The 44,277-nt window shown below is 63.3% G+C and carries 41 protein-coding genes; 19 read left to right on the forward strand and 22 right to left on the reverse strand.

The genetic code is table 11. The features are described 5' to 3' along the window. Positions 1–127 precede the first annotated feature (127 nt). Complete coding sequence (locus G4G00_RS20635; RefSeq protein WP_108751139.1) at positions 128–466, reverse strand: P-II family nitrogen regulator; 339 nt, start codon at positions 464–466, stop codon at positions 128–130. Between the two features lie 136 nt (positions 467–602). Between G4G00_RS20635 and G4G00_RS20640 the strand changes: the two genes are divergently transcribed. From G4G00_RS20640 to G4G00_RS20655, 4 genes are all read left to right on the forward strand, one after another. Continuing rightward, positions 603–854: an accessory factor UbiK family protein gene (locus tag G4G00_RS20640; protein ID WP_108754433.1), complete on the forward strand. Its 252-nt coding sequence runs from the start codon at positions 603–605 to the stop codon at positions 852–854. A gap of 490 nt (positions 855–1,344) precedes the next feature. Continuing rightward, complete coding sequence (locus tag G4G00_RS20645) at positions 1,345–1,701, forward strand: hypothetical protein (protein WP_108754434.1); 357 nt, start codon at positions 1,345–1,347, stop codon at positions 1,699–1,701. Between the two features lie 4 nt (positions 1,702–1,705). Continuing rightward, positions 1,706–2,200 carry a cold-shock protein gene (locus G4G00_RS20650; protein WP_164276213.1) on the forward strand — a complete coding sequence of 165 codons (495 nt, stop codon included), beginning with the start codon at positions 1,706–1,708 and terminating at the stop codon, positions 2,198–2,200. Positions 2,201–2,630: 430 nt separating this feature from the next. Continuing rightward, complete coding sequence (locus G4G00_RS20655) at positions 2,631–2,936, forward strand: hypothetical protein (protein WP_108754436.1); 306 nt, start codon at positions 2,631–2,633, stop codon at positions 2,934–2,936. 229 nt (positions 2,937–3,165) lie between these two features. Here the strand turns inward: G4G00_RS20655 and G4G00_RS20660 are convergent, their stop codons facing one another. After that, the gene (locus tag G4G00_RS20660) at positions 3,166–3,702 is read right to left on the reverse strand and encodes a hypothetical protein (protein ID WP_108754437.1); all 537 of its coding nucleotides are present in this window, start codon (positions 3,700–3,702) and stop codon (positions 3,166–3,168) included. Between the two features lie 372 nt (positions 3,703–4,074). On the opposite strand from G4G00_RS20660, the gene G4G00_RS20665 reads away from it, so the two are divergent. Both G4G00_RS20665 and G4G00_RS20670 read left to right on the forward strand, forming a co-directional pair. Continuing rightward, entirely contained in the window at positions 4,075–5,616 is a 1,542-nt protein-coding gene (locus G4G00_RS20665) for a YifB family Mg chelatase-like AAA ATPase (protein ID WP_108754438.1), read from the forward strand. Between the two features lie 169 nt (positions 5,617–5,785). After that, positions 5,786–7,084, forward strand: a complete 1,299-nt coding sequence (locus tag G4G00_RS20670) for a S1 family peptidase (protein WP_159094018.1) — start codon at positions 5,786–5,788, stop codon at positions 7,082–7,084. Positions 7,085–7,320: 236 nt separating this feature from the next. Here the strand turns inward: G4G00_RS20670 and G4G00_RS20675 are convergent, their stop codons facing one another. After that, positions 7,321–8,217 (reverse strand): tyrosine-protein phosphatase, encoded by an 897-nt coding sequence (locus tag G4G00_RS20675; protein WP_108754439.1) that lies wholly within the window; start codon positions 8,215–8,217, stop codon positions 7,321–7,323. A 17-nt stretch (positions 8,218–8,234) separates the two neighbouring features. Beyond that, the gene (locus G4G00_RS20680) at positions 8,235–10,502 is read right to left on the reverse strand and encodes a TonB-dependent receptor (protein WP_234414575.1); all 2,268 of its coding nucleotides are present in this window, start codon (positions 10,500–10,502) and stop codon (positions 8,235–8,237) included. A 151-nt stretch (positions 10,503–10,653) separates the two neighbouring features. Between G4G00_RS20680 and G4G00_RS20685 the strand changes: the two genes are divergently transcribed. After that, positions 10,654–11,337, forward strand: coding sequence for a TetR/AcrR family transcriptional regulator (locus G4G00_RS20685; RefSeq protein ID WP_108754441.1), 684 nt, complete (start codon positions 10,654–10,656; stop codon positions 11,335–11,337). Positions 11,338–11,379: 42 nt separating this feature from the next. On the opposite strand, the gene G4G00_RS20690 is transcribed toward G4G00_RS20685, so the two are convergent. From G4G00_RS20690 to G4G00_RS20715, 6 genes are all read right to left on the reverse strand, one after another. Beyond that, positions 11,380–11,805 carry an SMI1/KNR4 family protein gene (locus tag G4G00_RS20690; protein WP_159094019.1) on the reverse strand — a complete coding sequence of 142 codons (426 nt, stop codon included), beginning with the start codon at positions 11,803–11,805 and terminating at the stop codon, positions 11,380–11,382. A 64-nt stretch (positions 11,806–11,869) separates the two neighbouring features. Beyond that, the gene (locus tag G4G00_RS20695) at positions 11,870–12,067 is read right to left on the reverse strand and encodes a GNAT family N-acetyltransferase (protein WP_164276216.1); all 198 of its coding nucleotides are present in this window, start codon (positions 12,065–12,067) and stop codon (positions 11,870–11,872) included. 21 nt (positions 12,068–12,088) lie between these two features. After that, complete coding sequence (locus tag G4G00_RS20700) at positions 12,089–12,589, reverse strand: hypothetical protein (RefSeq protein WP_164276219.1); 501 nt, start codon at positions 12,587–12,589, stop codon at positions 12,089–12,091. A 42-nt stretch (positions 12,590–12,631) separates the two neighbouring features. Then, complete coding sequence (locus G4G00_RS20705; protein WP_164276222.1) at positions 12,632–13,153, reverse strand: DUF6622 family protein; 522 nt, start codon at positions 13,151–13,153, stop codon at positions 12,632–12,634. A 102-nt stretch (positions 13,154–13,255) separates the two neighbouring features. Then, a complete protein-coding gene (locus G4G00_RS20710) occupies positions 13,256–14,119 on the reverse strand; it encodes a methylenetetrahydrofolate reductase (RefSeq protein ID WP_164276225.1) in 864 nt (287 codons plus the stop codon). Next, complete coding sequence (locus G4G00_RS20715) at positions 14,119–15,030, reverse strand: LysR family transcriptional regulator (RefSeq protein WP_108757423.1); 912 nt, start codon at positions 15,028–15,030, stop codon at positions 14,119–14,121. Before G4G00_RS20715 ends, G4G00_RS20710 begins: the two co-directional genes overlap by 1 nt. 75 nt (positions 15,031–15,105) lie before the next feature. Between G4G00_RS20715 and msuE the strand changes: the two genes are divergently transcribed. From msuE to G4G00_RS20745, 6 genes are all read left to right on the forward strand, one after another. Further along, on the forward strand, positions 15,106–15,696 hold the full coding sequence (gene msuE / locus G4G00_RS20720; protein ID WP_164276228.1) for an FMN reductase: 591 nt from the start codon (positions 15,106–15,108) through the stop codon (positions 15,694–15,696). Positions 15,697–15,711: 15 nt separating this feature from the next. After that, a complete protein-coding gene (locus G4G00_RS20725; protein ID WP_164276231.1) occupies positions 15,712–16,689 on the forward strand; it encodes a DUF1852 domain-containing protein in 978 nt (325 codons plus the stop codon). 48 nt (positions 16,690–16,737) lie between these two features. After that, positions 16,738–17,772 carry a methionine synthase gene (locus G4G00_RS20730; protein WP_164276233.1) on the forward strand — a complete coding sequence of 345 codons (1,035 nt, stop codon included), beginning with the start codon at positions 16,738–16,740 and terminating at the stop codon, positions 17,770–17,772. Between the two features lie 66 nt (positions 17,773–17,838). Then, entirely contained in the window at positions 17,839–18,306 is a 468-nt protein-coding gene (locus G4G00_RS20735; RefSeq protein WP_240336197.1) for a DUF2946 family protein, read from the forward strand. Between the two features lie 129 nt (positions 18,307–18,435). After that, entirely contained in the window at positions 18,436–20,475 is a 2,040-nt protein-coding gene (locus G4G00_RS20740) for a TonB-dependent receptor (protein ID WP_164276235.1), read from the forward strand. Position 20,476: 1 nt separating this feature from the next. Further along, positions 20,477–21,910: a PepSY domain-containing protein gene (locus G4G00_RS20745; protein ID WP_164276237.1), complete on the forward strand. Its 1,434-nt coding sequence runs from the start codon at positions 20,477–20,479 to the stop codon at positions 21,908–21,910. A gap of 66 nt (positions 21,911–21,976) precedes the next feature. Here G4G00_RS20745 and G4G00_RS20750 read toward each other — a convergent pair whose 3' ends face one another. Continuing rightward, entirely contained in the window at positions 21,977–24,172 is a 2,196-nt protein-coding gene (locus G4G00_RS20750; RefSeq protein WP_240336198.1) for a TonB-dependent receptor, read from the reverse strand. Between the two features lie 80 nt (positions 24,173–24,252). Between G4G00_RS20750 and G4G00_RS20755 the strand changes: the two genes are divergently transcribed. The 3 genes from G4G00_RS20755 (at position 24,253) to G4G00_RS20765 (ending at position 26,816) form a co-directional block, all read left to right on the forward strand. Then, a complete protein-coding gene (locus G4G00_RS20755; RefSeq protein ID WP_164276240.1) occupies positions 24,253–25,113 on the forward strand; it encodes a helix-turn-helix transcriptional regulator in 861 nt (286 codons plus the stop codon). A gap of 600 nt (positions 25,114–25,713) precedes the next feature. Further along, positions 25,714–26,019 (forward strand): hypothetical protein, encoded by a 306-nt coding sequence (locus tag G4G00_RS20760; protein WP_164276243.1) that lies wholly within the window; start codon positions 25,714–25,716, stop codon positions 26,017–26,019. Between the two features lie 194 nt (positions 26,020–26,213). After that, on the forward strand, positions 26,214–26,816 hold the full coding sequence (locus G4G00_RS20765) for a hypothetical protein (protein WP_133249360.1): 603 nt from the start codon (positions 26,214–26,216) through the stop codon (positions 26,814–26,816). A gap of 505 nt (positions 26,817–27,321) precedes the next feature. Here the strand turns inward: G4G00_RS20765 and G4G00_RS20770 are convergent. The 8 genes from G4G00_RS20770 to G4G00_RS20815 form a co-directional block, all read right to left on the reverse strand. Further along, on the reverse strand, positions 27,322–27,846 hold the full coding sequence (locus G4G00_RS20770) for a Mov34/MPN/PAD-1 family protein (RefSeq protein ID WP_164276246.1): 525 nt from the start codon (positions 27,844–27,846) through the stop codon (positions 27,322–27,324). Beyond that, positions 27,818–29,164: a ThiF family adenylyltransferase gene (locus G4G00_RS20775; protein WP_164276249.1), complete on the reverse strand. Its 1,347-nt coding sequence runs from the start codon at positions 29,162–29,164 to the stop codon at positions 27,818–27,820. Before G4G00_RS20775 ends, G4G00_RS20770 begins: the two co-directional genes overlap by 29 nt. Positions 29,165–29,608: 444 nt before the next feature. Further along, the gene (locus G4G00_RS20780) at positions 29,609–30,742 is read right to left on the reverse strand and encodes a hypothetical protein (RefSeq protein WP_164276252.1); all 1,134 of its coding nucleotides are present in this window, start codon (positions 30,740–30,742) and stop codon (positions 29,609–29,611) included. 10 nt (positions 30,743–30,752) lie between these two features. Continuing rightward, complete coding sequence (locus tag G4G00_RS20785) at positions 30,753–32,258, reverse strand: SAVED domain-containing protein (protein WP_164276255.1); 1,506 nt, start codon at positions 32,256–32,258, stop codon at positions 30,753–30,755. Positions 32,259–33,781: 1,523 nt separating this feature from the next. Continuing rightward, on the reverse strand, positions 33,782–35,104 hold the full coding sequence (locus G4G00_RS20800; RefSeq protein ID WP_240336199.1) for a S41 family peptidase: 1,323 nt from the start codon (positions 35,102–35,104) through the stop codon (positions 33,782–33,784). 129 nt (positions 35,105–35,233) lie between these two features. Continuing rightward, entirely contained in the window at positions 35,234–35,659 is a 426-nt protein-coding gene (locus G4G00_RS20805; RefSeq protein WP_164276267.1) for a hypothetical protein, read from the reverse strand. A gap of 91 nt (positions 35,660–35,750) precedes the next feature. Continuing rightward, positions 35,751–36,884, reverse strand: a complete 1,134-nt coding sequence (locus tag G4G00_RS20810) for an XVIPCD domain-containing protein (protein WP_240336200.1) — start codon at positions 36,882–36,884, stop codon at positions 35,751–35,753. 32 nt (positions 36,885–36,916) lie between these two features. Then, on the reverse strand, positions 36,917–37,321 hold the full coding sequence (locus G4G00_RS20815; RefSeq protein ID WP_164276270.1) for a hypothetical protein: 405 nt from the start codon (positions 37,319–37,321) through the stop codon (positions 36,917–36,919). An 819-nt stretch (positions 37,322–38,140) separates the two neighbouring features. Here G4G00_RS20815 and G4G00_RS20820 point away from each other — a divergent pair. Together G4G00_RS20820 and G4G00_RS20825 are read left to right on the forward strand one after the other, a co-directional pair. After that, positions 38,141–38,488: a hypothetical protein gene (locus G4G00_RS20820; protein WP_108754460.1), complete on the forward strand. Its 348-nt coding sequence runs from the start codon at positions 38,141–38,143 to the stop codon at positions 38,486–38,488. Further along, complete coding sequence (locus tag G4G00_RS20825; protein ID WP_205515587.1) at positions 38,485–39,057, forward strand: cold-shock protein; 573 nt, start codon at positions 38,485–38,487, stop codon at positions 39,055–39,057. The genes G4G00_RS20820 and G4G00_RS20825 overlap by 4 nt, the downstream gene beginning before the upstream one ends. Here the strand turns inward: G4G00_RS20825 and G4G00_RS20830 are convergent. From G4G00_RS20830 to yidA, 3 genes are all read right to left on the reverse strand, one after another. Then, positions 38,968–39,351: a hypothetical protein gene (locus tag G4G00_RS20830; RefSeq protein WP_343125592.1), complete on the reverse strand. Its 384-nt coding sequence runs from the start codon at positions 39,349–39,351 to the stop codon at positions 38,968–38,970. The genes G4G00_RS20825 and G4G00_RS20830 overlap by 90 nt on opposite strands. Positions 39,352–39,614: 263 nt before the next feature. Continuing rightward, positions 39,615–41,933 carry a TonB-dependent receptor gene (locus G4G00_RS20835; protein WP_164276276.1) on the reverse strand — a complete coding sequence of 773 codons (2,319 nt, stop codon included), beginning with the start codon at positions 41,931–41,933 and terminating at the stop codon, positions 39,615–39,617. Between the two features lie 506 nt (positions 41,934–42,439). Further along, the gene (yidA, locus tag G4G00_RS20840; protein ID WP_164276290.1) at positions 42,440–43,273 is read right to left on the reverse strand and encodes a sugar-phosphatase; all 834 of its coding nucleotides are present in this window, start codon (positions 43,271–43,273) and stop codon (positions 42,440–42,442) included. Between the two features lie 167 nt (positions 43,274–43,440). Here yidA and G4G00_RS20845 point away from each other — a divergent pair, with 167 nt between their 5' ends. Then, complete coding sequence (locus tag G4G00_RS20845; protein WP_164276279.1) at positions 43,441–44,103, forward strand: exopolysaccharide biosynthesis protein; 663 nt, start codon at positions 43,441–43,443, stop codon at positions 44,101–44,103. Positions 44,104–44,277 lie beyond the last annotated feature (174 nt).

A 44,277-nucleotide genomic window follows, 5' to 3' on the forward strand; every position in this document is an offset into this window, starting at 1 on the left:
CCAGCCACCTATCTCCAGAGTGCCGCTGAACAACGTAGTGGGTTTACACAACTAACAGTCGACTCTACCCCGTCGCGTTCCCGCACCCCGTCGCGGTTCGACACCCCGCCGCCCACACGCCCCCCACTTACAGCGCGTCAGCGTCCAGTTCACCCGTACGAATACGCACCACGCTGCCCAAGTCGTACACAAACACCTTACCGTCGCCGATCTTGCCGGTGCCCGCCGCCTTCACGATCGATTCCACCACGGCCTCCACCTGGTCGTCGGTCACCGCCACTTCCAGCTTCACCTTCGGCAGGAAATCGACCACGTACTCGGCGCCGCGGTACAGCTCGGTATGGCCCTTCTGCCGACCAAAGCCCTTCACCTCGGTTACCGTAATGCCGGTCACCCCGCGCTCGGCCAGCGCTTCGCGCACGTCGTCGAGCTTGAACGGCTTGATTACCGCCATGACCATCTTCATCGCCAATCTCCTGTATTCCGGCGTGGAGGATAGCGCCTGAACGCGCCCGGTGCGAAACCGCCCACGCCTGTGCGGGCGACCGGCCCGGCAGTATCCTTGTGGCCTGCACGGCCCGCCCGCACCCCGGAGTACCCCCATGATCGACCTGAACCAACTGGATGACCTTGCCCGCCGCCTGAGCGACCTGGTGCCGCCGGGCCTGCGCGAATCGCGCGAGGAACTGCAGGCCACCTTCAAGAGCGCGCTGCAGGCCGGCCTGGCCAAGCTGGACCTCGTCACCCGCGAGGAGTTTGAAGTGCAGCGTGCGGTGCTGTTGAAGACCCGCGAAAAGCTGGATGCGCTGGAAGCCACGGTGCGCGAACTGGAAGGGCGCGGCAGCGCGGAGTAAACGAGGCGGCGGTGCAATGCCGCCGTTACTTTGGGCCATAGCTACCGCCCGTAGCGGCGCGGTCGATGTCGCATTTGCCACAGTCAGATGCCTCATAGTGGAAAGTCCGACACATAACGTCCAATCCTTGCAGAAGCGCTGGCCTGCAAGGCTCTCGACGCCGTTCCACGCTGTGCCACAATGCCGAAAGCGACCAGGGCTTTGGCGTCTTTGACCCCATCCCCTTGGCATCTCCAACAACATCTGGCAACTCTGGTAGGGCCACCGAAAACGGGGGGTCGGGCGTCGAAAACCCGGTTTGCTGTTGTTGTTTACGCTTGTCAGCCGGCACCACCGCGCGTGGTGCCGGCTGGCAATCCGTCTGCCGGCTATGGCGGGCGGTGCGTGGGGGTCTTGTACCCGCCGGCCTCAACAGCAACCGGTTTTCGAGCCACGCATCGTCCGCCACCTTTATCGGTGGCGGCTTCTGCCTGCATGCACGGAGCCAGCCATGACCACGCCACACTCCCCGCCACCGCGCCCCATCCAGGAAGCGCCCTCACCCACCCCGGCGCGTGACCCCAACAGCCTGATCGCCGCGCTGCACAGCATCGGCGCCGGTGCTGCCGCCGACGGCCAACCCTGGCCCGAACGCCATCCGCTGCGCAGCCGGCAGATCGCCCTGGCCGACGCCGACTGCGCCCTGACCGGCCAGCGCATCGTGCAGGAACTGCTGCTGGCCGCCGAGCGCACACGCCAGAACGGCGAGCCCGATCAGTACGTGGGCGACCGCGTGATGGAGGGCCTGGTAATGGCCGATGTCGCGCTGACAGCATTCATCCACGAACGCCTGCGGCCACGGGAGTAAGCGCATGAAGAGGAACGTGTTTACCGCAGTTGCGGCCTGCATCGCGCTGTTCGGCACCGTGTGGGCCGCCTGGCCCGCGCCGGCCAGCGAACAGGTGTGGTCGTACCAGAAGCTGCAGCCGGTGGATTACCGCCAACTGCACAGCAATGCGCTCGCCTTCGTTACGGTGAAGAGGCGACAGGGGTTTGAGCTGCGCGCGCGCGATGATGGTGCGGGCCCGGTGTCATTCGAGATCCTGTGCAGAGGCGTGCAGGTGCTGGACGTGGAGAACACGGCCGCGCGCGTGGTGATCCGCATGCCCGGTGATGCGCAGCTGCGCGCGCCGGATATCGAGAACCTGCGCGCCAGTTTCATGCGTTGGATGACCATCTATCAGAACGACAGCTGGCTGCTGATGGAGCGCGCGGGGCCGTCATGGATCGAGCGGCGGATGGAGCCGGGTGGGGCGGTGGCTGAGAGTGAGCGTTGTCTGGTTGGGAGGCATTTGGAGGCTGGTTAGGTGCGTGCCAGTCAATGCCCATGACCAGTCACACCATGTCGGCCAGCCCTCTCGGCGAGCAGAAAGCCCGCCAATTTGAGCACCTTGCCAACCAGCGGCGCAGAGGCTTGGCGGGGTGATGGGGACAGTTGCATCGCCCGCCATGCTGTCGCAATCGGCCAACATTCCGGCCGCAGCTCGGCACCAAGCCCGAAGGGGACATGCCTCACCCACAGCCTACCCACGTGGTAACGGGGCCGGCTCCAGAGGCGTCACTGCCGGAGTGAGCCTGTCAAACGACGTGACCAGCGTCGCGGCAGGAGTTCAGCACTCGTGCATACTCAGCCCAACAACCAAGCAGTCCGTTTCGCTGAACGGAAACGCCTGAACACACAAGAGAGCTGCCATGCGGCACGCCACACCACCTCCCGTTCCCCAGCGACTGCGCGAGATGCTCAAGGACTACCCGGAGCATATTCAAAAATTGCAGGCCGCGTTGAACCACGTAGCCGAAAATCCGTCTACGGGCATACCCGTAATCGAGCAGGCAATCTGGGCGCTGGAGGATGCGCTCGAGAGGTTTGCTCTGGACGCAGGCAAGGAAACCGAAGTGGCCGAAGCCAGCGGCGATCCTCTGGCTGTTGAACAGGCCGCGGCGCGAGAATCATTGATGTTCCTTGCTGCATCAAAGACTGTGTGGGTGGGAGACAGAGAGCTTTCAGAATACTTCCGGGCATCAGGGAAATTCCCTTTATGAGCTATTGACGGTCAACTGGATCCCGCGGTCCACGCAAACACCTTCCAAGAGAAGGTGCTTCCCCGGAGCCGTCTACATGACTTGCCTTCCCATGAAAGCCCCACGGCTATCATTCCAGGAACGCAGCCCGGCTCAGGAAAAGGAAGCCGGCGCCTTGCCCGCGGCATTTGTCGCCTCGGAGACACCCCAGCAAACCAATCGCATCGAATCCATTCATTGCCATTTGATCCTAACGGTCGCCAAAGCCCACCAAGCGCGCCGTCTGACGAGACCAACTTTCCAGGAGATGCTGTGCGCCGGACTCGCCACCATCCCTCAAAGAAGAAAGAACTGCATCCAATTTACGCTGAACCAGATCGGAGATTGGCGAATTCAAAAGTCGCTTCAGCGTGGCATCTGCCGCAGCGAAATCGCCAAGCCGGATGGCGGATATGTATCTTATCCACTCCGAGTAGTCGCTGGTGAAGTCAAGGCCGTCGACATAGACCAACAGATCTGCCGCCGTCCTCACCACCTCAAGGTTACTGGCGTGCGCCTTATGCATCCCGCAGAAGAAATCTTTATCCACTTCCGCGCTTGCAATTCGCTGACCTAGAGACATGTGCAGGAAGGACAAATCATCATAGGTCGGAACTACAAAGGTCCATATGTAGGTGGAGGATGGAGCAGGATCCAGCGCGAAGCCTGAGATGACATCCGGCGTATGAAATGCGATCAAGAAGTTGCCAACGACGCGCAGACCACTGCTCTTCGCCTGGCGCTTCATCCTCCAAAGTGCTATGGATTTCATGCCAAGGCACTCACCTTTCCAGAACACGGTAAAGAATGGTTCCTCGATGCAGATGCTTGTAGTAGTTGCGAGTTTCCGCTGCAGTCAGACCAGCGGCTCCCGACTTCACTATCACATCGGCCCAGGTGTGTAGGCCTCCGTTCGGTTTGGGCGAGGCATGCGATCTGTCTCAAGGCTCTGTAGGAAAAGGGGACTAGCCACCCCACTGGCATGGTGCAATGAGACAGAGCGATCGGTACCCGTACCGTCGACACCCAGAATCCCCCTATCCCCTGCACCCGCAATCCCTGATGGTTTCCCACCCAGCGCTTCCCCCACCATCAAGCGCTCCCCCGCAGGAAACCACACATGAGCCTGGCACTGGTCCACAGCCGCGCCCGCGCCGGGGTCGATGCGCCGCTGGTGCGGGTGGAAGTGCATCTGTCTGGCGGCCTACCGGTCACCCAGATTGTCGGCCTGGCCGAGGCCAGCGTGCGCGAGTCGCGCGAGCGCGTGCGTGCGGCCCTGCTCTGCGCACGGTTCGACTTTCCGCAGCGGCGCATCACCTTGAACCTGGCCCCGGCCGATCTGCCCAAGGAAGGCGGCCGCTACGATCTGGCGATCGCCCTGGGCATCCTGGCCGCCAGCGGTCAGGTCGATCCGCAAGCGCTGCTGCAGTACGAGTTCCTTGGCGAACTGGGCCTGACCGGTGAGCTGCGTCCGGTCAGCGGCGCGCTGCCTGCCGCGATTGCCGCCGCCGAGGTGGGCCGCATCCTGGTGGTGCCGCCCGGCAACGCCGCCGAGGCCGCGCTGGCCGAGCACGCCGATGTGCGCGTGGCCCGCACCCTGCTGGAATGCTGTGCGGGCCTGAGCAACCCGCGCCTGCTGCCACCGGTGCAGCGCGTGGACACCACGCCGCTGCCGCTGCCCGATCTGGCCGATGTGCGTGGGCAGGCGCATGCACGGCGGGCGTTGGAAGTGGCAGCCGCTGGCGGTCATCATCTGCTGCTGATCGGCAGCCCCGGCTGCGGCAAGACCCTGCTGGCCTCGCGCCTGCCCAGCCTGCTGCCCGATACCGACGAGGCCGAGGCGCTGCAGTTGGCTGCCATTGCCTCGGTCAGTGGCGAAGGCCTGGACCCCCGACGTTGGCGGCAGCGGCCGTTTCGAGCCCCGCACCACAGCGCCAGCGCCGCCGCGCTGGTCGGTGGCGGCAATCCACCCTGCCCCGGCGAGATTTCCTTGGCCCATCACGGCGTGCTGTTCCTGGACGAACTGCCCGAGTGGAACCGCAGCGCTTTGGAAACCCTACGCGAACCGCTGGAGTCGGGCCATATCCGCATCGCACGTGCGGCGCGCAGCGTGCAGTACCCCGCGCGATTCCAGCTAGTGGCCGCGATGAACCCCTGCCCGTGCGGCTGGGCCGGCGACCGCAGCAATCGCTGCCTGTGCAGCGATGAACGCATCACCCGCTATCGCGCGCGGGTGTCGGGCCCGCTGCTGGATCGCATCGACCTGCATATCAGCGTGTCACGGCTGGATGCGGTGGAACTTCGCGAGAGCACGCCACTGGGCGAACCCAGCGCCACGGTACGCGCACGGGTGGAAGCAGCACATGCCCGGCAACGTGCACGTGGCGGGCTGAACGCCCATCTGCCGCCCGGCACGCTGCGCACCTGCACGCGGCTCAGCGAAGCCGACCAGGATCTGCTGGAACAGGCGATCGAACGGCTGCAGCTATCAGCGCGGGCGATGCACCGCATTCTGCGCGTCGCCAGGACGATTGCGGATTTGGAGGCGCGCGTGGAGATTGGAACGACCCATCTTGCGGAAGCGATTGGGTATCGGCAGTTGGATCGAGGCTGCACGTCGATTTCCCCGGGATCACGGAACGAATCTGAATCTCCCAAATAGTGACTTCTATCACCTTGGCGGCACTCGACCTTCATCAATTTGGACTGCATCATCATGATGGCATCGATACGTGCGGAGTCGTGCTGCGCTGAAAGGCGCACGCCATTGGAGTTTCGGCGACTGACCGGCCGTCGATTGAACGGAAAAGCCCAGACTACAAGGATGAATAATGAGATTCGGTTCGCGCCTACTGCTATGCGTTTCACTTTCATTGGCAACTGCGGCAGCATCCAGTCAGGAGCGCAAATCTGAATATCTTGAATCGGAGAATGCGATCGATTCAGCACCAGTGAAGACCTATGCACGCGAAGCAGGGATCGGGCTTGAAGAGGCTCGCCTGGCATTGGCGAGGGAGGAACTGGCCGCGTCTCGGATCAGTGAGTTGAGGACCGAGTTTGCAGATCGACTCGCCGGGCTTTTCTGGGCGCGTTCGCCCACCCAGCGTATTGTTGTTCGACTCACTGGCAATCGCCAGGTCGCGGACCGGAACATTCAAACGGATGCTGGCGTTGTGCCGGTCACGTTTGTCACAGGCGCAGCATTTACCGCAGCCGCGCTGGAGGCCAGCCTGCAAGCCGCCGGCCCCAAACTTCGGAAGGCCATTCCTGAGCTCAGCGGTGCATGGGTTGATGAAACCACTGGCACGATCGTGCTGGATGTTGCCGCTCCTGAAGCGTCAACGCGATCTTTCGATGCGGAGCGTGGAGCCATCGAAAAGGCAATGGGATTCCCGGTAGAGTTCCGGTTCTCGCCCCGTCCCACCGACCTAGGCACTCCGCCATCGAATGCAAGACCTGCCCTTCCGGCTGAGCAGGCAAAGCAGGCGCTGCCAAACGTTGGTGGTGGGAGGCAGCTATCTGGCGGAGCCGGACAGTTCTGCACGGCAGGCTTTGCAGTGAAGGATAGTATCTCGGGCGTCAAGGGCGTTCTGACTGCGGGCCATTGCTTCAACGATGCCACCTACACGAACTATCCGGTACCGCCCGCTATTCTGCCCACCGTGATCCTGCCCACAACAATGGTCATGGAAGCCTGGGGGGGCACCGTGGACTTTCAGTGGCACTCCTTCCCGCCCGGACAACCCGTCACTTCCGCTTACTGCACTTCGTTCAACAGCTGCTCCAATGTGGTCATTTACGGTGGTTCTCCTTCAGTGGGCGGCACCGTGTGTCACATGGGGCGTACTACTGGAAGAAGCTGCGGCAAAGTGACCACGCTTTCCTATGTGTTTCAGGGGCCGTGTTCGAACTCCGATCAAGCGACATGCCCATCGGGCACGTGGATCCGTATCGAGGGACCTGATCTGGCATGCGACTACGGCGATAGTGGGGGTCCGGTGTTCAATGGATACAACGCCTACGGCTTGGCCAAAGCGGCGCTGAGTGACGGCCCGCTTGCGGGTTCCTGCGCAATGATGGTGGTCATGCCGATAGGAAGAATTGCGCCTTACGGGCTGCGCTTGCTTTAGTAGCGCGGGATCGCGCAGGTCTACTGCCGCGAGCGCTTTGCCCATTGACCGGAAGGGCCCGTCCTCGCAAGACGGGCCATCCCTGAAGTGCACCGCAGCATCGGAACTGGGCGCCACATCAGCGACGATCTGGCGCCCATTGCCAGTGTGACCGGCACCGGCTCAGGCCAACCGCGCGCACCTCATGGCATTCCACAGGAGTATGTGCGCTGAATCAAAGGCGCCCGCCACCCCACTCAGCCCGCCTGGCCCAAGCGCACCTTCAACTGCTGGATTTCCTGCGCGCTCACGCCAATCGACTTCAGATAGCCCTCGGCGCCGCCGTACTGGCTGTGCAACGCGGCCAGGAACTGCTCCATGTTCTGCGGCGCCGTGCCGGACATGCCGGCCATCTTGCGTGCGATCTCCGGGTGCTGCTCCAGCATCGCCTTGATCTGCGCGTTCATCGCGCTGTCCTTCGGCTGCCCTTCCAGGTAGTGCGCGGAAATGGCGTAGTTGTGCACGATCTGCGCCTTCGGCACACCGGCCAGGTCCAGCAGCAGGCCGGCGATGATGCCGGTACGGTCCTTGCCCGCCGTGCAGTGGAACAGCACGGTGCCGTCCTGCTGCGCGGCAATGCGCTGGAACACCTGCTTGAACTGCGGCTGGCTGTGGCCCAGCCACTGCACATACGCTTCACCCAGCGAATCGGGGAAGGTGGTCATCATCTTCTGCAGATCCATCTTCTCGGTGCCCATCAGCGAAATGCGCTGGTAGGCGAAGCGCGCGTCATCGGCCAGCAGGTCCGGCGACTGGCTCTGTTCGTCGGCGGTACGCAGGTCGATGTCCAGCGTCACCCCGGCGGCAGCCAGCGCGTCGCGGTCGGCGGCGGTCAGGCGGCCCAGATCGGCGGTACGCACAAAGGCCGTGGCCGGAATCGGGCCGTTGCGGCCCTGCAGGCCGGCAAAGCTGCGTACGTTCCATGCGCCCTGCAGCGGAATGACGCGCTGCGCGTCGTCAGCGGTGGGCGCCACATTGGCGGTGGCTGCCGCGGCGCTGGCGGTCGCGGGGCGCGAGGCATCGGCGGCGAAGGCGGGCGCGGCCAGCGGCAGGGCCAGCATCAGGGCCAGGGTCAGTTCGGTGCTGCGGTTCATGTCGGTCTCCAGTGAATTCAGAAGTTGACGGCCACGTCCAGGCCGAAGGTGCGCGGATCGTTGAAGATGCCGGTCTGGCCCAGCGCGGGGCTGTTGAGCTTGTAGAACAGGTGTTCTTCATCCAGCAGGTTGCGCGCCCACAGCGAGAACGACATGGTGGTGCCGGTGTCGTTCAGCGGCACATCCACCAACGCCACGCGTGCGTTCACCACGAACGAGCTGTCGGTCAGCATCTGGTCGTATTCGCTGGTGTAGAAACCGTCGGACCAGTTCCCGTCCAGATGGAACTTCAGTGCGGCGAAGTTGGCGAACGGCACCAAGTAATCCAGCGACAGGCTGCCGGCATTCTCCGGTGCCAGCAGCGGCTGCACGGTAACTGCCACGCCAGCGCCGAACGGGTCGACCGCCGTCTGCGCGTCGATCTTCGTGTAGGCGTAGTTCAAGCCGACCGTCAGGTTCTCGATCGGCATCACGCTGAATTCCAGCTCGGCGCCGCGTGACTTGCCATCGCTCAGCGCGTTGGTTGTCACCATGGTGGTGCGGGTTTCGCCGCTGTTGGGATCGAACGGCAGCGAGAAATCCATCTGCTTGTGCGCGATCTTAGAATCGAACAGCGCCAGGTTCAGGCGTGCGCGGTTATCCCAGAACTGCGATTTGAAACCCAGTTCGTAGGCAGTCACTTCTTCCGGCGCGAAGGCGGTGTAGGTGGTGGACCGCGAGTTGGCGCCGCCTGCCTTGAAGCCGGTGCTGTATTTGGCATAGACCATGGCCTGCTCGCCGATGTCATAGGCGATGTTGACCATCGGGTCGAAGCGGCTCCAGGAATCGTTGAATGCCAGCTGGGTGGCGGCGCCATTGACGATGTACAGGCTGCCCTTCTTGTCGTCGCGCGTGTAGCGGCCACCGGCGGTCAGGTGCAGGCGCTCCAGCGCAGCGGGCGTCCAGGTGGCCTGGCCGAACACACCCAGGCTGTCGGTCCACGCTTTGCTGGCGCGGTCGATACGCACCTTGGAAAGGTCCAGCGGATTGGTGGCCGGGTTCACCGTGTAGCTGTTGCCACCCGGGCCCCACACCAGCATGTTCGGGGTCTGCGCGTTGTCACCGGCGGTCTCGTGGTAATAGAACGCGCCGCCCAGGAACTGCACCTGCGAGGTGTTGCCGATCAGCTGGAATTCCTGGCTGTACTGGTGCTGGTAGACCTGCGCCAGGCTGTAGCGACCGAAGGCCGTGCCGGCACCGCCGTATGCGGAAATCGCATCGACCAGGCCCATGTCGAACTGGCCCTGGGTCAGTTCGCGGTACGAGCTGATCGATTTCAGTTCCAGCGCATCACTCAGCGTCCATGACAGGTTGAGCAGGTGGCCACTGGTGCGGCCCACGTTGTCTTCCTGCGGTCCGCCCAGGATCGCGCTGTCACGCCGGTCCTGGCTGGCACCGGCAATCTGCAGCGGGCTGAGGTACGCGCCCGGCACCAGCACCTGGGTGTGGTACGGCGTGGTGGCGTCGTAAGAACGGTCGAAAGCATACAGCGCGGAGAAATCATCGCTGGGCTGCCACAGCGCACTCAGGCGCGCACCGCGCTTGTCGTAGCTGTTGAAATCGCGCTCACCGCGCATCGGGTTATCGGTGGTGCCGCCACGGCGGGCCTGCACGGCATCGATCTTGAAGCTGACGTCGCCCACCTTGGGCAGGTCCAGGTGCAGCGCGCTGTTATAGCCGCTGAAATTGGACACGCCCGCACTGACGCTGCCGCCGAACTCGCCGATGGGCGCCTTGGTCACGATACTGACCGCACCGCCTTCGGTATTGCGCCCGAACAGCGTGCCCTGGGGGCCCTTCAGCACTTCGATGCGCTCCACGTCGTACAGCATGCTGCCCAGGCCCTGCGCGCGGCCCATGAACACGCCGTCCACGTAGATACCCACGCCGGCATCGCGCGCCGGCTGGTTCGCATCCCCGGAGGCGCCGATGCCACGAATGCCGATGTTCAGCGCCGAACTGCGCGTGGCAAACGGGGTGACCCGCAGCGAGGGAATGGAGCCATCGGACAGGCTGCCCAGCGAAATCGCGCTGCGATCCTTCAGCGCCTCGGCATCGACCACCGACACCGAGATGGGCGTTTCCTGCAGGTTGGTAGCGCGCTTCTGCGCGGTCACCACCACCTGGTCCAGGGCCACCACATCGTGGTTGACGCCGGCGCTGGCCGCCGCGTTGGCTTCGGTGGTGGGAAGGTCTTCGGCCTGGGCCACGCCGGCGAGCGTGGCGGCAATAGCGAGGGTCAACAACTGACGGGGCAACGTGGGGTAGCGCATCGATGTCGGTCGCGGAAGGGAGGAGGCGGCCGCAGTCTGGGTGCGTGAAATGACAGGTGAATGACCGTTCATTCACACATTCGATAACGTAAGATCGGGCCATTGGACGCTTTCAGATCACGCAATGACGCCGACCGACACCCCGCTTGCCAGCGCTGACGACACCGCCACCGCCCATGCCTACGCCCAGCGCCGGAAGATCCTGGATGCGGCGCAACGCTGCTTCATCACCCGCGGTTTCCACGCCGGTTCGATCAGCGAGATCGCTGCCGCAGCGGAGATCAGCCAAGGGCTGATGTACCGCTATTTCGACAACAAGCGTGCGCTGATCCTGGCGCTGATCGAGCGACAACTTGCCCACGACCAGGCGTCGATCCGGCACATGCCCGCCTCGGCCGACCTGGCCGACGGGCTGCTGGCCTGCTACCAGCACTGGGCACGCGGCGAGGTGCTGGACACCCATGCCAATGCCATCGCCAGCGTTGCGCTTTATTCGGAAATCAACGCCGAAGCGCACCGCGACCCCGTAGTGGCCGAGGTGCTGCGCCGGCACGACAAGCAGACCACCGAAGCCATCCATGCCTGGCTGCGCGAGCATGATCGCGCCCGTGGCGTGGCGGTTGAGGAAGACGCGATCGAGCAGCGTACGCTGCTGCTGCGCCTGCTGGTGGAAGGCCTGGCGATGCGCGCCGTGCGCGACCCGGATCTGCAGCCGGACGCCCTGCATGCACTGTTGAGCCGTGCCGTTGCGCGGGTGATGGGGGATGGTTCGGGCGAGCGGAATGATGCTCTTCGGCAGCCGGAATAGGCGTCAGGCCCAGGGCGTTTTCCCGCAAGCGGCCGCGGCCGGCTAGCGCGCTTCCTGCTGCCGCCGCTCGATGCCTTCCATCAGTTCCTCGAACGAGTCTTCAATCAGCATCAGCTCATCGTCTTCCAGCAGGTGAAGATAGATGTGCCCGTAATCCTCATCGCGCAGTGAAAGCACGTAGCAGTTCCCGAAATTGTCTTCGGCGAATGGCACGTACTCGGCTAGATGGGGAAACCCTTGGATGTAATCCCGGTGCAGGTTTTCGATGCAGGTGCGGCCATCACCCACGGCAATCAAGGAAGCCACGCCGGTAGGGTCGGTATCCTCGTCTTCGCCCCGCAGGTAGCCACCGTTGGCGCTGCGGTAGAAGGCGAGCATGGCCGGGGGAAGCTTGTTGCCGAAGTAGGCATTGAAACGCGCGAGGGTCGCGTCATCCACCAGCGGCGAGGAGTCGATGAGTTTCAACATGCGTGTACGTTGGGCGCTTCCGATTCTGCGAGCATCCTGCCATGCGCGGGGCGCCTTGGCGCGCTTACGGCGTGCACGCCACCTCCCACTGTCCATAGGCTTTCAGGCCAAGCGACTGCGCAAGCCGGTTGGAGGCGACGTTGTCATGCTGGCAGCGGTACTGCGCATCGTATCCACGCGTGCCGGCATACTCGATCATGGTTCGCACCAGGGCTGCTGCCAGCCCTTTGCCGCGTGCACGGGGCAGGGTCAGCACCCCCATGTCCGCGATGTCCTCGCCACCTCAGGGGTAAAGACTGGAGACCGCCAGAAGCTCGGATTCAATGAACGCCCCGAAGGTCGCCCAGTGCCCCAGCTCGACTGACGCATCATCCTGGTCAGCCACCGGGGTCTGTGCCATGAATCCTTCAAAAATCGCAGCATCGTCAGGTACGAGCTGGCGCACCTCGATCGCGCTGCTGTCGCGCGCGACAGGCACTCCCTGTTCGCCAACGTGGTAGATGACATCCGGCGCGTGCATCTCGATGCCAGCGCTCTGCAGCGCCTTGCGCAGCCCTTGCAACGATACCGCCGGGCCACCCGGTGCAAACCGCAACGCAGAGGCAACGCGCTCGGATACCGCAGCGCGCGTAGCGCCGTCGGTGGTCACCAGAATCATGGCCCGCCGCTGCTCGGCAAGCTGCGGGTTGATGGCCAGCCGGAATGCATCCACCGTCGGAACGGGAATTCCCGCGTCGAACAGGCCATTCCAGTACTGGGCCACGTTGCAGGTCGGTTTGAACATCGTACGTCTCACATCCTTGTTCAAGCGTACTCGGAGATTGAATCAACCCGCCACACCCAGCGCGCCACCACCCGCACCGCGCCGCACTGCCACCACGTACCGGCAGAACTTGCCCAGGAAAATGCCGGCAAAGCCACCCGAGGTCAGCAGATACGCCGCAGTGAACCCGGCATGGCCCGCCAGCGCCGGCGACACCGCGAAGGCCACTTCAAACCCATACTTCACCAGGAAGGTGACCAGCAGCAGCGGCAGCAGGCTGTAGTCCGGGCTGCGGCGCAGCTTGCCGGTGGCCGGGTTCAGCGCCAGCGTCGCGCGGCGCAGCAGCAGCCAGCCAAGGGCCGCACCGGCAGCGATGCCGACCAGCCATTCACCCCAGGCCTGCAGCGAGCCACCGTAGCGATGGCTGATGGACCATGCGCCCCAGACAAGGAACAGGGCCGGCACGATCGCCAGCCGCACCAGCGAACTTTCACCCGGCTTCATGGCGGCGATGCCGCGGTACACCAGGAAGGCCAGCAGGGCCCAGACCCAGAGCGGGGTGTGCGAGAGGATCTGCATGATCATTGCGGGGAATTCCTTGTCGGCAGGGTGAGGGCGTGCTGCAGTTATCTGACGCCTCGATTATGGTGCTGCACGAAACCGCCACAAGTGACAGGTGTCAGCCGCTTACCCTGACCGGGCGTTGCGCCGGTACTGCTGCACCCAGTCCAGCGACGGCGCGATGCCGCCGAAGGGAAACAGGTGCGGGCTGACCGGGCCAAGCTCGTCGCCCAGTCCGGCCAGCAGCTTGTCCACGAACCGGTCCGGCCCTGCCGAGCCCAGCAGGCGGCCCAGGGAAATGCCGTAGCGGGCCAGCATGGCCGTGCTCGCGCCGACCCCGCACATGGCCGCATAGCGCACCAGCCGCGTGACGCTGGCCGGCCCGGGAATGCCCACCAGCACCGGGTGCGCCACGCCGCGTGCGCGCAGTGCATTCAACCAGGCCAGCACTATTTCGGCATCGAAGGCGAACTGGGTGATGATCCACGGCGCCATGCCGCGTGCTTCAATGCGCTGGCACTTGTTTTCCAGCACCTGCCAGCGCTGCGCGGCGGTCATGACCGGGTGGGTTTCCGGGTGCCCGCCCACGGCCACCACCTTGATGCCGGCGCGTTCCAGCAGACCGGTTTCGATGATCGACATACTGTCGGCGAACGGCCCGGCCGGCGCCGCCAGATCGCCGGCAATCACCAGGCAACGCTCCACGCCGGCCTCGCCCACGGCCCGCTGGATGAAACGTTGCAGCGCGGCCTGCGTGTCGATGCGGCGTGCCGACAGGTGTGGCATCGGCTGGAAGCCCAGCTCGCGTATGGCCCGTGCCGCCGCCAGCCGCGCCTCGTCATCTTCGCTGGCCAGGTAGGGAATGGAGATGGTGGTGCCCGGCGCGATGCGTGCGGCCTCGGCGCGCAGGGCCTGCACGGCCTTCGCGCTCACTTCCCACGAACACGCATCCAGGAAAGCCCGCGCCCTGGCCCCGGTTTCCATGGACATCAGCTGGCCCCGTGTGCGCGCGCGACCGCCGAACTGCCGCGTGCCAGATCCACGAAGGCCCGCAGATAGTCGATGGCGGTATCCGATTCGCGCGCGCCCAGGTAGATCTGCTTGGGAATGCCCTTCGCGCCCAGGCGCACCGGCACCACGTCCATGCGTGCGGCGTACTCTTCCACCAGCCAGCGCGGCATGGCCGCCACGCCACGGCCGCTGGCCACCATCTGCATCATGATGTCGGTGGTTTCAATCGCCTTGTGGCGGCGCGGGGTCACCCCCGCCGGCAGCAGGAACTGGTTGTAGATATCCAGCCGCTCGAATGGCACCGGGTAGCTGATCAGCACTTCCTGGGTCAGCTGGCGCGGCTTTACATGGTCCACCTTGGCCAGCGGATGGTTGCTGGCCACCACCAGCACCTGCTCGTAATCGAACACCGGCACGAAGGTCAGGCCCGGCTTCAACAGCGGGTCGGGGGTCACCAGCAGATCGATCTCGTAGCCGAACAGGGCGCCGATGCCGCCGAACTGGAACTTCTGCTTCACGTCCACGTCCACGTCGGGCCAGGCGGCCAGGTAGGGCGACACAATCTTCAGCAGCCACTGGTAGCAGGGGTGGCATTCCATGCCGATGCGCAGCGAGCCGCGCTCGCCCTGGGCGAACTGGCCCAGCCGCTCTTCGGCCAAATCCAGCTGCGGCAGCACGCGGTTGGCCACGGCCAGCAGGTACTGGCCGGCCTGGGTCAGGCGCAGGTTGCGGCCCTCGCGCAGCCAGACATCGGTGCCCAGCTGCTGTTCCAGCTTCTTCATGCTGTGGCTCAGGGCCGACTGGGTCAGGTTCAGCACGCCGGCGGCGGCGGTGAGCGAGCCCTGCAGTTCAACCTGCTGGACGATGCTGAGGTGGATACGTTCCAGCATGTCTATGAGCCCCGCTCATGGATGTGTGAAGTAAAACCATTTTACGTCATGGAACGCCCTGACTAGCATCGGGTCATGCTTTCTCCCCACCGCCCCCTCCGAATCGTCGCCGTTTCCGGCGGCCTGCAGCGCCCCTCGCGGGCGGCCACCCTGTGCGAACACCTGCTGGACCTGCTGGGCGACCACCTGCCCAACCAGCCACAGCTGATTGAGCTGGGTGAACTGGCCCCGCAACTGGCTGGGGCGCTGTGGCGTTCGCAGTTGCCCGACAGCGCCGAACAGGCGCTGGCTGCGGTTGAACAGGCCGATGTGCTGGTGGTCGCCACGCCGGTCTACCGCGGCTCGTACACCGGCCTGTTCAAGCACTTCTTCGATTTCATCCAGCAGGACGCGCTGGTCGATACCCCCATCCTGCTGGCCGCCACCGGCGGCAGCGAGCGCCACGCGCTGATGATCGACCACCAGTTGCGACCGCTTTTCAGCTTCTTCCAGGCCCGCACCCTGCCGCTGGGGGTGTACGCCACCGACAAGGACTTCGCCGACGGCCGCGTACACGACCCGGCCCTGCTGCAGCGCGCCGAACTGGCCGTGCAGCGCGCCCTGCCGCTGCTGGCGCTGTCCCACCGCCCCTTGCCGCAGCCCGCCGCCACCCTTGCAACCCTCTGAACCGGAATGCCGCCCATGAGCACAGACACCTTTACCTTCAGCATCACGCGCATCCCGTTCAACGAGGATTACCAGCCGGCCGACGGCACCCGCATCACCACCAACTTCGCCAACCTGGCACGCGGCGCGGCGCGGCAGCAGAACCTGCGCAACACGCTGAGCATGATCAACAACCGCTGCAACGACCTGGCGCACTGGGACAACCCCAACGCCGATCGCTACGTGGTGGAGCTGGACATCATTTCGGTGGAGATGCACATCGACGGCAGCGATGGCAGCGACCCGTTCCCGCTGATCGAAGTGCTGCGCCCCACCCTGGTGGATACGCACACCGGCGCGCGCACCGAAGGCATCGTCGGCAATAACTTCTCGTCCTACGTGCGTGACTACGATTTCAGCGTAGTGCTGCCGGCCAGCAACGAGGGCAAGGACAGCTTCGCCATTCCCGAAGACTTCGGCGATCTGCACGGCAAGCTGTTCAAGCACTTCCTGCAGTCCGACGCCTACCGCACCCACTTCAACAAGGCGCCGGTCATCTGCATCAGCGTTTCCAGCAGCAAGACCTACCACCGCACCGAGAACCACCACCCCATCCTGGGCGTGGAATACCGCCAGGGTGAGTTCTCGCCCACCGACCAGTACTTCGACAAGATGGGCCTGCAGGTGCGCTACTTCATGCCGCCGGGCAGCGTTGCGCCGCTGGCGTTCTATTTCCAGGGCGACCTGCTGGGCGATTACTCGAACCTGGAACTGATCGGCACCATCAGCGTGATGGAAGCCTTCCAGAAGATCTACCGCCCGGAGATCTACAACGCCAATTCGGTGGCCGGCAAGGTCTACCAGCCCAGCCTGAAGCACCAGGACTATTCGTCCACCCGCATCGTCTACGACCGCGAAGAGCGCAGCCAACTGGCCGTGAAGCAGGGCCGCTTCACCGAAGAACACTTCATCAAGCCCTACCGCAGCGTGCTTGAGCAGTGGGCTGCGCGCTGATCGCTGTTCACTCGATTCCCCTCCCCAGGACACAAGACCCCGATACCGATGAAGAAACTACTGCCGACCTCCACCGCCGGAAGCCTGCCCAAGCCGTCGTGGCTTGCCGAGCCTGAAAAGCTCTGGTCCCCCTGGAAACTGCAGGATGACGCGCTGACCGAGGGCAAGCAGGACGCGCTGCGCCTGTCGCTGCAGGAACAGCAGCACGCCGGCATCGATATCGTGAGCGACGGCGAGCAGACCCGGCAGCACTTCGTCACCACCTTCATCGAACACCTGGACGGCGTGGATTTTGACAAGCGCGAAACCGTGCGCATCCGCAACCGCTACGACGCCAGCGTGCCCACCGTGGTGGGCGCGGTCAGCCGGCCGAAGGCGGTGTTCGTGGAAGATGCCAAGTTCCTGCGCCGGCAGACCGCACAGCCGATCAAGTGGGCCCTGCCCGGCCCGATGACCATGATCGACACGCTGTACGACGCGCACTACAAGAGCCGCGAGAAGCTGGCCTGGGAATTCGCGAAGATCCTCAACGAGGAAGCGAAGGAACTGGAAGCGGCCGGGGTGGACATCATCCAGTTCGACGAACCGGCCTTCAACGTATTCTTCGACGACGTGAACGACTGGGGTGTGGCCACCCTGGAGCGTGCCATTGAAGGGCTGAAGTGCCAGACCGCCGTGCACATCTGCTACGGCTACGGCATCAAGGCCAACACCGATTGGAAGCAGACGCTGGGTTCGGAATGGCGGCAGTACGAAGAATCGTTCCCCAAACTGCAGAAATCCAGCATCGATCTGATCTCGCTGGAATGCCACAACTCGCATGTGCCGATCGACCTGATTGAACTGGTGCGCGGCAAGAAAGTGATGGTGGGCGCGATCGATGTGGCGTCCAGCACGGTGGAAACGCCGGAAGAAGTGGCCAACACCCTGCGCAAGGCGCTGCAGTTCGTGGACGCCGACAAGCTGTACCCCTGCACCAACTGCGGCATGGCGCCGCTGCCGCGCGAGGTGGCACGCGGCAAGCTGCGGGCGCTGAGTGCAGGTGCGCAGATCGTGCGCGAGGAGCTTGCGGGGATTCGCTGAAGGCGAATCCAGTGGGTGCGACCGCGTGTCGCACCCCGTTCCCGTCTGCCGGTCCAGCGCCCAGCCTTGGCCTACAATGCCGGCGTGCGCGCCGTTCCCTTCCACCGCAGCCTGACCCTGATGGCGGCCATCGCCATGCTGCTCATCGTGGCTGCGCCACTGCTGAGCCGGTGGATCGCCCACAGTCCAGAAGCACCACGCGTGCACACCCTGCACGCGGCTGAACAGGGCGGCCCAGCGCCACACGAACACCACAGCAGCGCGCACCACCACCACGGCAGCGAAAGCGCTGTGGCCATGACCGCGCATGCCGACACTACGGCAGCCAACAACGACCCCCACGCCAACCATGACATGGGCGTGGACTGCGACTACTGCCTGATTGCCGCGCGCATGGTCAGCCTGCTGGTAGCGCTGCTGATCGCACTGATCGGCTGGCGACCGCCGCAGTTCGCACGCACCTGGGCGCTGCAGTGGGGCGCCAGCATCGCCGCCGGACACCTGGGCGCCCGCGGGCCCCCGCAGCGGGCCTGATCATCCGCGCCTGACGCGCGGCTTACCTGCCAATGCTCCCAACGCCTGCGCCTGGCCGCGCGGGCGTAGCGGCGTTTCCCGATTTCTGCACTACCGGTCTGCTGGCCGGTGGTGCCGCGTGCTGTGACCATGACCCAGAACCCTACCCGCACTCCCCTGTCGCTCAGCCTGGCCGTTGCGCTGGGCTGCCTGTGCCTGTTGCCATCCGCCGCTTCCGCGCAGGACGGTACCGCACTCACCCTGGGCACCGTCCAGGCCACGGCCACCGACGCCTGGGACCGCAGCGCCCGCGCGGTCTTCAGCTCGGTCGACGTCATCGGCGGCGACGTGCTGCAGTCGCAGCGCGTTGAACACAGCTGGGAGCTGCTGATGAACGCCCCCGGCGTGCAGGTGACCCAGTTCAAGATGGGTACCGATGCGGGGCGTTTCTCATTCCGCGGCTTCAACGGCGAAGGCCGCATCAATGCGGTGAAGCTGCTGATCGACGGCATTCCCAGCAACGACAACGCCGGGGGCATGCCCTACCTGGATGCAGTCTGGCCGCTGGATATCACCGCCATGGAGATCGTGCGCGGCACCAACGACGCGCGCTACGGCCTGAACGCCATCGCCGGCGACGTCAACGTGGTCACCCGCCAAGGCGGCAATGACGGCCAACTGAGCATGACCGCAGGCAGCTTCGGTACGCAGGACCTGCAGCTGGCGAAAGGCTTCGAGCGTGGGCCATGGTCGCAGAACTACTTCATCGGCTGGCGCCAGTCGGCGGGCGAGCGCGACCATGCCGATGCCACCCAGCGCAGCTTCGCCGGCAAGTGGTTCTACACCGACCCTGACGGCACCTGGCGCGGCGGCCTGACCACCCGCTACTACAGGAACGCGGCCTTGGAAGCGGGCTACCTGAGCTACCCGCAACTGCAGGCCGACCCCACCCAGTCCCCCGACTACGCCAGGGATGACCGCAGCGAACGCGAGACCCGGCAGACCGCACTGCACGTGGACGGGCGTATCGGCAGCGACTGGCACTGGACCGCCAAGGCCTACCAGAATGACTACCGCAACCAGCGCTGGGTCACCTTCACCGAAGGCGGTGCGCAGCAGGAACGCTTCAACGATGAACGCCAGCGCGGGCTGATGGTCAATGCCAGCTGGCGGCCGGCTACCGCGTTGGCCGAACTGGTGGTCGATGCCGGTGTGGATGGGCAGTGGCAGGACAACATCGCCCAGCGCTTCCGCACCGTGCAGCGCCAGCGCCAGGCCACCCTGCGTAACTGGGATTTCAACCTGGATACGCGCGGTGCCTACGTGCAGGCGGTGATCCGGCCAATCGACCGGCTGAAATTGGTACCGGCCTACCGCGTGGATCGCATCTACGGTGACTTCACCGATGTGTCCTCGGGCACCACGGCACCGGTGTACCACTACGGGCTGATCAAGCAGCCCAAGTTCAGTGCCTCCTATTCCATCACCGACGCCGTGGTGGCCTATGCCAACTGGGGGCGCACTTTCCAGATCGGCAGTGGCAATGGTGCCTACCGCACGCAGGCGCAGGATCTAGCGCCGTCGATCAACGAGGGCTGGGAAGCCGGGCTGAAATGGTCCCCGGCGGCGGGCCTGCAGACGCGCGTTGCCGTCTGGGAACAGACCGCGTCGGATGAAGTGGCCACGATCCTGGGCGTGAACGGTACGGTCGGCAGCAACGAGGTGGGCAACGTGGGCAAGACCCGGCGACGTGGCTGGGACCTGCAGGCCAACTGGCAACCCGATGCACGCTGGCGCGCATGGGCATCGTATTCGCGGCAGAAGGCTACGATCGAGGTCCCCGATCCGAGCGCACCGGCCACGCGGGGTCGGCAGATCGAGAACGTGCCGAACTGGCTGGCCAGCGCAGGTGTGGAATTCAGCCCCGTGCCGGACTGGACCTTCAGTGCCTGGGGCAATGGCCAGGGCGACTACTACGTGGAACGCACCAACACCTTGGGCCGCTACGGCGGCTATGCCCTGCTCAATGTGAGTGCCGCCTACCGGCTGAACCCGCGCAACCAGCTGATGCTGCAGCTGAAGAACGCGACCGATCGCGCCTATCTGTACGCGTGGTATGACAGCGGATCGTCGGGCTATTCGCCCGGCGATGGCCGCGCGCTCTACCTGACCTGGACCCGGGAGCTCTGAGATGCAATCCAGCAGCACAGCGCCTGTCGTCGAGCCCCTGCGCTTCTACCGCGCCGTATGGCGATGGCATTTCTACGCCGGGCTGTTCGTCCTGCCCTTCATCGCGTGGCTGGCGTTGACCGGTGCCGTCTACCTTTATCAGAAGCCCATCGACCGCTGGGTACATGCAGGTCTGAAGGTAGTGCAACCCACCGGTGCAGCCGCAGTGCTGCCCAGCGCGAACATCGCCGCCGTGCAGGGTGCAACTGCAGGCGATGTCTTCCGCTACACCACGCCGGAGCGCGCCGACGGTAGTGTGGAAATCGGCGTGATCGAAAAGGATGGGCGGCGACAGGTCTACTACGTGGACCCCGGCACCTCGCGCGTGCTCGGTCACCTGCCGGAGAAAGGTACGTTTTCCGGCGTCGTGCGGCGCCTGCACAGCCTGGACTTGTTGGGCCGCTACGCCAGCGCGCTGATCGAGATCGCCGCAGGCTGGGCGATCCTGCTGGTGGTCACCGGCGTGTATCTGTGGTGGCCACGTGGCCAGAAGGGCGGCGTGACCACGGTGCGCGGGCGGCCGGGCCAGCGACTGTTCTGGCGCGACCTGCATGCGGTCACCGGCGTCTGGGTAGGGCTGGTGCTGCTGTTCCTGGCGGTGACCGGCATGCCGTGGTCGGTGGTCTGGGGCAACCAGGTCAATGCCTGGGCCAATGGACACGACTACGGCTATCCCTCTGGCGTGCGCGTGGATGTGCCGATGTCGCACCAGCGCCTGGCTGACACCACCACCCCCACCTGGTCGATGCAGCAGGCCCAACTGCCGCTGTCTGCACGTGCGCCCGCCCAGCAGGCTGCGCCGTCCAACCATGAAGGTCATGAAGGCCATGAGGAACATGGCGGAAGCATGCGGGGGGATCTGGCACCGCAGGCCGGCACCATCGGCATCGATGCCGCCGTGCAGATCTTCGCTTGCCTGGGTCTGGCACCGGGCTACAGCATCAGCCTGCCGCGTGGAGCCATGGGCGTATATACCGCCTCGGTCTATCCCGAGACGCTGGACCAGCAGCGCGTGGTGCACCTGGACCAGTACAGCGGCAAGGTACTGCTGGACATGACCTACGCCGACTACGGCCTGCTTGGAAGAAGCCTGGAATGGGGCATCAACGTGCACCTGGGGCAGGAATACGGCACGGCCAACCGCCTGTTCCTGCTCGCCGCCTGCGTGGCCATCTTCGTGCTGTGTGCCAGCGGCGCGGTGATGTGGTGGAAGCGCCGGCCGCAGGGTGGCTTGGGTGTTCCGCCCCTGCCCCGGCAGGGCCGCAGCGTGGCCGTCGTGTTCGCGCTGCTGTGCATCGGCGGGCTGCTGTTCCCCTTGGTGGGCGCAACGCTGCTGCTGGTCGGCGTGCTCGATGCGCTGGCCACGCGCGGTTGGCGCACGTCACCAGCGCGTTGAGACGTTGGTTCGATGGACGACGGGGCGGCGCACGTTCTACGGCGCACCGCCCCTTTCTGCTGGACACTAGAAGCTCATGCTCACTTCGGCGCCCACAATGCGCGGGCTATCAATCGGCCCGTAGTAATTACCGTCGCGCCCGAAGGCCAGGTTGTCGAAGATCAACCCGTTCACACGCCGCTTGTTGGTCAGGTTCTGCACGAACAGGCGGCCGGTCCATGGGCCCTGTTCGTAGCCCACCTGCAGCCCGATGATGGCCACGGCCGGCTGGTAGGCACGGTTGCGCTCATCCAGCGCGCTGGAACCGGTAAACGCCGATTCCACCCGCCCGAAGACGCCGGACGGGTGCTGGTAGCGTGCCGCCAGATAACCCGTGTAATGCGGCGTCAGCTTCACCCGGTTGCCGGCCAGGTTTTCGTCTACCGTGGCCCAGAGCTTGGTGTACTTCGCATCCACATAGCCCACGTTGGCGGTCAGGGTGAAGCCCGGCGCCAGCTCATAGGCGCCTTCCAGTTCGGCACCGCGCGAGCGGATCGATGCATCCGAGCCCACGTAATCCGACGAGACCGGGCGCCCGTTGGCATCGGTGGCCACCTGGATTTCCTGCCAGTTGTCCGAGGTGATGTGGAACAGCGCGCCGCCGATATGGCCGCGGCCGCCGCCGACGTTCATCTTGAATCCCAGCTCGTGGCTCCACATCATTTCCGATTCGTAGCGCAGCACCTTGTCATTCACTACATCGCTCTGCGCGGCGGCCAGATTGAAACCGCCGGGGATATATCCCTTGGCCGAGGCCGCGTAGAACGAGAGGTTGTCGCTGGCGTCGTAGCGCAGTGACACGCGCGGCAGGGTGGCATGGAAGGTGTGTTCCAGCGCGGCGTCGCGGTACAGCACCAGTCCACCTTCGGCCAGGTCCAGCGAACCGGCACGCTGTTCGGTGGAACGGCGTGCCTGCTCGTGGCGCAGGCCCAGGCTGGCGGTCAGCTTCGGCACGGCGGGGAAGGTGTAGCTGGCCGTTGCGAACACGCTGTAGTCCTGGCCCTTGGCAGTCTGCCGGGGTGCCAGGATGTAGCTGTTCAAGCCGCGGGTGATCGGCCCGACGAAGGTGCCCAGGATCGAATCCTTGTCGGTGCGGTAGGTGGAAACACCGGCCATCCAGGTCAGCGCCTGGTCATCCGGCGAGCTGAAGCGCGCCTCGGCATTCCAGGCGTCCTGCTTGTCATAGGTGCGCCCGGCCAGCGCCGCGCTCTCGGTCATGTCGAAGTCGTAGCCCGCCGAAACGTCCTCGTGGGTGTGGTAGGACGCGGCCACATCGAACGTACCGGCTTCCAACTGCCACTGCGCACTCAGGCCGGCCACCGTCTCATCTTTCTCGGTGCGCTTGGGCGCATCGTTGATATAGGTGAAGTCACCGGCCTGGCGCCCGCCGTTGAGGCGCGTGCCGTAGGTGCGGTTGTACAGGCCCACATCCAGCGGCAGGTATTCGTACTCGAACATGCCCGGCGCGCGCGTGCGCAGGTGGTAGGCCAAGGCATTCACGGTAACGAAATCGCTGGGCTGCCAGCGCAGCTTGCCCTGCAGGTACTGCTCGCGCACCTTGCCTTCGGTGCCATTGAACGGCGTGAGGTTGCGCAGGAAGCTGTCCTCGTCCGACGCCATGAAGGCGACCGAACCGGAGAGGTTGCCGCGCTTGCCCAGCGGCCCGGACACGAAGCCGTCCAGGCTGTTGCCATTGCCGTTGCTGAACCACGTGCTGCGCAGGTTCACCTCGCCTTCCATGGCATCGGTAGGGCCCTTGGTCTTGACCAGCACCAGACCCGATTCACTGTTGGCGCCGTACAGCGTGCCCTGCGGGCCGCGCAGCACCTCCACCGATTCCACCTGGTTCAGCACCGCGTTGCTCAGTTCCTTGAACGGAATGCCATCGATGTAGACCGACGCGCGGTTGACCAGGAACGGGTTGGATTCGATGCCGCGGATGGAGATGTACATGTCACTGAGCTGGCCCATCGCGTTGAACTTCACGTTGGGGGCCAGCTTGTCCAGATCGCGGAATTCGACCACGCCGGCCTCTTTCAGTGCCTCGCGGTTGAGCACGGTGACCCACAGATCGCTCTTCAGGTACGGGGTATCGCGCTTGGAGCCGGTTACCCGCACCCCGTCCAGCGTGGTGGGGCTGACGGCATCCTGGGCGAGCGCGGGCAACGATGGGGCAAGCAGAAGGGCCGCGATCGCAGCGGCCAAGGGAGTGGGGGAACGCACGGGAACCTCTTGAACGGAGACAGCGGCCGCAGGGGCCATCAATGTTATGATGTAACAATTCCATAACGGCGCTACTCCGTATGCCTGCGCACCGCTCCATTTCCGGCAGCAAGGTGACGGTGGCCCAGCAACTGGCGGCCACCACGCCGGTGCTCGGGTCGAACGGTGCAGGCAACCTGGCCTTCATCCATCACCACTTCCCCGCCAGCGCCGGGGCGATGGGCCACCCCACCCAGCTGCGGCTGGCGCTGGTGATCAAGGGCGGCGGCCGGCTGCAGCAGATCTGCCCACGGCGTGCCGCGCTGGACGCGCACTGGCACATCGGCCAGTTCAACGTGGTGCTGCCCGGGCAGACCGGCACCTACAGCAGCCCGGAGGTGGAAGTGCTGGGGCTGGCAATCGATTGGCCCGCACTGGGCGCAACGGCAGTCAGCCTGCCGACCCTGGCGCCGCTGGCCGGCGCGCTGCACCGCGACGCCACGGTGAGCGCGCTGCTGCATGCGCTATGGGCGGCATCGCGTTCGGGCGTGCTGTCGGATGAACTGCTGCACGCCTGCGGCAACGCTGTGCTGGATCGGCTGGTGCAGATGGCGCAGCGGCCCGCCGCGCTTTCTGCGGGGGCGCGTGTGTTGTCGGCAGTGCAGATGAAGCGCTTGACCGACTACATCGATGCGGCGCGCGACGTGCGCCTGACCGTGCCGATGATGGCCGATGCGATTGGGGTAGATGACACGCGGTTGAGCCGTGGGCTGCAGGCGGCGGCGGGGATGTCGCCGTACCAATTCCTGGTGCACCGGCGCATGCATTGGGCGCGGGGTGAGCTTGAGCGCGGGGTGAGTGTGATGCGAGTGGCGCAGTCGGTGGGGTATGCGAACGCGAGCAAGTTTTCGGCGGCGTACCGGCGGATTATGGGGTGTGCGCCGTCGGCTTCGGTGGGTTGATGGGGGTTATGGGTTGGTGGTTTGGGATTGGGCGGCTTTTGTTGCTTGTTGAAGGGCGAAGTTGACCGATGGGGCTAGTTCTGGAGCTTGCTTGCAGGCCGCTGTGATCTGATCAAGGAGGACGGATAGACGTTGGGCTGAGGGCTGGGAGTGGGCGTTCCAGGCGCGGTGCTGGATTTCGTTCAACCACTTCAGGCAATTGAGTTGGGTTGCGGGTGGGAGGTCTGGATCGGACCAGATGCTTCTGCCGGCGATCGTGAGTTCGAGCCAGAGTTGGGTGCAGAAGTGTGGTGCTTGCGACCCGGTGAGGGTGAGGAGGTGTTCGCGCATATGGGCTCATCTACTGCTTGAGAGGGGCATGGCCGCTATCGGCCAAAAGCAGACATTTGCACGCCTGTTGGCTGATGGCTGGATCGGCCTCTGAGCCCACCACTCGGTCCGGTTACGCGTCAGCTTGTTAGCCGGAGCCGCTCACCCTAAAATCGAGCCGCGTCAACGGTACGCGACATCATCTTATGGTCTGTGGGTAAGGCGAATAGTCGGATCTGCGGATCCGTCCGATCACCATCTAATCAATAGTTTGTCGCTTAGGGAGACCATATGCGTGCCGAGAAGAAGAAAATCGATGGTGATCTAACTCTTACGGACGGTCTCGCTCTCTACGGACAGGCGTCGGGGAACATTGTCGTAACTGACGGTGGCGAGCTGCACCTTTACGGAGTTTGCGGTCGCAACCTCACGGTCCAAGAAGGCGGGAAGGCCATCATCTACGGCATGGTCAGTGGCCATGTCGTCAATGACGGAGGATACCTTCAGGTACTGGGGACGATCGTGGGATCGTTGCGCTCGCCCAGCGGGGACACCGAGGTCAATCCAAATGCTTCAGTTATTGGCGGCCGCGGCTAACAGTTCATTCAAGCCGAACCCGCTTCGCGGCGCGGCTTAACTCAGTTTTTAGGCGCTCAACGGGGGAACAGGCTTTGAAGCTACCAAATTGGTTCAAGATCATCTGGTGGCTGCTACTAGTCGGCCTACTATCGGCGTTCCTGTTGCATCGCTACCCAGAGCTAGCGCTCGGTCGTGCGGTTCCAGCAGACATCGTGGTATTTGTCATCTGGGTCGCGCTTCTGCTAGCTCCGCTGTTCAACGAGGTGTCGCTACTCGGGGTCACCCTCAAGCAGCAGATTGACGAACTTAAAGAACACGTCGCAAATCAGATCACGGAAGTAAAGAGCGAGGTTAGGAACGCAGTCGATGTCCGTGCCACGTTCAGTCCACACTTCAACATCCCTGCGCCCGCAGCTGACGCACAGCTTCCCGAAATAGAGCGACGCATCAAGTCGGCAGTCTCGGATGCGTTGGCAGAGCACGGGATTCGGCAGCCGCCCCCGCCAGCTCAAATTTCTGTATCTAACGATGTGGCGCTCTTGTTCGCCACTCGCTACAACCTAGAAAAGGAGCTTCGCCGTATCAGTGAGGCACGACAGCTCACGGCGGAGGCGCGTCGACCGATGCCGTTGCATCATCTCATTCGTGCACTCATCCAGGCCGAGCTGCTAGAGTCTCCGATGGCAAGCGCTATTCGAGAGGTCTATTCCGTCTGCACGCCCGCGATCCACGGCGAAGAAGTGACCTCGGCTCAAATTGCGTTTGTACAAGATGTTGGTCCAGAACTGATTGCAGCACTGAGGGCCATCACATGAGACACGCGCCTAACAACTCATTCAAGCCGACTCCGCTTCGCGGCACGGCTTAACTCAGGCGTTGTAACTCCGCTTCTGGCCGCAGGATGGATCGGCCAGGATTTCGTAGACAACTCAGAGCCATAATCAATGGTAACGAGAGATGTGTCTATGACGAGCAAGCAGTACACGGCTGAGTTCAAGGCCGAGGAAATCAAGCAGGTGATCAAGCGCGGCTTCACGGTGGTGGGTTAGGCGGCGCGCATTGGCATCCCGAAACACGATGTGCAGCTAGGTGTAGACGTGAGGGCCAATGTCGACGCTCCATCTTTCAGTGCAGACGCACGCAATCGCGACATCCGTTGATGTCCGGGGTTTGAAGGCCGAGCTAGAGCGCGTGGCCGCGGAACACGACTTTCCAAAGAAAGCGGCTACTTACTTTTCGAAGGGTGAGGGCGAAGTTCGCATTCATGGGCGACCAAGCTTGGGTCGCTTTTTTGAACAAGTGCACACCTACCCGTTTGCTTCAACCCGCAGGCAATGCGCCTCCTGAGTTGACCAATGCCGTGGTGGCGCCGTTTCGGAACAAAGTAACCGAAATCCGCCAGCCCGCGCGCGATCCGCCGATGATCACCAGCAGTGGCGAAGGACAGAGATAGGATCTATCTCTTGCGATCGCCTGCATGGCGCTCAGGTCCGAATGGCTTGGCGAAGGCGATGCATCAGGGTGGTAATGCCATTCTCCCAGGTAATGCAGGCCAGCCTCCCACCGCTGACGCAAGAGCTCGGCCAGCCCTTGGCCGGAACGTTGAAACCATGCCCATCCTGCCAGCGACCCCTCCGGCTGGGGCGTGGCCTCCAGAACATCAGCGACCCATCCGATGGGTCCATAGCGGCCAATGAGGATGCCGCCGGTTTCCTTCTTGCCGGCCGCTGAGGCTGCCGCAATCATGCCCTGAATGGCCGCAGGCCCTAGCCACACCGAGGCACCCTCGTCTCCGGTAGCGATGAATTCCTGCGGCTCAAGCGTCGGTACGTTCAACGCTTCCATCCTCATGCTGTTTGTACAGCGCCGCCACCGTTTGTCGATCCACGATGGAACGCCTCACAAAATTGGTACCGACTGCCGCCCACAGGTTGACATCGCCTGCAGTGGCCGGGAAGACCGGATGCCAGCACCCAATGCCCTCCATTTCGCCAGAGCCCTCCAAGTCTCCAGGGGGCGCTACCGCCAAAAATTTCGCTAGTGCCTCAGCTGCCGGGAACCTGGCACCAGTAGCGGCGTAGGCAAAGAGCCCTTGTGCCTGCCAGGTCATTGCCAGACTTACAAAGGTCCGGTCCATACCCCAGTCAAAAGCCTCCATCGCCTTAAGTACGGCATCGGATGCGGTGCAATCCACGACGACGTCCCAGCTGGACAGTTCTCTGGCGTCTGCAGCGTTGAGCGGTGGAAACGAAAAGTTCATCGCCTTCACGCGCGCATCTGGCATGGCTGCATTGAGGCGCTTTGCCATGCGCTCGGCTTTGGACTGCCCTACATCGGAGAGTGTCAGCAGGTGGCGGCTGAGGTTGCCGACCGTCAAGGTATCCTCATCCAGCAGCGCCATCCGACTCATCCCCATTCGGAGCAAATTTTCGGCAACCGCCGCGCCAAGGGTTCCCACCCCCAGAACGAGGATAGATTTTTCGCGAACTTCCTGCTCGGCCTGGCCACGCTTGCGTAGCTGGTCCGGCGCCCAGTTTGCGGTGCGTCGCCAATTCAGTGGCCGATCTGCGCGCGCCGCTTCTCGATCCCATTTTCCTCGGGTAGCCAAGGTCGCTCGGAAACCATTTCGGACCTCGTTCCTGCCGCACAACTGCATGTTTCGCACTGCCAACCAGTGTAGACGCTGCAGCGGCCCACCTACGAGTTCGGCTAACGGAAAACCGAGTAGCAGAGTGACCGGCAAGGGGCGATTGGGGCGTTGCGTACGCCGAAGCACCGCGCCGGCCTCGGCAAGAATGGAAGGAAGATCAAGCCCGGCGTGCGCGCACAGCTCGGTGAGCTGATCCCACGTTGTGGGAGCTTGCCAAGGCTTTACCACGATCAGGGAGGGCAATGCGATCCAGACCGCGTCCGGCACCAGATCGCGACGGGGAATCGCCTCGGACCAACAGATCTCCCGCAGCGAGCGCATGCGCTTGTCCATGAAGCGGCTGACAACGGCGGTATCGAACGCCCCCTGGACCGGCGTGACCGTGGCAAAGCCCCAGGGGTGCGAAAGGCCATCAATCCACCCCATTTCGTGGAGGGACTCAGAAAACCCCAGCATCGTTCTCGGCGGCGTGACGAACTGCGTGGGCAGCTCCAGCGCATCCCCTTCAATCATCAAGGTGTCCTGCCCGGCCGCTTGGATCCACTCCAGCAACCGACCGACATGCCAACTCACCCGCTGCGGCAGCTCTTCAGGCTCCCCTGCCCATCCAGCTCGCTGAAACACGGAGGCGGGCCTAACCAGACACGGCTTACCCAGCCGCCAAGGCCGGCCTTCGGCTAGCTCTACGTTGAGGTCCTGGTGAGGAAAAGTAACCCGAATGCCGCCGTTAACGTCGGGGAAAATTCCAATGGCTGGATCAATCGCCGATCCAGACACCACCAAGTGCCACCGGGTCCACTCCGGTAGATTTTGGGTTGGAGCGCAGCAGAGCTGCGCCTCCAGGGGAAGTGACCACTCATCCTCAGACCATTGTTGCCATGGTCCTAGTACTTGAAGGCGGGCATCGTAGGGAAAGCCGGCAACAGCTGTGTCCAGATCGAAGCGGGTGAGCATGGGTCAGGCAAACCGCCCAGACTGCCGAGGCACGGCAGGGGCGGCCGGCGCGGCGAACCCGCGTCCACGATCACCGCCACCGGGGCCAGGAAGGGGAAAGCTATTCCCCAGCAGCTCTCGCCACAGTGCCCCGCTAGCATCCTTGTCGGTTTCGTCAAGTGCACGTCGGGCAAGCTCGGCCGCCTCACCTACCTTGACCATAAAGGCGAGGAAATCCGCTCTCCCCAGGCGCTGCAAGACGTTATGGGTAGGCACACCGTGGTCGGCGAGGAACGGAACGACGCCCGCTTCAGCATGGCCGGCCCAGGTGTCACGAATCCCTTCAAGCGCCAAGGTGACGCCTTCCGCAACACTCTGTATGCCATTGGGCAAGACCGCGCCGATCATATGCTCGAGCGGGTAGCCCTTCGGATACTTGGGTAGCGTGTCGGCGTGCTCGTGCCGCCACCACTTGATTGACCGAACCACGTTGATGAAATGACCATTGCAGTTGCGGTTCTTAACTGCCGCCCACTGGATCTGCGCCAGCGGATGGGTGGGGCCCCATTTCTGCACCGGACGGTCAGGCAGCATCAGCGGTTCATCGCGCCAGGTAGAGGCTTCTTCAGCAAGATTCATCAACCCGCCGTTGGCACGCTGAGGATCCCACCCTTTGTTGAGCACCCAGTCGCTGCGCTCTTCCAAGGACTCATCCAGCTGCACTGCCTGGCTTCGATACAACGACTCCAATGCGGCGCGAGCGGTATGCTCTACCGGCAGCGCAGTCACCACTAGGTCCAGGTCGACGTAGGACATTTCGATACCGAACGAACGATCCTGCTGGGCCCACTTCCCGTGATAGTGTCGCTCCAAAAATGGTTCAAATCGCTTCATCGCCACCAAGGGCGTTTCCCGGCCGTAGTCAATGGTCGTAACAATGACCACATCCACATCCGAGCGTTTGCCACCGGTCGGGCGTACGGCAGTGGACCGGCGCACGCTACCCTGCAGGAAGGTAGCCGTAATGATCGGCGACAATTCCGCGTCAGCCATCAGGCGGGTGCGCAGCGTGTTCGAGCCACGCTTCCATTCCTCGCGATTTCTTTCGCTGGGGCGGATGTCCTGCAAAAATTCAGAAAACTGGGGACGAAGTTCCATGCCGATACCCTTAAATGGCGAAAGTTGAGTGGTAGCTCCCGTCTATCTGGCCAGCCATGTCGTACTCATACGGGATGCAGCGGCCGATCGCGTCGATGTGTTGTCCCAGAAGGAAGGCAAAAGCGTTGGGGGTGGCTAGGAAAAGGTGCGTCGTGTTGCCCGGCTTGCGGGCATCTTTCACTAGCCCGGCAATGTGCTGGGCAATAGCTGCAGCATGCTGGCCACCGGCAATAGTCATGGGGCCAGCGCCGTCAACAAGCGATACGCCGATCACCGTGCCGACCTGTGGCAGATAAGCGGCGACGAATTCTCCAACTTTCTGGCTCACATCCTGACTCAGACCAACAGCGACTGCGATGTCGCCACCCTCCCCCAGGATCTGCACGTCTACTAGCGGCTCCGGCCCTGCGGTACCGTCTTGCGCATCCCACACGATCCCGGGGTTCCTGTCACCGCGCTGAACAATCTCAACATCGGCGCCTTCCTTGAAACGTAGCGCCGCTCCTGCCAGATAGGCGATGGACGAATGCGTCTCCAGAAACAAGCGCATGGACGGGGTCTGCGCCAGCTTGGTCTTGAGGAATGCGCTCACCTGCCCCCGCACCTCCTCCCAGCTGTGTCCATCTTTTAGCCATCGACCCGAAAACCGGTCAATCAAGTTCAGGGTGTTGTCCGGCTCCGCGTCGGCCATGTGCATCGGGGTCGACCGTGGGTCATAGGTTGCAATGGCCACACTTCGGCGAGGCTTCGGTTTGGAACCCAGATACCACTTCTCGTTGGTGCACCACTGGTGGAAACCAGCCCGGTCGAAGCAGTTGATTTTTTTGCTCACCAGCTGTTTGGCGGCATCATCGTAGAGAAATACCGTTTCGTTCTCGTGACCGGCCAAGCCCACCAGACGGAACTGTGTGCTTACTTGATGACGCATTTTTTCCAAGTCAGGCTGACCATCATGGATGTAAAACCGATCCAAAATGGCATAGAGCTCATCGTCGCTGGCCAAGCCCAGATGCTCACGCCAGCACTTGCGCACCCTTCCCATTTCGCTGTTGTCGGTCTTTCCTTCCTTGAGCGCCTGAAGCCGCAACGAGCTGTCTTGGCCGCCCACCAATTTGCCCAAGGGATCTCCATCGGCGATGCGATCAGTGGTTACCAAGTGAAACGCCGCACCTTCGCCGGCCATCTTTTGGGCATCTCGCAACCGCTCTAAGATGGAATGCGCAGTGGCATTAATAAACTTGGGGTTGATCAAGTCGGAAAACCCGAACCGGCCGGCCTTGTTGGTATGCCACTTAATCTGATGATAGTCGGCGGTGACGTATCCCGGACCGGAGCGCCTTGAACGGCCAGGGTTGTACCGGACGACAACATCGTCAAAGGCCTTGGGGCCATCGGCCTCGAAAGTAACCTCAACTACATGGGGTTGATGGGGATCCAGCAGCAACGCGGCATGGGTCCAGAAAAAACGAGATTGGTAGCTATCGCCATGCCATCGGGGCTCTACAGCACTTGCCATGTGTCTCTCCCAAAGGTGCAATCCGTGCGATAGGTCACAATATTAGCTCAGCCGCGCGTCGACTGCACCCCCTCCAGCCGCGCGACCATGCAGGCTAACTTGTTGATTTAACAAGACCACGATCCGGAAGACGTGCTCGACCGCTACGTCTAAGCAATCCAACGCCGGGTTGCTTGATCCGGCGTAAAGATGGACCGCGCTCGCATGTCCGCTATCGGCCAGAAGCGGACGTTCAACGACTGAGTCAGTCCGCGTTGCAGTAACAGCGTCGGCTTGAATGACTTGTCATGCCGCTGCCAGCTAGCTCACGAGCACTGCTTGAAGCAAGTGAGCGGCAAGGATGGCTGCTGGGGGAAGGACTGTGCACAGTAGGAAGACTCCGAGGCAACCAGAGCTACCTGCCGCAAGCGCGGGATGAGCTGAATCCTTTCTCCAGACGAGTGCCTGCCCGTATATGGGAAACAGAGCAATCTTTGGATATTTGATGGAAATAGGCCCTTGTAACTCCCATCCTGCGGCAAGGCGTTCATTGACCTTCTGCACCAAGGCATCGTTGCTGGGAGCGAGCTCAATCGTGTATTTGCTTACAGAGTGGTTGGTGGGAGCCATGCTCAACCTGCGCCGCTCGTAATGCCCCTTACCAGCGCCTGGCCGTACATAGGCAGTGCAGCATTGGCTGGGTACTCGATGCTCAGTCCCCCTTGAGGCGTCCAGCCGGCGTCAATCAAGCTGTTTACCTCACTCAGAAGCCTCTCCTTGCTAGGAGCGATGACGACTGTATAGGTACCGGTGGCTTCGGATTCCACGTATTTCCTCCTCGTGAACACTGACGAGCGATAGACCTGATCAGCTGCCTGACGCCTGAATCAAGCGGCGCCGCAAAGCGTGTCAGGTTTGACTGAACTATCAAGCCGCACGAAAACCGGGCCCGCAGCCACAGTGGCAACATTTGACAGCCCAAAGGTTTCCAATGCGAAAAGGGCCGTAGATGAAAAAGCGCTTACTGCACCGGGGGCATAGAAACCTTGCCAGCCACACCCCATTGACCACCCCACCTACCATCCAGGCGAATGCCGCCCATGGCGCAGGATCGCCGGAGATTCCGATGGCTTTGAATGCGTATGTCGTCAGAACCACGGCTGGTATGAACAGCAGAAATCCGCCCCACAGGCATGCTTTTCCGACACAATATCGGCGCCATTTGCTGCTTTCACTCATTCCCTGACGCTCCCCGGTGCGCAGCTACCCAATAGTCGTACCCAGCGGCCGAGCTGTAGGACGTGTCCACATATCCTCCTATGCCGGGCTTTCGCCATGATATGGCTCGATACTAGGGCCGCGAAGTCTGGCTAACAAGCCGATGCATCGCCGAACCTGACGTCAGGCTCGCCCGTCGCGAAAATCATCGCATCGAGGTCAAAAGGTGCCATTCCGTTACCCCGATAGTCCTCCCCAACCCATATTCCAGCCCGATGGCCGCTTCCGGCCAGAAGCGGACGTCAAATTACGAAGCAGCACCAGACCTACGGCGCCGAACGGAGCCAGTCCGCGCCCATCTCGATGGCATCCTGATCCCCGCTCACAATGCTTTCCGGCACGATCCCCTTCGGGTACTCAGTACCCTCCCGGTCAGCCATTGCCGCTGTCGTCAGCAACAGCGCCCCGCCATCGGGAAGCGGGAAGGTGCTGTTGGCCGTCGCAAGTCCTGCAGTTGGCTGTCCAAAGAACCGGGTTCCGGGTCGCGCCCTGAATGCAACGGCCACGGCCTCACCGGAACTGGCCGTCCTCGGCCCCACCAGCACGGCTACGCGGCTGTTGGACAGATCAGCTTGGCACTCCGGGCTGGCGCGTGAGCGCCATTTCCTGGTCTTTCCCTGCCGATCGCGGAAGCCGCCTGCATCGCGATCGCCCAGCAGGGAGTGCAGCCCATTGAGCATGGGCCACATATTGCCACCGTTGTCCTGGCGGAGATCAACGATCCAGCCCTTGGTTGAGGTCGGTGCCAAGGTGGCGATACGGTTGCAGAGCTCCGCAGTGAACGCGCCCCTGTCGTCCTTGCCTATACCGCGCAACCCCGGCACCAGTATGTATCCGATGTCCGCAATGGATCGGGACTCCATCGGTCGGCTGCGAACGGCCTGCGCGCGATGCGTCGAGGCATCCTTCGGTGTTTGAAGCAGGCTGTGGCGGTCAGCAAGCGCGTCCAGCGCCCTACGCAACCCCGCATATGCCTCCTGCGCGGGAAGCTTCTTCTGATCGTCCGTGAGTAGCGCCGCTTCTTCGGCAGGCCAGTTCACGTTGCCTGTGTTCAACGCCTTCGCGCGAATGAGGGGCAGCGCATGCGCCAGCATGGCGTAGGCGGATACGCCAGTCGCTTCCACCGCCGCCGACGTGAGCGTGAGCTGTTCGGCGTGCAGGGCGCCTGCACTGCCCAAGGTGACCCCGAACTTGATGCTGGTGCTGGCTTCCGGAACATACAGCAGCAGGTCGCGGTCACCTGGCCCCTCACCGGCACGCACAGGCACGCCGCCGGAGCTGGCAAAGGCGAGCCGTCCCTTCGGGCCATCAGCACGAAGCCAGAGCGCGCCGGCGCCAGTCCCGTCATCCACGCGCAGCCGCCCGGCAAGCCGCACGTTCCTTCCTTTGAACGAACTGGCATCCAGGGATGTGATCGCACCAACGAAACTCGCCTCGCCGGTGGATTCGGCAGACAGCTCAATCGCAGCGCCGTCCTTATCCAGGACGTCGCCGGCGCCGTCGACCAGCGACTGTGCGCTGGTCCCCTTCCACACGGTTTCGCCCTGCGCGGGAGCACTGAAGATCACTGCCAGAAGCAGAACAACCATGCGTGGCATCGGCACCATCCATGTACACGAGAACGATGATCCTATGACGCTGCGGTTGGACCGGCAAGCGAGGCTGCTGCGTCATTGATCTGTAACGGGACAGCATTGCGCTGCACGATGTTCCTGCCTTCAGCCAGTAAAGCCCGAGCTGAATCTGCTCGACAGGGACGAGAAGAAGCAAAGCGCCAGAATGACGCCGTTCAGAACCAGCGATGCCTCGTAGAACAGCGATGCCGGGCGCGAGATGACATGGGGCGAATCAATCACCGTGAGTGCGCTCCATCCCACCGTGAATGCCAGAAACAACCAAGGGGCGAACGGCACAAAGAATGCAATTGCGATGAGAGAGGCCAAATAGCCAGTGACCAACAGGATACGCAGGAGCCCACACATGGGATGCGCCTTGCTGTACGCAACCACTCGATTCTTGATTCTAAGCCGTTCTTCCTGCAACAGCTTCGGTAGCGTTCTGGCACCAATTTCATCAAACACGATGCCGCCCACTGTGGCAACCAGAGTCAGCAGGACGAGCACGCGGAATGTGAGTTCGGTCATTGGGTCTGAATCAGCTGCGGCCTGGTTCGGGAGCGTCTCCAAACTGCATTGCAGCGCTTGCTTGACGGACGAGTTGGACCCTAGGTAGGAACTATCGAGAGAGCGATGGCCCGTCTTGCCCCTGAACCTGTCGCTCCGGCTGTTGTTCGATTCGCGTAGATTGAGATTGACTTAACCCATCAACCCGAAGAAGCGACTCAGCTTCAGGTGCGCGAAGCGCATCCAACGTACTCATTCCGGCGCGACGATGGGAGGGATCATTCATTGTGCCTTCCACTACGAACACCCGCTCACCGCGCGCCATGCTTTCTGTTGGGTTGCTCAGCGCGACATGGTCAACCCGAGAAAGACCCTCTTCCTTAGCGAGCACTAGAAGACTCGCTGACATTCGCTGACTCGACTCGTCCCATGGTTTTCCATGTTCTGCATCCAGGCGTTCCACACCCTCTTTGATCTGCAGATACAGAGCTCTATCCGCGGACCCAAGTTCCTTCACAGAAGCAATTCCCTGTTGGCGTGAACCGATTCCCTCGGTGACAGTGCCAGCTCCTTCCGCGACTTCACCACGTCCGATGTCCGGGTCCGGCTCCGGTCTGCGACGCTGCCTTGGCGCCACGTGTTGATCATAGTGCGCACCGTAGTAAAGCTCATAGTTCGCATGAGGGCCCACGGATGGCACCTCGGTCTTGAACACCTGAGCGATCTGATCAAGCGCCTCGTTACGACTGATCCGCCCAGCCTGCAGCTCTGCGGCGATGGCCCCGTATTGCCGAGGCCTATCTCCGGTGCCTGACACGCCAATGTCGGCGCCGCCGGCTGCGACAATCTCCTGCTGAACTTGCACATTGCTGAGAGTTGCAGCAGCCTCGCCCCGCAACAGGGTATTCACGTAGGCCTGCTTGGAAGTTGGATCGAGATGCTCGGAAAAGCCATGGTGTCCGACTTCATGAGAAAGAGAGCGGGCAATTCTGTTGCCCTGTCCGATTGCATCCTCATCAATGACAATCTTCTCACCAGGCACCAGGTAGGTACCGCCACCGGAACGTCCCCAAACGACTTCCAAACCGTCGCGTTCGACCTGCGCGAGACCTTCTCTAAGGGTCGCTGATTTGGCCAGTAGCGACACCAACGAGGGATCAGCGAGAGGAGATGCCGGGCGGGATGCGGTTTCAGGGCGACCGTCTTCCTGCTGCTGCGGCAGTCCAAATTCTTCACTACGATTCATGCTGCGATTCCTTCGCCATGGAAGAAAGTGGTTCAGCGCCTGCTGACCGACACATAGGTCACCGTCTTATGGTCGGACGCGAGACCAAGAACTACCTTCGCACCACTCACATTTGCTGACCAGTAGGGTCGCGAATCGGGCGCATCAGGGCGGGCCGGATACATTGTGAAGCCATCCCACAGGGCGCCATCCAGGACAATGCTCGGCAGCGCGACGTCGAACGTGAGGTTCGCATGGCTAGGTTCATCAGTTGCGCTTCGCAGTGAGATGTTCCGGATTTCGAGCGCGCCCAGCGCTCCACGCTCTGCTGTTCGCTCATCCCTTAGACCCTCACGCCTCACATCTCCCAGCTTCGTTTGAAGCTGCTTGCCCAACGCCTCGAAATCGTCAAGGCGTGTGGCAGACAACCGCTCGATGTCGTGCTTGAATCGATCCATTCCCAATTCACTCCTTGATTCGACAGATTGCCATTGATTCGGATGATCCGTTGAGGCCGGAGTCATGCCGGTTGAGCAGGCTGCCAATGCCACGACCGATGAAGCCACGAAGTAGCAGCGACCCGCTGTGGTCCAGATGTGATTCATAGTTCCGCCCGTTGATTAACAGAGCACTTCTCGAGCCATGTACCCATGAAAGTGCGTCGGGCACAAGTCCAACGTCTCCCGAATCTAGCACGGCATTTGCATGCCCCAGATGATGTCTGCGGGTTCAACTACCCGCTGTGACTTGGCTCGCACTTCGTGCCTCCCCGGCAACACTGCTGAAAGTTGGTGTCGTCGACAGACCGATCATTGCGAGGCAGCGCCTAGGTCGTTAGGCGCTTGCGAGACAATGTCGCGAATGCCACAGCAAGAACGTTCAAATCGTGAAGCGCTCCAGTTTCCCGATGAACCGCTGAAAGCCTTGCGCCCCAAACGCCTCACCGTGCAATCGCACTATGCAACAATTCTGAAAACGTCTCTGGCATTGGCGGGTTTGGCCCGCAGCCCTTGGCATTCCACATGACGGCAGGTAATCGTGGTTACGCCACCGCTCCTTGGTGGCCGGGCCTCGAAAACCCGCCGTTGTGATGATGTTTACGCTTACCAGCCGGCACTGCTTCGCGCGGTGCCGGCTGGTAATCCGTCTGCCGACTATGGCGGGCGGTGCGTGGGGGCTTCGTGCCCGCCGGGGATCATCACACGCCGGTTTTCGAGCCACGCATCGTCCGCCACCTTTATCGGTGGCGGCTTCTGCCTGCTTGCACGGAGCCTGCCATGACCACACCGCACTGCCCTCCCCCGCGCCCCATCCAGGAAGCGGCCGAACCCGCCCCGGACCCCACCAGCCTGCTGGCCATCCTGCGCAGCGTGGACGGCGGCGTTGCCGCTGACGGCCAGCCATGGCCGGAGCGCCACCCGCTGCGCAGCCGGCAGATCGCCCTGTGCGACGCCGACTGCGCCTTGGCCGGGCAACGCGTGGTGCAGCAACTGCTGTTGGCCGCCGAGCGCGCACGCCAGAACGGAGATCCTGACCAATACGTGGGCGACCGCGTGATGGAAGGTCTGGCGATGGCAGCGCTGGCGTTGAACAGCTTCATCCAGGACCGGGTGCGGCCGCAATGAGGGCGCGCCTGCTTGCGGCGGTGGCCGCGTGCGGCGTGGTGGCGGCCACGGTGTGGTGGCAGTGGCCCGCGGCGCCCGAGGACCAGGTGCACGCCTACACCACCTTGCAGGACTTCGATTACTCGCTGCTGGAAGGCGATGCACGCGGCCTGGCCACCGCAAAGGGCCGGCAGGGGTTCGACTTCCATACCGAGGATGGTGGCGCTGCGGCTTTCCAGGTGCGCTGCAAGGGCGTGGTGGTGATGGATGTGCAGAATGCCCCGCCGCTGGTGCTGATCCGCATGCCCGCCGATGCGCTGTGGCGGGCGCCGGATATCGCGCAGCTGCATCGGCGTTTCCAACGATGGCTGGGGATTGCGCCGGGTGATGTGGTGGGGGCTGGCGAGCCGTCGTGGGTGCAGGCGCGGATTCTGCGCATGCAGCGAGGGGTGCCGGATGATGCGCGGTGTGTGTTTGGGGTGGATGTCGGGGCTTCGGGGTCAGAGCCCTTTTCTGCGAAAAGGGATCTGACCCCGGGTGGCGCCCCGGCTGGCGAGGGCGGCCAGGCGGCGGCTGACCAGGCCGTATAGGTCCTGCAGTTCTGCGGCGCGTTCGGCGGTCATGTTGCTGCCAAACAGCACGCGGCCCAGGGCGCTGGCGTGGCTGTCGTGGGGGTGGCGCTGGCGGGCGCGGTAGACCTGCTGGAACACCAGCCAAGCCAGGCGCAGGCCGCCGCCCGGCAAAGGCCGCACCAGGCGTTCGTAGGCCTGCCAGAACTGGTACTCGGTCTGCAGATCGACCTGCGGGGCTGCATAAGGCACCGGACGCGGGCGTCCGTGGGCGCGCGGGCGGGTGGGCAGGAACACGGGGTCGGGCTGGGCCATGGCGACAGCATGCGCTGGCAACATTGTGGGAACCTTGCGTAGCTGCGCCCGATCGCTTGAGGGGTCGGTCCCTTTGCGGAGCAAAGGGCTCTGACCCCGGTTGCGAAGGGCATCCACGCATGGCGTGGATCTACTGCCGGCCCCGCGATCTGGTAGATGCCAACCTTGGTTGGCATGATTTTTCGGTGCCGGGAACATTGCGCGTGGGGTCATTGCGCCTGGGGTCAGAGCCCTTCCTGCGGAAGGGATCTGACCCCGTCCGTTCAGAACGCGATGGCGGTGCTGAACATCACCTGCCGGGGGGCGCTGCGCTGCAGGGTCTGGTAATCGCCCGAGAACGACGAGCCGGCGATGGTGGCGGTGCCGATATTGTTGCGGTTGAACAGGTTGCTGATATCCAAACGCAGTTCCAGACCGGGCAGCACGCTGCCCTGCCCCAGCGTGTAGGCGGCATAGGTGTTCACCTGCCAGAACGTGGGCACGCGGATATCGTTCTGGTAGGTGAAAGGCTGGCGCAGGTACGAGGTGCTGCTGGCACCCACGCGCCAGTCACCAAAGTGCGCCGACAGATCGCTTACCAGCGACACCTGCGGGTAACCGGGCTGCGCGTTGCCCTTGATGGGGTACACGGTATCGCCCACTACGAAATCGCTGTCGTAGTACGAACGGGCCACGGCCACGCCCTGGTAGAACTGCAGGTGATCGCCCAGATCGGCGGTGATGCCCAGGTCCGCCCCGATCACGTGCATCTTCGGCATCAGCCGCACGGTGTTGATCTGCGCGAACTGGGTTCCGACCGCCGCAGACAGCAGCCGATTGCGGATATCGCTGTAGAACACATCACCGGTGAGCGTGAGCCGGTCGAAGCGATGGGTGGCGCCCACGGTCAGGTTCCAGTTCTTTTCCGGCCGCAGGCTGCCGGCAATGCGGTCGAACTCTTCCTGGTCGGTCACGGTCCATGCCGAGGCGGTATAGCCGATGTTGCCGCGCTGGGCCACGCGGTAGCCGTTCATGCCGCTGGCCAGATCGATGAACGCGTCGGTGGATGCGCTGGGGCTCCAGAACAGCGAGGCATGGGGCAGGAAGTTGCTCTTGGCGCGCAGCGCGCCATATACCGGCCGGTCCGCCGCATCGCTGAGTCCACCGCCTTCGGTGCGGAAATCCACGGCCTTGAATCCCACGCCCAGCTTCAGGGTGTCGCGCAGCGCGATGTCATCGTGCAGGTAGAGCTGCCGCGAGCGCGTGACCCAGCGCGAGGCGTTGTCGGTCTGGAACGCGGGGCCGTAGACATCGAACGGGCCGGTCGCCTTCAGCGGTGCGCCCTGCCCCAGCAGCGGCTGCTGGTACCAGTCTGTGCGGGCCGCGGCCTTGCTCTGTTCCTGCCAGATGCCGGCGGTGAACGTGTGCGCGCCGGCTTCAAGCTGCAGATTGGCCATGCCGCCCAGACGGTTTACTCGCGGGGTCTGCACCTGTTCGGAGAACGGCGCGCCATTGGGCGAAGGCACGGTGGGGTCGGTCAGGGTGGCCTGGGTATGGCTGTTGGCGTTGTACAGCTGCACATTGCCACTGAGTGCCGGGGTGATCTGGAAACGGTGGTTGATGGACGCAATGCGGTCGCGGGTGATCTGGCCGGTGTCGTAGGGAATCAGTTCAGACAGTTCGCCGCAGGTATAGGCGCCGCAGGATGCTTCCGCGTTTTCCGGCGAGGCCACGTGGTACGCCCAGGCGTAATCCGGGTAGAAGCTGTCGGCCTTCCAGCCCAGCTTGCGGATCATGTCGAAGGAAATATTGTTGTAGCCCCAGACCTTGGCCTTGCTGTCTGACACGAACAGGGTGACGTCACCCCAGGCCACGTCCTGCTGTGCCTTCAGATTGCCGCGCAGGAAATCCTGCGTGCCGGCGCCCTGGTACTTGTCGGCCGACACACGCTGCAGGTCCACCAGTACTTTGGGGCCGTGTTCGCCCAGTTGCCCGCTCTGCGCGGAAACCGTGGTAACGAAGGTGCGGTTGCTGCCCACGCCCTGCTTCAGTCGCAGGCTGGGGCTGTCCTGCAGATCGCGCAGGCGGTATTCCAGGCTGCCGCCGTTGGCGCTGCTGGAAAACACGTGCACCGGCGCACCACCTGGGCTGACGGTGATGGCGCCGATGCCATCGGGCACGCCTACGTTCACCACACTGGCCCCGGTCAGCGAGAGGAAGCCGCTGTCGTTCAGTGGCACGCCTTCGAAGGTGATGCCCATTTCATTCATGCGGAAGCCGCGCACGAACAGGCTGGTGGCGGAAATATCCAGGCCCAGGCCGTCGGTGGCGGTGTAGCTGGCCCCGGGCACCTGCTTGAGCATGGCCAGGCCATTGTTTCCGGTGACCATGGCATCGAGATCGGTGGCGTTGATGACGTAGCGGTTGGGGCCGACCACCTGCGTGGGTGCAGTGGCGGCGCCGCGGGGCGTGGCGATCACCTGTAGAGCATTGAGGGTGACCGGGGTGTCGTGGGTGGTGTCGTGGGCTTCGATGGCATGGGCCGACGAAGCAATGGACAGAGCGATGGCCAGCGCAAGGCGCTGCGTGGGTGGCGTGTTCATGGGCGAATCCAGCTGCGTTGGGAAAATGGCGCAGGCGCACGCCCAGCACGGTGCAGCGCGACGGGCGGCGACCTGGCTGGCGGTGCGGTTGCGTTTGGGAGTTCAGGCGCTGTGCGCGCCTGTCAGCTGCAGAGAAGGACGATCATCTGCGGCCGGGTTCGAGGGCGTGATTTCGACGTGCGAAATTCTTGCATCGGCGGCCCGCGTTTGCCATCGCGCCGTAGTACAGCGGCGATATACGCGGGGATAGCCGCGTGGTTGGGGGCGACGCGTGAGGGGTCGGATCCCTTTGCGGAGCAAAGGGCTCTGACCCCGGTTGCGAAGAGCATCCACGCATGGCGTGGATCTACTGCCGGCCCCGCGATCTGGTGGATGCCAACCTTGGTTGGCATGCTTTTAGGTACCGGGAACATTGCCCGTGGGGTCAGAGCCCTTCCTGCGGAAGGGATCTGACCCCGGGCCATGTGCCAACCAAGGTTGGCACCTACCAGAGCCGGGGCGCGTGGTTACTGCAGCACGAAGCGCTCGATCGCGCGGGCCACGCCTTCGTCCGTGTTCGGTGTGGTTTCAAAACGCGCCACCGCCTTCACTGCGTCGATGGCGTTGCCCATGGCCACGCTGGTGCCGGCGAACTGCAGCATGGTCAGGTCGTTTTCCTGATCGCCAATAGCCATTACGTTGGCGCGGTCGATACCCAAGTGTTCGGCCAGGCGCTGCAGACTGGGCCCCTTGCCGGCGCGGTGGTCGAACACTTCCAGGAAGAACGGTGCGCTCTTCAGCACGGCGAAGCGCTCGGTCAGTTCGGCCGGCAGGCGGGTGATGGCTGCATCCAGCACGTCGGGTTCGTCGATCATCATCAGTTTGATGAAGGACATCGAGGGGTCCATGTCCTGCACGCGGCGGTACGACAGCGGCACGTGGGACAGGTGCGAGTCGATGACGGTGTAGCGGCTGATGTCCTGGTTGGTGGTGTACAGGCGCTGGCCGTCCAGTGCCTGGAAGTGCACGCCCAGCTGCCGCGAAACCTGTTCGCAGTACACGAAGTCATCGAAGCTGAGCGGGAATTCCACCACTGTTTCGCGCGTGCCGATGCGCTGCACCAGGCCACCGTTGCATGCAATGCAGTAATCGTCATTGCCGGTGATGCCCAGTTCCTGCAGGAACGGCGCCAGCCCGGACACCGGACGGCCGCTGGTCAGCACGATATGCACGCCCAGCGCGCGCGCCTGCGCAATGGCCTGCTTGGCGCGCGCGGTCAGCTTGTGCGCCGGGTCCAGCAGGGTGCCATCCATATCGATGGCGACCAGTTGGATGGTCGATTGCCTGCGGCCCATGTCCATCAGTTTCATTTCCAGCGCGGGGCCCTCCATTTTAGGCCAGGCCGACGGCGGCTGCCGTTCTCATGTGCGGTTCAGCCGCGCGCCGCCGTTGGCGGCCATACTCGGCAAGCCTGTGCGCCCCACCGCAGGACGGCCCCCTGACCGCCCTACCCTGGAGATCCAGACGCATGACCTACCGCGCCCCCGAGGCCACCGACACCGCCCCGCTGGCACAGCAGATTGAAGACCTGATTGACGGCCTGCCCGGCCAGCACATCCGCGTGGGCACCCTGCTGCGGGCGCTGGGCGATGAGGGGCTGATGTTGATCGTGATCCTGCTGTCGGCCATTTTCCTGATCCCGGTGTCCATTCCCGGCCTGAGCACGGTGTTTGGTGCGTCCATTCTGTTGATTGGCCTGAGCCGCGTGCGCGACCGGCCGCTGTGGGTGCCGCAGCGCCTGGCCGAGCGCGAGGTGGCCACCGACAAGCTGCGCGCCAATCTGGGCCGGGCACTGAAGTGGGTGCACCGCATGGAGCGTCTGTCGCAGCCGATGCGGCTGGCGGTGATGGTGCGCTCGAAGAAGATGATGCGCGTGAACAACCTGGCGCTGGTGGTGGCCACGCTGCTGCTGATGGCCCCGGCCGGGCCGATTCCCTTCAGCAATACGCTGCCCGCGCTGGCGCTGATGTCTTTTGCCATCGGTTTCATCCAGCGCGATGGCGCTGCGGTGGCGGCCGGCTATGCCTTCGTGGTGGCCACGATGGTGTACTTCGGCGTGCTGCTGGGCGGCGTGGGCTTTGCCGCCGAATCGGTGTTCAGCGGACTGCGCGGAAGCACCGCCGAGTTGTAGAGCCAAGCCATGCTTGGCTGCGCTTCGCTTTTGTAGAGTCGAGCTTGCTCGACTGCTCTTCGCCTTTCGTAGAGTCGAGCTTGCTCGACTGCTCTTCGCCTTTCGTAGAGTCGAGATCCTATGTTCGTGGTCAAGTCTGCTGGAAGCAGGCTTGACCCACTTTCAGCATGCTCG

The sequence above is a fragment of the Stenotrophomonas sp. B1-1 genome (genome assembly GCF_010894375.1).
In the GTDB taxonomy this organism is placed as follows: Bacteria; Pseudomonadota; Gammaproteobacteria; order Xanthomonadales; family Xanthomonadaceae; genus Stenotrophomonas.

Coding starts and splice junctions, on each gene's coding strand:
- G4G00_RS20635 (WP_108751139.1), bottom strand. CDS start 466: ATGAAGATGGTCATGGCGGTAATCAAGCCGTTCAAGCTCGACGACGTG.
- G4G00_RS20640 (WP_108754433.1), top strand. CDS start 603: ATGATCGACCTGAACCAACTGGATGACCTTGCCCGCCGCCTGAGCGAC.
- G4G00_RS20645 (WP_108754434.1), top strand. CDS start 1,345: ATGACCACGCCACACTCCCCGCCACCGCGCCCCATCCAGGAAGCGCCC.
- G4G00_RS20650 (WP_164276213.1), top strand. CDS start 1,706: ATGAAGAGGAACGTGTTTACCGCAGTTGCGGCCTGCATCGCGCTGTTC.
- G4G00_RS20655 (WP_108754436.1), top strand. CDS start 2,631: ATGCTCAAGGACTACCCGGAGCATATTCAAAAATTGCAGGCCGCGTTG.
- G4G00_RS20660 (WP_108754437.1), bottom strand. CDS start 3,702: ATGAAGCGCCAGGCGAAGAGCAGTGGTCTGCGCGTCGTTGGCAACTTC.
- G4G00_RS20665 (WP_108754438.1), top strand. CDS start 4,075: ATGAGCCTGGCACTGGTCCACAGCCGCGCCCGCGCCGGGGTCGATGCG.
- G4G00_RS20670 (WP_159094018.1), top strand. CDS start 5,786: ATGAGATTCGGTTCGCGCCTACTGCTATGCGTTTCACTTTCATTGGCA.
- G4G00_RS20675 (WP_108754439.1), bottom strand. CDS start 8,217: ATGAACCGCAGCACCGAACTGACCCTGGCCCTGATGCTGGCCCTGCCG.
- G4G00_RS20685 (WP_108754441.1), top strand. CDS start 10,654: ATGACGCCGACCGACACCCCGCTTGCCAGCGCTGACGACACCGCCACC.
- G4G00_RS20690 (WP_159094019.1), bottom strand. CDS start 11,805: ATGTTGAAACTCATCGACTCCTCGCCGCTGGTGGATGACGCGACCCTC.
- G4G00_RS20695 (WP_164276216.1), bottom strand. CDS start 12,067: ATGGGGGTGCTGACCCTGCCCCGTGCACGCGGCAAAGGGCTGGCAGCA.
- G4G00_RS20700 (WP_164276219.1), bottom strand. CDS start 12,589: ATGTTCAAACCGACCTGCAACGTGGCCCAGTACTGGAATGGCCTGTTC.
- G4G00_RS20705 (WP_164276222.1), bottom strand. CDS start 13,153: ATGATCATGCAGATCCTCTCGCACACCCCGCTCTGGGTCTGGGCCCTG.
- G4G00_RS20710 (WP_164276225.1), bottom strand. CDS start 14,119: ATGTCCATGGAAACCGGGGCCAGGGCGCGGGCTTTCCTGGATGCGTGT.
- G4G00_RS20715 (WP_108757423.1), bottom strand. CDS start 15,030: ATGCTGGAACGTATCCACCTCAGCATCGTCCAGCAGGTTGAACTGCAG.
- msuE (WP_164276228.1), top strand. CDS start 15,106: ATGCTTTCTCCCCACCGCCCCCTCCGAATCGTCGCCGTTTCCGGCGGC.
- G4G00_RS20725 (WP_164276231.1), top strand. CDS start 15,712: ATGAGCACAGACACCTTTACCTTCAGCATCACGCGCATCCCGTTCAAC.
- G4G00_RS20730 (WP_164276233.1), top strand. CDS start 16,738: ATGAAGAAACTACTGCCGACCTCCACCGCCGGAAGCCTGCCCAAGCCG.
- G4G00_RS20740 (WP_164276235.1), top strand. CDS start 18,436: ATGACCCAGAACCCTACCCGCACTCCCCTGTCGCTCAGCCTGGCCGTT.
- G4G00_RS20745 (WP_164276237.1), top strand. CDS start 20,477: ATGCAATCCAGCAGCACAGCGCCTGTCGTCGAGCCCCTGCGCTTCTAC.
- G4G00_RS20755 (WP_164276240.1), top strand. CDS start 24,253: ATGCCTGCGCACCGCTCCATTTCCGGCAGCAAGGTGACGGTGGCCCAG.
- G4G00_RS20760 (WP_164276243.1), top strand. CDS start 25,714: ATGCGTGCCGAGAAGAAGAAAATCGATGGTGATCTAACTCTTACGGAC.
- G4G00_RS20770 (WP_164276246.1), bottom strand. CDS start 27,846: ATGGAAGCGTTGAACGTACCGACGCTTGAGCCGCAGGAATTCATCGCT.
- G4G00_RS20775 (WP_164276249.1), bottom strand. CDS start 29,164: ATGATTGAAGGGGATGCGCTGGAGCTGCCCACGCAGTTCGTCACGCCG.
- G4G00_RS20780 (WP_164276252.1), bottom strand. CDS start 30,742: ATGGAACTTCGTCCCCAGTTTTCTGAATTTTTGCAGGACATCCGCCCC.
- G4G00_RS20785 (WP_164276255.1), bottom strand. CDS start 32,258: ATGGCAAGTGCTGTAGAGCCCCGATGGCATGGCGATAGCTACCAATCT.
- G4G00_RS20800 (WP_240336199.1), bottom strand. CDS start 35,104: ATGGTTGTTCTGCTTCTGGCAGTGATCTTCAGTGCTCCCGCGCAGGGC.
- G4G00_RS20805 (WP_164276267.1), bottom strand. CDS start 35,659: ATGACCGAACTCACATTCCGCGTGCTCGTCCTGCTGACTCTGGTTGCC.
- G4G00_RS20810 (WP_240336200.1), bottom strand. CDS start 36,884: ATGAATCGTAGTGAAGAATTTGGACTGCCGCAGCAGCAGGAAGACGGT.
- G4G00_RS20815 (WP_164276270.1), bottom strand. CDS start 37,321: ATGGATCGATTCAAGCACGACATCGAGCGGTTGTCTGCCACACGCCTT.
- G4G00_RS20820 (WP_108754460.1), top strand. CDS start 38,141: ATGACCACACCGCACTGCCCTCCCCCGCGCCCCATCCAGGAAGCGGCC.
- G4G00_RS20825 (WP_205515587.1), top strand. CDS start 38,485: ATGAGGGCGCGCCTGCTTGCGGCGGTGGCCGCGTGCGGCGTGGTGGCG.
- G4G00_RS20830 (WP_343125592.1), bottom strand. CDS start 39,351: ATGGCCCAGCCCGACCCCGTGTTCCTGCCCACCCGCCCGCGCGCCCAC.
- G4G00_RS20835 (WP_164276276.1), bottom strand. CDS start 41,933: ATGAACACGCCACCCACGCAGCGCCTTGCGCTGGCCATCGCTCTGTCC.
- yidA (WP_164276290.1), bottom strand. CDS start 43,273: ATGGACATGGGCCGCAGGCAATCGACCATCCAACTGGTCGCCATCGAT.
- G4G00_RS20845 (WP_164276279.1), top strand. CDS start 43,441: ATGACCTACCGCGCCCCCGAGGCCACCGACACCGCCCCGCTGGCACAG.